This is a genomic window from Pseudomonas sp. H3(2019) (genome assembly GCF_007713465.1).
Classification (GTDB): Bacteria; Pseudomonadota; Gammaproteobacteria; order Pseudomonadales; family Pseudomonadaceae; genus Aquipseudomonas.
In genome coordinates, this window is sequence record NZ_VMSG01000001.1 from 57,373 (window position 1) to 113,041 (window position 55,669).

At 60.2% G+C, this 55,669-nt stretch carries 54 protein-coding genes and 2 pseudogenes (2 of these 56 running past the window's edge); 25 read left to right on the plus strand and 31 right to left on the minus strand.

Features of this window, described 5'->3' with window-relative positions:
* Window positions 1-306, minus strand: partial view of a Fic family protein gene (locus FPT12_RS00260; protein ID WP_145014133.1) — the beginning only. Its footprint begins 459 nt before the window's first position; only the first 306 of its 765 coding nucleotides appear in the window; it begins with the start codon at window positions 304-306; its stop codon lies beyond the left edge, outside the window.
* A complete protein-coding gene (locus FPT12_RS00265; protein ID WP_019694289.1) occupies window positions 303-560 on the minus strand; it encodes a hypothetical protein in 258 nt (85 codons plus the stop codon). The genes FPT12_RS00260 and FPT12_RS00265 overlap by 4 nt, the downstream gene beginning before the upstream one ends.
* 102 nt (window positions 561-662) lie before the next feature.
* Between FPT12_RS00265 and FPT12_RS00270 the strand changes: the two are divergent.
* Window positions 663-752, plus strand: a pseudogene (locus FPT12_RS00270) (helicase); the annotation flags it as partial.
* Between the two features lie 85 nt (window positions 753-837).
* Here the strand turns inward: FPT12_RS00270 and FPT12_RS00275 are convergent.
* The 6 genes from FPT12_RS00275 to exbB form a co-directional block, all read right to left on the minus strand.
* Window positions 838-2,238 (minus strand): aminoacyl-tRNA deacylase and HDOD domain-containing protein, encoded by a 1,401-nt coding sequence (locus tag FPT12_RS00275; protein WP_145014134.1) that lies wholly within the window; start codon window positions 2,236-2,238, stop codon window positions 838-840.
* Between the two features lie 78 nt (window positions 2,239-2,316).
* Complete coding sequence (recG, locus tag FPT12_RS00280) at window positions 2,317-4,392, minus strand: ATP-dependent DNA helicase RecG (protein WP_145014135.1); 2,076 nt, start codon at window positions 4,390-4,392, stop codon at window positions 2,317-2,319.
* Window positions 4,393-4,401: 9 nt separating this feature from the next.
* Window positions 4,402-5,325, minus strand: coding sequence for a hydrogen peroxide-inducible genes activator (locus tag FPT12_RS00285; protein ID WP_054594658.1), 924 nt, complete (start codon window positions 5,323-5,325; stop codon window positions 4,402-4,404).
* 246 nt (window positions 5,326-5,571) lie between these two features.
* Complete coding sequence (locus FPT12_RS00290) at window positions 5,572-6,321, minus strand: energy transducer TonB (RefSeq protein WP_145014136.1); 750 nt, start codon at window positions 6,319-6,321, stop codon at window positions 5,572-5,574.
* Window positions 6,318-6,746: a TonB system transport protein ExbD gene (gene exbD, locus FPT12_RS00295; protein WP_145014137.1), complete on the minus strand. Its 429-nt coding sequence runs from the start codon at window positions 6,744-6,746 to the stop codon at window positions 6,318-6,320. The genes FPT12_RS00290 and exbD overlap by 4 nt, the downstream gene beginning before the upstream one ends.
* Before the next feature lie 6 nt (window positions 6,747-6,752).
* Window positions 6,753-7,751 (minus strand): tonB-system energizer ExbB, encoded by a 999-nt coding sequence (exbB, locus tag FPT12_RS00300; RefSeq protein WP_145014138.1) that lies wholly within the window; start codon window positions 7,749-7,751, stop codon window positions 6,753-6,755.
* 189 nt (window positions 7,752-7,940) lie between these two features.
* Between exbB and FPT12_RS00305 the strand changes: the two genes are divergently transcribed.
* Window positions 7,941-8,798: an NAD-dependent epimerase/dehydratase family protein gene (locus FPT12_RS00305; protein WP_145014139.1), complete on the plus strand. Its 858-nt coding sequence runs from the start codon at window positions 7,941-7,943 to the stop codon at window positions 8,796-8,798.
* Between the two features lie 74 nt (window positions 8,799-8,872).
* On the opposite strand, the gene FPT12_RS00310 is transcribed toward FPT12_RS00305, so the two are convergent.
* The 6 genes from FPT12_RS00310 to FPT12_RS00335 all read right to left on the minus strand — a co-directional run bounded on the left by FPT12_RS00310 (window position 8,873) and on the right by FPT12_RS00335 (window position 14,174).
* Window positions 8,873-9,613, minus strand: a complete 741-nt coding sequence (locus FPT12_RS00310; protein WP_145014140.1) for a hypothetical protein — start codon at window positions 9,611-9,613, stop codon at window positions 8,873-8,875.
* 55 nt (window positions 9,614-9,668) lie between these two features.
* Window positions 9,669-10,049 (minus strand): RidA family protein, encoded by a 381-nt coding sequence (locus tag FPT12_RS00315; protein WP_003229509.1) that lies wholly within the window; start codon window positions 10,047-10,049, stop codon window positions 9,669-9,671.
* 33 nt (window positions 10,050-10,082) lie between these two features.
* Window positions 10,083-12,188 carry a bifunctional GTP diphosphokinase/guanosine-3',5'-bis pyrophosphate 3'-pyrophosphohydrolase gene (gene spoT / locus FPT12_RS00320; protein WP_145014141.1) on the minus strand — a complete coding sequence of 702 codons (2,106 nt, stop codon included), beginning with the start codon at window positions 12,186-12,188 and terminating at the stop codon, window positions 10,083-10,085.
* 57 nt (window positions 12,189-12,245) lie between these two features.
* On the minus strand, window positions 12,246-12,509 hold the full coding sequence (rpoZ, locus tag FPT12_RS00325) for a DNA-directed RNA polymerase subunit omega (RefSeq protein ID WP_003177259.1): 264 nt from the start codon (window positions 12,507-12,509) through the stop codon (window positions 12,246-12,248).
* Between the two features lie 168 nt (window positions 12,510-12,677).
* Window positions 12,678-13,298: a guanylate kinase gene (gmk, locus tag FPT12_RS00330; RefSeq protein WP_019694279.1), complete on the minus strand. Its 621-nt coding sequence runs from the start codon at window positions 13,296-13,298 to the stop codon at window positions 12,678-12,680.
* Window positions 13,299-13,310: 12 nt separating this feature from the next.
* Complete coding sequence (locus tag FPT12_RS00335; RefSeq protein ID WP_145014142.1) at window positions 13,311-14,174, minus strand: YicC/YloC family endoribonuclease; 864 nt, start codon at window positions 14,172-14,174, stop codon at window positions 13,311-13,313.
* A gap of 270 nt (window positions 14,175-14,444) precedes the next feature.
* Between FPT12_RS00335 and rph the strand changes: the two genes are divergently transcribed.
* The 3 genes from rph to gltS all read left to right on the plus strand — a co-directional run bounded on the left by rph (window position 14,445) and on the right by gltS (window position 17,175).
* A complete protein-coding gene (gene rph, locus FPT12_RS00340; RefSeq protein WP_145014143.1) occupies window positions 14,445-15,167 on the plus strand; it encodes a ribonuclease PH in 723 nt (240 codons plus the stop codon).
* Window positions 15,168-15,195: 28 nt separating this feature from the next.
* Window positions 15,196-15,564, plus strand: a complete 369-nt coding sequence (locus tag FPT12_RS00345) for a DUF4870 domain-containing protein (RefSeq protein WP_145014144.1) — start codon at window positions 15,196-15,198, stop codon at window positions 15,562-15,564.
* A 402-nt stretch (window positions 15,565-15,966) separates the two neighbouring features.
* On the plus strand, window positions 15,967-17,175 hold the full coding sequence (gene gltS, locus FPT12_RS00350; RefSeq protein WP_145014145.1) for a sodium/glutamate symporter: 1,209 nt from the start codon (window positions 15,967-15,969) through the stop codon (window positions 17,173-17,175).
* Window positions 17,176-17,253: 78 nt separating this feature from the next.
* Here gltS and FPT12_RS00355 read toward each other — a convergent pair whose 3' ends face one another.
* Window positions 17,254-18,033 carry an exodeoxyribonuclease III gene (locus FPT12_RS00355; protein WP_003176915.1) on the minus strand — a complete coding sequence of 260 codons (780 nt, stop codon included), beginning with the start codon at window positions 18,031-18,033 and terminating at the stop codon, window positions 17,254-17,256.
* Window positions 18,034-18,114: 81 nt separating this feature from the next.
* On the opposite strand from FPT12_RS00355, the gene pyrE reads away from it, so the two are divergent.
* Window positions 18,115-18,759 (plus strand): orotate phosphoribosyltransferase, encoded by a 645-nt coding sequence (pyrE, locus tag FPT12_RS00360; protein WP_008030591.1) that lies wholly within the window; start codon window positions 18,115-18,117, stop codon window positions 18,757-18,759.
* Window positions 18,760-18,958: 199 nt separating this feature from the next.
* On the opposite strand, the gene argB is transcribed toward pyrE, so the two are convergent.
* The 4 genes and pseudogenes from argB to coaBC form a co-directional block, all read right to left on the minus strand.
* Window positions 18,959-19,864: an acetylglutamate kinase gene (gene argB / locus FPT12_RS00365; RefSeq protein ID WP_145014146.1), complete on the minus strand. Its 906-nt coding sequence runs from the start codon at window positions 19,862-19,864 to the stop codon at window positions 18,959-18,961.
* 39 nt (window positions 19,865-19,903) lie between these two features.
* Window positions 19,904-21,307: pseudogene (locus FPT12_RS00370) on the minus strand (phosphomannomutase/phosphoglucomutase); the annotation flags it as partial.
* Window positions 21,308-21,564: 257 nt separating this feature from the next.
* Complete coding sequence (dut, locus tag FPT12_RS00380) at window positions 21,565-22,020, minus strand: dUTP diphosphatase (protein WP_145014149.1); 456 nt, start codon at window positions 22,018-22,020, stop codon at window positions 21,565-21,567.
* A 5-nt stretch (window positions 22,021-22,025) separates the two neighbouring features.
* Window positions 22,026-23,234, minus strand: a complete 1,209-nt coding sequence (gene coaBC, locus FPT12_RS00385) for a bifunctional phosphopantothenoylcysteine decarboxylase/phosphopantothenate--cysteine ligase CoaBC (protein ID WP_145014150.1) — start codon at window positions 23,232-23,234, stop codon at window positions 22,026-22,028.
* Between the two features lie 133 nt (window positions 23,235-23,367).
* Here coaBC and radC point away from each other — a divergent pair, with 133 nt between their 5' ends.
* Window positions 23,368-24,042: a DNA repair protein RadC gene (gene radC / locus FPT12_RS00390; RefSeq protein WP_145014151.1), complete on the plus strand. Its 675-nt coding sequence runs from the start codon at window positions 23,368-23,370 to the stop codon at window positions 24,040-24,042.
* Window positions 24,043-24,120: 78 nt separating this feature from the next.
* On the opposite strand, the gene FPT12_RS00395 is transcribed toward radC, so the two are convergent.
* A complete protein-coding gene (locus tag FPT12_RS00395) occupies window positions 24,121-25,710 on the minus strand; it encodes an ABC transporter substrate-binding protein (protein ID WP_145014152.1) in 1,590 nt (529 codons plus the stop codon).
* Between the two features lie 446 nt (window positions 25,711-26,156).
* Here FPT12_RS00395 and rpmB point away from each other — a divergent pair, with 446 nt between their 5' ends.
* A complete protein-coding gene (rpmB, locus tag FPT12_RS00400; protein WP_007894701.1) occupies window positions 26,157-26,390 on the plus strand; it encodes a 50S ribosomal protein L28 in 234 nt (77 codons plus the stop codon).
* Between the two features lie 11 nt (window positions 26,391-26,401).
* Complete coding sequence (gene rpmG, locus FPT12_RS00405; RefSeq protein WP_007894709.1) at window positions 26,402-26,557, plus strand: 50S ribosomal protein L33; 156 nt, start codon at window positions 26,402-26,404, stop codon at window positions 26,555-26,557.
* 74 nt (window positions 26,558-26,631) lie between these two features.
* On the opposite strand, the gene FPT12_RS00410 is transcribed toward rpmG, so the two are convergent.
* Window positions 26,632-26,994 (minus strand): cupin domain-containing protein, encoded by a 363-nt coding sequence (locus tag FPT12_RS00410; protein ID WP_145014153.1) that lies wholly within the window; start codon window positions 26,992-26,994, stop codon window positions 26,632-26,634.
* Between the two features lie 224 nt (window positions 26,995-27,218).
* Here FPT12_RS00410 and FPT12_RS00415 point away from each other — a divergent pair, with 224 nt between their 5' ends.
* Entirely contained in the window at window positions 27,219-28,712 is a 1,494-nt protein-coding gene (locus FPT12_RS00415) for an aldehyde dehydrogenase (protein WP_145014154.1), read from the plus strand.
* A 146-nt stretch (window positions 28,713-28,858) separates the two neighbouring features.
* On the opposite strand, the gene FPT12_RS00425 is transcribed toward FPT12_RS00415, so the two are convergent.
* The gene (locus FPT12_RS00425; protein ID WP_145014155.1) at window positions 28,859-30,424 is read right to left on the minus strand and encodes a phospholipase D family protein; all 1,566 of its coding nucleotides are present in this window, start codon (window positions 30,422-30,424) and stop codon (window positions 28,859-28,861) included.
* Window positions 30,425-30,511: 87 nt separating this feature from the next.
* Window positions 30,512-31,942: a PLP-dependent aminotransferase family protein gene (locus tag FPT12_RS00430; protein ID WP_145014156.1), complete on the minus strand. Its 1,431-nt coding sequence runs from the start codon at window positions 31,940-31,942 to the stop codon at window positions 30,512-30,514.
* A 178-nt stretch (window positions 31,943-32,120) separates the two neighbouring features.
* Between FPT12_RS00430 and FPT12_RS00435 the strand changes: the two genes are divergently transcribed.
* Window positions 32,121-32,366, plus strand: a complete 246-nt coding sequence (locus FPT12_RS00435) for a DUF1127 domain-containing protein (protein WP_145014157.1) — start codon at window positions 32,121-32,123, stop codon at window positions 32,364-32,366.
* 53 nt (window positions 32,367-32,419) lie between these two features.
* On the opposite strand, the gene FPT12_RS00440 is transcribed toward FPT12_RS00435, so the two are convergent.
* On the minus strand, window positions 32,420-33,733 hold the full coding sequence (locus FPT12_RS00440) for an FAD-binding oxidoreductase (protein WP_145014158.1): 1,314 nt from the start codon (window positions 33,731-33,733) through the stop codon (window positions 32,420-32,422).
* 149 nt (window positions 33,734-33,882) lie between these two features.
* Between FPT12_RS00440 and FPT12_RS00445 the strand changes: the two genes are divergently transcribed.
* Window positions 33,883-34,236, plus strand: a complete 354-nt coding sequence (locus tag FPT12_RS00445; protein ID WP_145014159.1) for a YkgJ family cysteine cluster protein — start codon at window positions 33,883-33,885, stop codon at window positions 34,234-34,236.
* A 123-nt stretch (window positions 34,237-34,359) separates the two neighbouring features.
* Here FPT12_RS00445 and FPT12_RS00450 read toward each other — a convergent pair whose 3' ends face one another.
* Window positions 34,360-34,848 (minus strand): Lrp/AsnC ligand binding domain-containing protein, encoded by a 489-nt coding sequence (locus FPT12_RS00450; protein WP_003206849.1) that lies wholly within the window; start codon window positions 34,846-34,848, stop codon window positions 34,360-34,362.
* A gap of 156 nt (window positions 34,849-35,004) precedes the next feature.
* Here FPT12_RS00450 and dadA point away from each other — a divergent pair, with 156 nt between their 5' ends.
* The 6 genes from dadA to FPT12_RS00480 all read left to right on the plus strand — a co-directional run bounded on the left by dadA (window position 35,005) and on the right by FPT12_RS00480 (window position 41,146).
* Window positions 35,005-36,309 carry a D-amino acid dehydrogenase gene (dadA, locus tag FPT12_RS00455; RefSeq protein ID WP_145014160.1) on the plus strand — a complete coding sequence of 435 codons (1,305 nt, stop codon included), beginning with the start codon at window positions 35,005-35,007 and terminating at the stop codon, window positions 36,307-36,309.
* The gene (locus FPT12_RS00460; protein WP_145014161.1) at window positions 36,281-36,634 is read left to right on the plus strand and encodes a RidA family protein; all 354 of its coding nucleotides are present in this window, start codon (window positions 36,281-36,283) and stop codon (window positions 36,632-36,634) included. The genes dadA and FPT12_RS00460 overlap by 29 nt, the downstream gene beginning before the upstream one ends.
* A gap of 102 nt (window positions 36,635-36,736) precedes the next feature.
* Window positions 36,737-37,810 (plus strand): alanine racemase, encoded by a 1,074-nt coding sequence (gene alr, locus FPT12_RS00465; protein ID WP_123581082.1) that lies wholly within the window; start codon window positions 36,737-36,739, stop codon window positions 37,808-37,810.
* A gap of 127 nt (window positions 37,811-37,937) precedes the next feature.
* A complete protein-coding gene (locus FPT12_RS00470; protein WP_019694258.1) occupies window positions 37,938-38,486 on the plus strand; it encodes a cupin domain-containing protein in 549 nt (182 codons plus the stop codon).
* Window positions 38,487-38,669: 183 nt separating this feature from the next.
* Window positions 38,670-39,086: a cytochrome c5 family protein gene (locus FPT12_RS00475; RefSeq protein WP_019694257.1), complete on the plus strand. Its 417-nt coding sequence runs from the start codon at window positions 38,670-38,672 to the stop codon at window positions 39,084-39,086.
* Between the two features lie 134 nt (window positions 39,087-39,220).
* Window positions 39,221-41,146 carry an acetyl-CoA hydrolase/transferase C-terminal domain-containing protein gene (locus FPT12_RS00480; protein ID WP_145014162.1) on the plus strand — a complete coding sequence of 642 codons (1,926 nt, stop codon included), beginning with the start codon at window positions 39,221-39,223 and terminating at the stop codon, window positions 41,144-41,146.
* Window positions 41,147-41,207: 61 nt separating this feature from the next.
* On the opposite strand, the gene FPT12_RS00485 is transcribed toward FPT12_RS00480, so the two are convergent.
* Together FPT12_RS00485 and rep are read right to left on the minus strand one after the other, a co-directional pair.
* Window positions 41,208-41,780, minus strand: a complete 573-nt coding sequence (locus FPT12_RS00485) for a xanthine phosphoribosyltransferase (RefSeq protein WP_054594631.1) — start codon at window positions 41,778-41,780, stop codon at window positions 41,208-41,210.
* A gap of 57 nt (window positions 41,781-41,837) precedes the next feature.
* Window positions 41,838-43,847, minus strand: coding sequence for a DNA helicase Rep (gene rep, locus FPT12_RS00490; RefSeq protein WP_054594630.1), 2,010 nt, complete (start codon window positions 43,845-43,847; stop codon window positions 41,838-41,840).
* Between the two features lie 268 nt (window positions 43,848-44,115).
* On the opposite strand from rep, the gene FPT12_RS00495 reads away from it, so the two are divergent.
* The gene (locus tag FPT12_RS00495; protein ID WP_145014163.1) at window positions 44,116-45,780 is read left to right on the plus strand and encodes a bifunctional diguanylate cyclase/phosphodiesterase; all 1,665 of its coding nucleotides are present in this window, start codon (window positions 44,116-44,118) and stop codon (window positions 45,778-45,780) included.
* Window positions 45,781-45,874: 94 nt separating this feature from the next.
* Here the strand turns inward: FPT12_RS00495 and FPT12_RS00500 are convergent, their stop codons facing one another.
* A complete protein-coding gene (locus tag FPT12_RS00500; RefSeq protein WP_145014164.1) occupies window positions 45,875-47,275 on the minus strand; it encodes a NorM family multidrug efflux MATE transporter in 1,401 nt (466 codons plus the stop codon).
* Between the two features lie 158 nt (window positions 47,276-47,433).
* Between FPT12_RS00500 and FPT12_RS00505 the strand changes: the two genes are divergently transcribed.
* Together FPT12_RS00505 and FPT12_RS00510 are read left to right on the plus strand one after the other, a co-directional pair.
* Window positions 47,434-48,354 carry a LysR substrate-binding domain-containing protein gene (locus tag FPT12_RS00505; protein ID WP_145014165.1) on the plus strand — a complete coding sequence of 307 codons (921 nt, stop codon included), beginning with the start codon at window positions 47,434-47,436 and terminating at the stop codon, window positions 48,352-48,354.
* Window positions 48,355-48,482: 128 nt separating this feature from the next.
* Complete coding sequence (locus FPT12_RS00510; RefSeq protein WP_145014166.1) at window positions 48,483-49,697, plus strand: aldose 1-epimerase family protein; 1,215 nt, start codon at window positions 48,483-48,485, stop codon at window positions 49,695-49,697.
* Between the two features lie 6 nt (window positions 49,698-49,703).
* Here the strand turns inward: FPT12_RS00510 and FPT12_RS00515 are convergent, their stop codons facing one another.
* Window positions 49,704-51,197: a YifB family Mg chelatase-like AAA ATPase gene (locus FPT12_RS00515; RefSeq protein WP_145014167.1), complete on the minus strand. Its 1,494-nt coding sequence runs from the start codon at window positions 51,195-51,197 to the stop codon at window positions 49,704-49,706.
* Window positions 51,198-51,778: 581 nt separating this feature from the next.
* Here FPT12_RS00515 and FPT12_RS00520 point away from each other — a divergent pair.
* Entirely contained in the window at window positions 51,779-52,057 is a 279-nt protein-coding gene (locus FPT12_RS00520) for a type II toxin-antitoxin system RelE/ParE family toxin (RefSeq protein ID WP_145014168.1), read from the plus strand.
* Window positions 52,058-52,065: 8 nt separating this feature from the next.
* Window positions 52,066-52,371 carry a HigA family addiction module antitoxin gene (locus FPT12_RS00525; protein ID WP_054617025.1) on the plus strand — a complete coding sequence of 102 codons (306 nt, stop codon included), beginning with the start codon at window positions 52,066-52,068 and terminating at the stop codon, window positions 52,369-52,371.
* Window positions 52,372-52,428: 57 nt separating this feature from the next.
* On the opposite strand, the gene FPT12_RS00530 is transcribed toward FPT12_RS00525, so the two are convergent.
* Both FPT12_RS00530 and FPT12_RS00535 read right to left on the minus strand, forming a co-directional pair.
* Complete coding sequence (locus tag FPT12_RS00530) at window positions 52,429-52,950, minus strand: Bro-N domain-containing protein (protein ID WP_145014169.1); 522 nt, start codon at window positions 52,948-52,950, stop codon at window positions 52,429-52,431.
* Between the two features lie 385 nt (window positions 52,951-53,335).
* Entirely contained in the window at window positions 53,336-53,596 is a 261-nt protein-coding gene (locus FPT12_RS00535) for an accessory factor UbiK family protein (RefSeq protein ID WP_010465113.1), read from the minus strand.
* Between the two features lie 413 nt (window positions 53,597-54,009).
* On the opposite strand from FPT12_RS00535, the gene glnK reads away from it, so the two are divergent.
* Entirely contained in the window at window positions 54,010-54,348 is a 339-nt protein-coding gene (gene glnK / locus FPT12_RS00540; protein WP_002555808.1) for a P-II family nitrogen regulator, read from the plus strand.
* Between the two features lie 33 nt (window positions 54,349-54,381).
* Window positions 54,382-55,669, plus strand: partial view of an ammonium transporter gene (locus FPT12_RS00545; RefSeq protein ID WP_145014170.1) — the 5' portion only. 50 nt of this gene lie beyond the right edge of the window; 1,288 of the gene's 1,338 nt are visible here — the first part of the coding sequence; the start codon lies at window positions 54,382-54,384; the stop codon falls past the right edge of the window.

Below are 55,669 nucleotides of genomic sequence, written 5' to 3' on the forward strand. Positions count from 1 at the left end.
GTTCGGATGCTCGAAGACGGTGCTTCTGGGGTCGTCGTGTGAGCCTTTGAAGACTGCCAGGTGAGGTACGAGCTCATTCCGGTCTTTCCCTGCCCAAGGATAGAAGCCGGAGAACAGGATTTCGTGAACTCTGAGTACTGTCTTGTAATCGATGGGCTTCTTCTTGGCCAAATAGGCAAGAGCCTCTTCGATACTCAATTCGAACGAAAAATGCTCTGACTCTTTTACTTCAGTGGGATCTTTCAGCTGTAGCGAATTTTGAAGGTATCCAGCCGTTTCGAAATCGCCGAACGGATCAAAAGTCATGCGCTACGTTTCTGGGAACGCCTCTCCTGAAGGTAGCGTCCCTGGAGCGTCAGGGTCTCGGATTTGCTCAGAACGCCTTTTTTCTTGAGATTGACGAGCAACTGTTCGACGCCATCCAGCTCGACGACGTCGCCAGCCAAACGGGTAATGGTCACGGCCATACGACTCATGCCGTCACGTTCAGCAGTGACCTTGTGATCTTTTGCAAGCTCGCGGACTTGACTTGCAACACTGACAGCGGCTGTTTGGGTCATCGGAAAGCCCTCTATTTGCCGTCAAATCATAGCAGGGCGCTTGTTTTTTGTCTTCGTGGGCGCATAGGCCGAGATCGCTGGAAAGAGCCCTTCAAGTACCCGATTCAGATCAAGGGCAACCCGGCGCTGGTGATGTGGTTCCAGGGGTTGACCAAGTATTTGAAGCCGAGGAAGGCTAAGCCTAAGGCGTGAGGTTGGCGGTGTTGGGGCGGGTGCTGTGACGCGGAGCGTCACGGGATGCATTCCCACGCAGAGCGTGGGAACGATCAGGTGTCGGTCAGGGCTGGGTGAATTGCGAAGCCAGTTCGCGCAGCAGGACTTCGGCTTCGAGGACTTTGCTGACGACGTCGTCGGCTTTGTCGCGCGTCAGGCCGAGGCGGTCGAGCAGGGCGTCGGGGATTTCTTCGTCGGGGCCGGAGCCGATGCCACGGCTGCGCAGTAGGCGCACGGCCAGGCAGACGAGGTTCGGGTATTCGGCGTAGTCGCCGTCGTAGCTCGGGTCGTGCTGGAAGCGCAGCGCGGTGGACAGTTCATCCGGCATGTCCCAGTAGCGCATCAGCCACGCGCCGATCTGTTCGCGGCTGATGCCCAGCAGGTGTTGCTCGACAAAGCTGTGGCACAGGTGCGGGTTGACCTCCAGGTGGCGGCAGATCAGCGAGAAGTGTGGCGGGAAGACGTGGGCCAGCAGCAGGTAGCCAAAGTTGTGCAGCAGGCCGGCGAGGTAGGTCAGGCCGGCTTCCGGGCGCTGGGCGCGCGGCATGGCGCGGGTCAGGCCTTCGATGACGGCGGCGGTGTAGATCGATTGGTGCCAGTACGGCGTGGTGTGTTGCGGGTGGTCCTTGGGCAGGCTCAGGGTTTTGCCCAGGGCCAGGCCCAGCGCCAGGTTGATCACCAGATCGAAGCCCAGCACGCGGACGATCGCGTCTTCCACTGAACGAATCTTGCCCGGTGAGGCGTAGTACGGCGACGCCGCCCAGCTCACCACTTGCGCGGCCAGCGCCGGGTCGGTTTCGACGACGCCGGTGATGTCGTCGATGGTGGCGTTGGGGTCGACCCGCAGCTTGATGATTTTTTGTGCCGTTTCAGCCAGCGGCGGAATTTCGATGGTCGCTTCCAGGCGTTGCTGGATGCGTCGCGCCGTGAAGGCCTGCACCGCTTGGGTGATTTCCTCGCGGTCATCGTCGGGGCGGTCGAGGTTCGGGCGAATGCTGCTCAGGGCTTCGCCGAAGTTCGCGGCGCTGGCCTTGGTCAGCATGCTCTTGAAGTCTTCGCTGGTGATTTCCAGCAGCACGCCTGTCTCACCCGAGTTGATCAGCAACTGCGGTTCGCGCAGCAGGCTTTCTTCATACAGGCACGGCGAGCTGGTGAGCGCCGGCAGGCCGGGCAAAAAACTCAGGGTGTGTTTGCCGAGCATGCGCTCCAGGCGTTCGGTTGGCACGGCGGTGAGCCGGCGACCAGTGAGTTCGGCGAGGCGATTGAGGTCCAGCAACTGGCTCTGCGGAAACAGCACCATGAGCGCGCCGACAGCGTCGTCGACCAACACCGCTTGCACCTTGCGGGCGGGGTTGAGGCCCGGGCGATCGAGCACTTCGGCGTAGCGGATGCCCAGCTTGCCAAGCAGCAGCCGGATAACAGACGGAGCGTGCGGGGCTTCGGGTACGAAGGCAACTTCGGTCATGGTGTGTGTCCGTTTTCAAACAATTGCAGGAGTATAACCAGCTTGTTTAAAACCATCGCCCAGAAACTGAGACACTGCTCACACTTGGCCGTATTGCTGCCCATGGCGTAGCCAGCGGTCGAGCAACGGGCTGACGTGATGCGGCCAACGCTCGAGCAATGCCTGGGCCGCGTCGCGCACGGCCGGCAGCAGGTCGGCGTCGCGCATCAGGTCGGCGACCTTGAATTGCAGCAGACCTGTTTGCCGGGTGCCGAGCATCTCGCCGGGGCCGCGCAGTTCGAGGTCTTTCTCGGCGATCACGAAGCCGTCGTTGGTTTCACGCATGATACCGAGACGTTGCCGACCGATCTGCGACAGCGGCGGATGGTAGAGCAGCACGCAGTGACTGGCGGCGCTGCCCCGGCCCACGCGACCACGTAACTGGTGCAGTTGCGCCAGGCCGAGACGCTCCGGGTTTTCGATGATCATCAGGCTGGCGTTGGGCACGTCGACGCCGACTTCGATCACTGTGGTCGCCACCAGCAACTGCAACGCGCCGGCCTTGAACCGGGCCATGACCTCGGCTTTCTCGGCGGGTTTCATGCGCCCGTGAATCAGGCCGACCTTCAGCTCGCCGAGGGCGGCGGTGAGGTCTTCGTAAGTGGTTTCGGCGGCCTGGCAGGTGAGCTCCTCCGACTCTTCGATCAGCGTGCACACCCAATACGCCTGCCGCCCTTCGGCGCACGCGGCGCGCACTCGCTCGATGACTTCAACCCGGCGCGTGTCGGTGACCAGCACGGTGTTGACCGGGGTTCGACCGGGCGGCAGTTCGTCGAGAATCGAGGTGTCGAGGTCGGCGTAGGCGCTCATCGCCAAGGTTCGCGGAATCGGCGTGGCGGTCATGATCAACTGGTGCGGGCACATCCGCCCGCCCACGCCTTTTTGCCGCAGCGCCAAGCGTTGCTGGACGCCGAAGCGGTGTTGTTCGTCGATGATCACTAGCGCAAGGTTCTTGAACTGCACTTCGTCCTGGAACAAGGCGTGAGTACCGACCACCATCGGCGTGCCGCTGGCGATTTGTTCCAGTGCGGCGACGCGGTTCTTGCCCTTGAGCTTGCCGGCCAGCCAGGCGACTTCCAGGCCCAGCGGCTCGAGCCAGCGCTTGAAGGTGATGAAGTGCTGTTCGGCGAGGATCTCGGTGGGCGCCATCAGCGCCACTTGATAACCGGCCTCCAGCGCTTGCAAGGCGGCGAGGGCGGCGACCACGGTTTTACCGGCGCCGACGTCGCCCTGAATCAGCCGCAGCATCGGCTCGTGCTGGCTCATGTCGTAGGCTATTTCATTGCCCACCCGTTGCTGCGCGCCGGTCGGCGGGAAGCCGAGGTTGGCCAGATACTGAGCCGGCAGCCGGGTGGCTTTGGGCATGGCCGGCGCCCGCAGCGCGCGCATGCTTTCACGCAGGCGTTGCTGCGACAGCTGGTGGGTCAGCAGTTCTTCGAAGGCCAGACGGTGTTGCGCCCAGTGATGACCGAGGGCGAGTTCGTCGACATCGGCATCGGCGGGCGGGTGATGCAGGTAGCGGATCGCGTCGGCCAGTGGCGCCAGTTGGTAGTCCCGCGCCAGTTCTTGCGGCAGCCAGTCGGGCAGGCTGCTCGGGCCGAGCAAGGTCAGGGTTTGCATGCACAGTTGGCGCAGCCGCTGTTGGGTCAGGCCTTCGGTGAGCGGGTAGACCGGCGTCAGGGTTTCATCCACCGGCGGCGGTTCGTCGCCGTTGATGGCGCGGTATTCCGGGTGGTAGATTTCCAGCCCCGAAGCGCCGGGCCGGGCCTCGCCGTAACAACGCACGCGGGTGCCGCGTTTCAGGCCTTCCTTTTGCGCGTTGCTGAAATGGTAGAAGCGCAGGCTGAGCCCGCCGGTGCCGTCCTGCAGGCGCACGACCAGGCTGCGGCGCCGGCCCATGACCACGTCGGCGCCGCTGACGGTGCCTTCGATCACCGCGTCCTGGCCTGGCCGCAAGTGGCCGATCGGTACTACGCGGGTGCGATCCTGGTAACGCAGCGGCAGGTGGAACAGTACGTCTTGAAGGTTTTCCAGGCCGACCTTGGCGAGTTTTTCGGCCATGGCTTCGCCGACACCCTTGAGTGCCGTGACCGACACTTGTGACAGCTCAGCCATTGCTACTGCTTACCCCGCAACCGCTGGCGGCTTGGCCACCGAGCACAGGCGGATCGAGTCCGCGAGGATCTCAATCGCTTTCGGCCGCGGGAAGCTGGCGCGCCAGGCGATGGCGACGGTGCGGAACGGCACTGGCGGCGACAGTGGGCGCACTTCGAGCACGCCGGGCGAGTAGTGGTGACTGTCGACGGCCGAGAGCGGCAGGATCGAGATGCCCAGGCCGGAGGCGACCATGTGCCGAATGGTTTCCAGCGAGCTGGATTCGACCGTGGTGTGCTTGGCGCCGTCGTTGCCTTTGGCCAGGGTCGGGCAGGCTTCCAGCACTTGGTCGCGGAAGCAATGACCTTCGCCGAGCAGCAGCAGGCTCTTGTCGTTGAGCAGGCTGGCGTCGATGGATTCTTTTTCGGTCCACGGGTGCTGGGCCGGCATCAGGACGTAGAACGGTTCGTCGTAGAGTTGCAGGGTCAGCACGTCGGCTTCGTTGAACGGCAGGGCGATGATGATCGCGTCCAGCTCGCCGTTGCGCAGTTTGTCGCGCAGCACGTGGGTGAAGTTTTCTTCGATGTACAACGGCATCTGCGGGGCGACCCGGTGCAGTTGTGGAATCAGGTGCGGGAACAGGTACGGGCCGACGGTGTAGATCGCGCCGACTTTCAGCGGCGCGGTCAGCTGGTTTTTGCCGGCCTGGGCCAGTTCGCGAATGCCTTGGGCCTGTTCGAGGACTTTCTGGGCCTGGGCGACGATGCCTTCGCCAACCGGGGTCAGGCGCACCGCGCTTTTGCTGCGCTCGAAAATCAGCACACCGAGTTCGTCTTCAAGTTTTTTCACGCCCACCGACAGGGTCGGCTGGCTGACGTGGCAACGCTCGGCCGCGTGGCCGAAATGCTGCTCTTGGGCGAGGGTAACGATGTAGCGTAATTCTGTGAGGGTCATAGCGGGCGTCCATGAAGATGCGGTCAAGCATACCGGCTGCAATCGATAGACGCACGTTATCAGACAGAGGGCGCAGAGCGACACTGGGCAATGCCTGTTTGGCGCTGGCGGATATGCAAAAGGCACCTTTCGGTGCCTTTCATTAACAATCGAAGATCGCTCCCGCTTCCGTAGCAGCTGGCGAAGCCTGCGGCTACGGATTGCTTCGTGACCCAGCTCCCTGGCCACGGGTTTTGTGTCCAGCCTTTAGTGTCGGCGTTTTTCCAGGGAGTACACAAACGGTGCGACGATTTCGATCGAGCCGTTCTTCAGCATGTCGGCTGGTGGCTTGGGTAGTGGCTGGGCGCGGCGGATCATTTCCAGGGTGGCCCGGTCCAGATCGGCGTTGCCGGAGCGACCGACCAGCTCGTAAGACAGCACGTTGCCTTCAGCGTCGACCACGAAGCGCAGACGGTTCAGACCTTCCTTGCCGCGCGACTGGGCGGCCGGCGGGTACTTCTTGTACTTGGCCAGGTGCGCCAGCAGTGTGCCTTGCCAACTTTCCTTGGCCGCAGACTGCGCCGACGTTGGGCCTGGGGCAGGTTGCGCGGATTTCTCCGTCGGAGCGTTGGTCGGCGGTGTGTCGCCGGGTTTTTCCTCGGCCGGTTTTTCCTTCGGCGGCTCGGGCTTTTTCTCCACCGGCTTGGGCGGTTGAGGTTTGGGCTTGGGTTTGACCGGCTTGGGTACCGAGATCGTCGGTTTTGGCGCTTCCGCCAGTTTCGGCAACGGCAGTTCTTCGACCGGGGTCGGTGGCTGCGGCGGCGTTACGATCTTGGGCGGTGCGGGCGGCGGTGGTGCTGGAAGCGGCGCCAACTCGACCATCATCGCCATCGGTGGCAGTTCGACTGGTGGTGAGGACTTCCAATTGAGCGCGAGCAGAATCGCGACCGCATGGACGCCCAGCACCAGAACCAGGCTACCGCCGTAACGCGTCAGCTTTTGGCGCGTCGTGATCATTTCTTGGCTGCCGTCTCAAGTCCGACCAGGCCGACTTTCAGGTAGCCGGCGGCCCGCAGGGTATCCATCACGTGCATCAGGTCGCCGTAGTCCACGCCTTTGTCGGCCTGGAAGAAGATGGTCGTGTCCTTCTTGCCGTGGGTTCGCGCATCGAGGGTCGCGCCGAGGGTTTTGGCGTTGACTTCGTCTTCGCCCAGGTACAGGCGCTGGTCGGCCTTGACGCTGAGGAACACCGGTTTCTCTGGCCGCGGCGCCGGTTTGGCGGTCGAGGCGGGGAGGTCAACCTTGATGTCCACGGTGGCCAGCGGGGCGGCGACCATGAAGATGATCAGCAGCACCAGCATCACGTCGATGAACGGCGTGACGTTGATTTCGTGGTTCTCGGCGAGATCGTCGTCTGCGCCTTCCTTTAAATGCAAGCCCATGGCGGATTACCCTACTTTGACCATGTGCGGTTGCGAGGAGATGCGCTCGGGCGGCAGGTGGTCGAGGTCGCGGCTGACCAGCAGCAGGACTTGCGCCGAAGCATCGGACACCTGGGCCTTGTAACCGGCGATGGAACGGGCGAAGACGTTGTAGATGACCACCGCTGGAATCGCCGCCACCAGACCCAACGCAGTGGCCAGCAGGGCTTCGGCGATACCGGGGGCGACGACGGCGAGGTTGGTGGTCTGGGTTTTGGCGATGCCGATGAAGCTGTTCATGATGCCCCACACGGTGCCGAACAGGCCAACGAACGGCGCGGTGGAGCCAATGGTGGCCAGCACGCCGGTGCCGCTGCTCATGTTGCGGCCGCAGGCGGCCACCAGACGCTCGAGGCGGAAGCTCACGCGTTCCTTGATGCCTTCTTTTTCGCGGCTGTTGGCCGACAGGCGCATTTCTTCCAGTGCGTCGTGGACCAGCAGGTTGGCGAGGGTGCCTTCCTTGGCCGCGCTGGCGCTGGCTTCTTTAAGGGTGGTGGCTTTTTTCAGGCTGGCGATTTCACCGCGCAGACGACGCTTGGCGCCCAGCAACTCAAGGCCCTTGGCGATCCAGATAGTCCAGGTGATGATCGAGGCGATGGCCAGGCCGATCATCACGATTTTCACGATGATGTCGGCGTTCTGGTACATGCCCCACGGCGACAGGTCATGGGCCATGCCCAGGGAATTGTCGGCTTCGAGGACTTCGGGTGCGTCAGCGGCGGCAGCGTCTTCGGTGGCCAGTACCGGGTTGGTGGCGACGGGTGTCACGACCGGGGCGGCGTGATCAGCGTGATCAGCAGCGGCGGGCGCGGATGCTGTTGCCGCCGGTGCGGTGGCGGTGGGCTCGACGGCGAAGGTAGCGGTCGGGGCCAGCAGCAGGCTGAACAGTAGCGCGGCGACCGCGCTCAGGGCGCGAGTGGGACGAGCAAGCGTGGTTGGCGAAGCGGAGAGTGAATTACGTGTCATGCTGGCCGGACCTAAGATAAGAAGAGGGTTTAATGTCCTTCCAGGCCTCGTGGGCCGAGAACAAAAGTGGCGGGCATTATTGCAAGTAATTATCGTTAACAAAAGTAATAGAGTCTCTTTTTTTCTTTGATTGCTAGCCGCGTGTCCAATACCAAGGCTAGCCTGTACCTTTCTGATGGGAGATTTTTGATGTCCGCGCCTTCTGTTTTGATCGCCGGTTGTGGCGATGTCGGCGGCCGCCTGGCCACTCAACTGTTGGCTTCGGGGTGGGAGGTTCATGGCTTGCGGCGTGATATCTCGCGCTTGCCCGAGGGCGTTATTGGCGTTGCCGGTGACTTGTTCGATGAAGACTGCCCGGCGACCTGGCCTGTCGGTGCGGTGGATTACCTGGTGTATTGCGCAGCCGCCACCGATCACGATGAAGCCGGTTACCGCGCCGCTTATGTCCAGGGCTTGCAACATGTGCTGGAATGGCTGAACGACTACGGTCAGGCACCGAAGCGCTTGCTGTTTGTCTCCAGCAGCAGCGTGTACGGGCAGCAGAACGGTGAATGGATCGATGAAACGTCGCCGACTCAGGCGGCCGGCTATTCCGGGCGAGTGATGCTGGAAGCCGAGCAGATCGCGTTAAACAGCGGCATTCCTGCGAGTCTGGTGCGCTTGACCGGGATTTACGGCCCGGGTCGTGAGTGGCTGTTGAGCCAGGTGCGGCAGGGTTATCGTGTTGCGATTGATCCGCCGCTGTACGCCAACCGGATTCATGTGGATGACGCGGCCGGGTTGTTGGCGTTCCTGTTGTTGCGTGCCGAACGCGACGAGGCGCTGGATGACTGCTATATCGGCGTCGACGACGCGCCCGCGCCGTTGGCCGAAGTGGTGGGCTGGTTGCGCGAATACCTTGGGGTGACCGAATGGTCGGAGGATGCCAGCGTGCGCCGTACGGGCAGCAAGCGTTGCAGCAACGCCCGGGCTAAAGCGCTGGGCTGGACACCGCGTTATCCGAGCTTTCGCGAAGGGTATGCAGCGATTCTTGAAGGTCGCAGCTGACCTTCAAGCACCCCAAAACAACTGTGGGAGCAAGCCCGCTCCCACATTGGATCTTCGTTGCAGTTAAAGCAGGATCACTGTTTTTCCAGTGTCCATTGGCGATTGCCGGGCGAGAACGAAGGCACTTCGTCTGCCTGGGATCCGTTGACCGCCTGGAAGATCTCCATCTGTTTGCCATTGCGGGTGAAGATCCACGGGTTGCCCTGGCCGCTCAGTTGCAGCCAGACGGTGTCGTGGCCGCCGCTCATGGAGGCGCAGTCGCCCGCCAGGCACAGCGCGTAACGGTCAGCACCGGGCAGGCCTTGAACGGCGCCATCGGCCTGGAACTGCACGGTGCTGCCTTCGCCAGGACCGTTGACGATCTTCCAGCTGCCGCCCAGGTAGGCTGAATACAGCGCGCGCTCGAAGCTGGCGCCAATCGGCGCGCCTTCGGGGGCGATGTCTTTGGCGCGGTCAAACAGTTGCTCGGGCTCGTTGTCGTTGGCCACTTGGTGCAACTGTTTGCCGTCACGCTTCAATTCGGTGGCAGCGCTGCCATAAAACTCGACTTTCCAGGCATCGGATTTCTCGCCGAGCATTTTGCCTTCGACGTTCTCGAAGCCGTTTGTGTATCGCGCCTGGCCGGCCTTGGTGTTGACGTCCCACTCCAGGTTCGGGCCATAGGCTTGCAGTGCTTCGCGCAGCGGGCCGCCCTTGGCCGCCGCATTGATTGCCGACTGGTTGATCCAGGTGCCACTGATGTCGCGGTCGGCAGGGTTGCTGGCACAGCCACCGAGAAACACCGCGAGCAACGAGAGAGCTAGCGCTTTGCGCATGAGGAGATCCTTACAGAACGAAGTCGGCGCAGCCTGGGAGGCTGCGCCGTGCGTATTACTCGATGACCAGGATGGCATCCATTTCAACCTGCGAACCCTTTGGCAGGGCGGCCACGCCGATGGCGGCACGCGCCGGGTAAGGCTGGTCGAAGTATTTGCCCATGATCTCGTTGACCTTGGCGAAGTGGCTCAGGTCGGTGAGGAAGATGTTCAGTTTGACGATGTCCTTGAACGAACCGCCAGCGGCTTCAGCCACGGCTTTGAGGTTCTCGAACACCTGGACGGTCTGGGCTTCGAAGCCTTCGACCAGTTCCATGGTTTTTGGATCGAGCGGGATCTGGCCGGACATGTAGACGGTGTTGCCAGCCTTGATCGCCTGGGAGTAAGTGCCGATGGCGGCCGGGGCCTTGTCGCTGGTGATAACAGTCTTGGTCATGTATGACTCCTTGTAATGGGGTGCTTGGACGAGCTAGGCACGCATGCGGGTGATGCGAATCACCCCGGTCAGGGCGCGCAGTTTCTTGATCACGCGGGCCAGGTGTACACGGTCGTGCACGCTGACCACCAGTTGGACCACGCTGATACGACCGTCGCGTTCGTCCATGCTGATTTTTTCGATGTTGCCGTCCGCAGCGTTGACGCTGCTGGCCAGCAAGGCAATCAGGCCGCGCTGGTGTTCCAGCTCGACGCGCAGTTCGACATTGAATTCGCCGGTGACATCCTTGGCCCACGAGAGCTGGATGCACTTTTCCGGGTTGTGGCGGATTTCGCTGATGTTGCGGCAGTTGTCCAGGTGCACGACCATGCCTTTGCCGGCAGACAGGTGGCCGACAATCGGGTCGCCCGGGATCGGCGTGCAGCACTTGGCGTAACTGAGCACCAGGCCTTCGGTGCCGCGAATCGCCAGCGGACCTTCCGGGCTTGGCAACTGTTCGCCTTCGCCAAGCAGGCGGCGGGCGACGACGTAGGCCATGCGATTGCCCAGGCCGATGTCTTCAAGCAGGTCTTCGATCAGTTCGAGGCGGTATTCGTTGAGCATCGTCTTGATGCGCTCGGCCGGGACTTTTTCCAGTGAGCTGTCGAAGCCGTTGAGCACCTTGTTCAGCAGGCGTTCGCCGAGGCTGATGGACTCGGAGCGGCGCTGCAGTTTCAGTGCGTGACGAATGTGCGTGCGGGCCTTGCCGGTGACCACGAAGTTGAGCCAGGCCGGGTTCGGCCGTGCGCCCGGAGCGCTAACGATTTCGACCGTCGAGCCGCTTTGCAGCGGTTCGGACAGCGGCGCCAGGCGACGGTTGATCCGGCAGGCGATGCAGCTGTTGCCGACGTCGGTGTGCACCGCATAAGCGAAGTCGACCGCCGTGGAGCCTTTTGGCAGCTCCATGATCCGGCCTTTTGGCGTGAACACGTAGACCTCGTCCGGGAACAGGTCGATCTTCACGCTTTCAATGAATTCCAGCGAGTTGCCGGCGCGTTGCTGCATTTCCAGCACGCCCTTGACCCACTGGCGGGCGCGGGCGTGAGTACCTTTTGGCTGCTCGTCGCCGGTGGATTTGTACAGCCAATGGGCGGCGATGCCGTTGTTGGCCATCTCTTCCATTTCACGGGTGCGGATCTGGATTTCGATCGGTACGCCGTGCATGCCGAAGAGCGTGGTGTGCAGCGACTGATAGCCGTTGGCCTTGGGAATCGCAATGTAATCCTTGAAGCGCCCCGGCAACGGTTTGTACAAATTATGCACAGCACCGAGCACGCGGTAGCAGGTATCGACCTTGTCGACGATGATCCGGAACGCATAGACGTCCATGATCTCGTTGAAGGCCCGACGCTTGCCGCGCATTTTCGTGTAGATACCGTAGAGGTGTTTCTGGCGCCCGCTGACCTCGCCCTGAATGCCGTCGATGGCCAGGCAGTGGCTGAGGGATTCTTCGATCTTGTTGACGATTTCCTTGCGGTTGCCCCGGGCGCGTTTGACCGCCTGGTAGATCCGTGCGGAACGCATCGGGTGCATGGCCTTGAAGCCCAGGTCTTCAAACTCTACGCGGATCGCGTGCATGCCCAGCCGGTTGGCGATGGGCGCGTAGATTTCCAGGGTTTCCTTGGCGATCCGCCGGCGTTTTTCGCCGGACAGGACTTCCAGCGTGCGCATGTTGTGCAGGCGGTCGGCCAGTTTGACCAGGATCACGCGAATATCGCGCGCCATGGCCATGGCCATTTTCTGGAAGTTTTCGGCTTGGGCTTCGGCTTTGGTCTCGAAGTTCATCTGGGTCAGTTTGCTGACCCCGTCGACCAGTTCGGCCACGGTTTCGCCAAACTGCGCAGAGAGCGCTTCCTTGGCAATACCGGTGTCTTCGATCACGTCATGCAGCATCGCGGCCATCAAACTCTGATGGTCCATGTGCATGTCGGCAAGAATGTTCGCGACCGCTAACGGGTGCGTGACGTACGCCTCGCCGCTGCGGCGGCGCTGGCCGTCGTGGGCTTGTTCGGCGTAGAAGTACGCTCGGCGGACCAGGTTGACCTGGTCGGTGCCGAGGTAGGTCGATAAGCGTTCGGCGAGGGCGTCTATGCTCGGCATGATGACTCCTGCCGTTCGCTGTGACCCCGCGCCGTACTACGTCGACCAGGCATGGGCTTAGACGGCCTCGTTGGACTCGTCCTCGAACGCTGCGAACAGCGGTTCGTCTTCGACGATTTCAGCATTGGCGATGAACTCGTAGCTCATCAGGCCTTCAGCGATTTCACGCAGGGCCACAACGGTAGGTTTGTCGTTTTCCCACTGGACCAGAGGCTCTTTGCCGCCGGTGGCCAGTTGACGGGCACGCTTGGTAGAGAGCATGACCAGCTCAAAGCGGTTTTCCACGTGTTCTAGGCAGTCTTCAACGGTTACGCGGGCCATGGTATTCCTCGGAGCGAATGCAATATGCGCGCTGCCCGGTTGGGCGAGCGGACTCAACAGTTTAAAAAATCACCAGCGATTAGGGAAGCGCTGATTTTTTAACCAAGCCCTTCAGCGCGCTGCAAGTGCCAATGTAAAGCCCTTGCAGCGGTTTTGGGAAGAGCTGATTCAGCCCAGCAATTCGGCAAGCAATTTACCGAAACGCTGCTGCTGACGTTTCTGATGCAGCTGATTGGCGCGGAAAATCGCTTTCAGGTCTTCCAGCGCCTGGTTGAAATCATCGTTGATGATCAGGTAGTCGTAGTCGACGTAGTGACTCATCTCGCTGACCGCTTCACGCATCCGGCCCTCAATGATCTCGTGGCTGTCCTGGCCACGGCCGTGCAGGCGTTGGCGCAAGGCCTCCTGGGAGGGCGGCAGAATGAAGATCGAACGCGCATGCGGCATCAACTTGCGCACCTGTTCAGCACCTTGCCAGTCGATTTCCAGGATCAGGTCGTGGCCTTCATCCAGGGTCTGCTGCAGGTGGCTTTGCGAAGTGCCATAGAGGTTGCCGAACACTTCGGCGCGCTCCAGGAAGTCGCCGTGCTCGATCATCTTCACGAACTGGGTGCGGTCGACAAAGTGGTAGTTCACTCCGTCCACTTCGCCCTGGCGCATGGCGCGGGTGGTGTGCGAGATCGAAAGACGGATCTGTGGAAGATCGTTGATCAGGTCCTTGACCAGGCTGGTTTTGCCAGCGCCGGACGGGGCGGAAATGATGTACAGGGTGCCAGTGCTGTGGGTCATGTCGGGGTAGCCTTACTCAATGTTCTGCACTTGTTCGCGCATCTGCTCGATCAACACTTTGAGGTTGACCGCCGCCTGGGTGCTGCGCGGGTCGAAGGCTTTGGAGCCCAGTGTATTGGCTTCGCGGTTGAGTTCCTGCATCAGGAAGTCGAGGCGCCGACCGGCAGCGCCGCCGGACTTGAGCACGCGGCGAACTTCAATGATGTGGGTGCTCAGGCGGTCCAGTTCTTCGGCGACGTCGCTTTTTTGCGCGAGCATGACCATTTCCTGTTCCAGGCGCTGCGGGTCGAGCTCGGCCTTCATGTCGGCAAAGCGGTCGAGCACCTTCTGACGCTGGGTGGCGAGCATCTGCGGAACCAGTTCGCGCAGGGTCACTACGTCTTCTTCAATCGACGTCAGGCGTTCGTTGATCAGTCGGGCCAGCTCCGCGCCTTCGCGCTCGCGGCCAGCCTTGAGTTCCTTGAGGCCTTCATTGAACAGGGCCAGCGCCTCGGCGTTGAGCGCTTGCGGATCGCTTGCGTCAGCGACCAGTACGCCAGGCCAGGCCAGCACTTCCAGCGGGTTGAGGGCTGAAGGGTTCTTGATCAGGCTGGCGACGGTCTCGGCGGCGGCAACCAGTTGCGCGGCGCGTTCGCGGTCGACTTGCAGCGGTTTGCCGGCGGTTTCTTCGGTGAAGCGCAGCGTGCATTCGAGCTTGCCGCGCGACAGGCCCTGACGCAGCGCTTCGCGCACGTTGCCTTCGAGGTCGCGAAAGGACTCAGGCAGGCGCAGGTGCGGTTCCAGGTAGCGGCTGTTGACCGAGCGCAGCTCCCAGCTCAGGGTGCCCTGGCTGCCGGCTTTTTCGACGCGGGCGAAGGCGGTCATGCTGTGCACCATGGAGGTACCTCGCAATTCAGGCCTGCGCCGAACCCTGCGGGCTCAACGGACCTGGTTAGATGAATTAAAGCCCACAGGCTGCAAAGGCGCAGGATTGTAGCGCAGTGCGGCGGATGCTCCCAAATGGCGCGTGTGACAAAGCGCAGCAGGTCGTCGCAAGGCGCGGTTCAGAGCCCTCGCTCGTCGCCCGGTTTTTTTAGAAGTGCCCAGGCGCGCCCGGTCGCCCTATAATGCTCGGCAGATTTCCGTCCTCCGTACAGGTGTTCCTCTATGAAACGTCCAAGTGGTCGCGCTGCCGATCAGCTCCGCTCGATCCGCATTACCCGCAACTACACCAAACACGCCGAGGGATCTGTACTGGTCGAGTTCGGTGATACCAAGGTGATCTGCACCGTCAGCGTCGAAAACGGTGTGCCGCGCTTCCTCAAGGGTCAGGGCCAAGGCTGGCTGACCGCAGAATACGGCATGCTGCCGCGCGCCACTGGCGAGCGTAACCAGCGTGAGGCGAGCCGCGGCAAGCAAGGCGGCCGTACGCTGGAGATCCAGCGTCTGATCGGTCGTTCCCTGCGCGCTGCGCTGGACATGTCCAAGCTGGGCGATGTGACCCTGTACGTCGACTGCGACGTGATCCAGGCCGACGGCGGTACGCGTACTGCGTCGATCACTGGCGCCATGGTTGCATTGGTCGACGCCTTGAAAGTGATCAAGAAGCGCGGCGGCCTGAAAGGCGGCGACCCGCTCAAGCAGATGATTGCTGCCGTGTCGGTGGGCATGTACCAGGGCGAGCCAGTGCTGGATCTGGATTACCTGGAAGACTCGGCTGCCGAGACCGACCTGAACGTGGTGATGACCAGCACCGGTGGCTTCATCGAGGTGCAGGGCACCGCTGAAGGCGCGCCGTTCCAGCCTGAAGAGCTGAACGCGATGCTGGAGCTGGCGAAAAAAGGCATGAACGAAGTCTTCGAGCTGCAGAATGCCGCATTGGCCGACTGATCGGACTGTTCCACACAAGGAGGACACTATGAGTGACGAGCAACTGCCGCTGCCCAAGCCGAGCCAAGAGGTTCGTCAATGGGCAATGTTTTGTCACCTTTCCGCCTTGCTGGGGATGTGGATTCCGTTTGGCACGCTGATCGGCCCGCTGATTCTCTGGCAGATGAAACGCGAGAGTGACCCGTTCATTGATGCGCAGGGCAAGGAGGCGTTGAATTTTCAGATCACCGTCGCCATTGCCGCGACCATCTCGTTCTTTTTGATGTTGGTGGTCATCGGGTTCTTCCTGCTTGGCCTGATCGCCATTGGCGGGCTGGTGCTGACGATCATCGCTGGTGTCAAAGCCAATGATGGCGTGCCTTACCGGTATCCGTTCACCTGGCGGTTGATCAAATAAACACCGCAAATCCTCTTGTGGGAGCAGACCTGCTCTCACATTGGATGCTTTAAAACCAATGCCCTGACTTGTCAGGGCATTGGTATGTTTGCAGTTCAATTATTATCTCTGGCGTATAGGGCGTGTGATGTCCGCGATAACCGCGCCACGGTTATTTATCAACTGTCACTTTTACATCTTTAGTGACAACTGCAATGCCTCAGCGTCGGCTGCGTCCTTGGCAATGGGACTTTACGGTTGATAGAGTTGCCCCACGATATATTCACTAAGAAATATTTCGACATATTCAAGCCATCGAAGGTCCTTGAATTTCAAGCAATCAGTGTTGAGACACTCAGCCGGTTCAAGAGGCGTGCGCAGGTAAAAAGTTCGCCTCTGAATATATAGCCAAGAATAATCCCAATGATTCAGCTCGACTTTTATGGAACGCTTGTGGCCGCCTCCTTGGTGCTTTTGCTGGGGCGCGGACTTGTTACACGTGTTGGTTTTCTACGTAACTACAATATCCCTGAGCCCGTCGCCGGCGGCCTGTTGGTTGCCTTGGCTCTCCTGGTATTGCGAACTTTTGATATTGAAGTCCGCTTCGATACTTCATTACAGACGCCGTTGATGTTGGCGTTTTTTGCCACTATTGGCTTGAGTGCAGACTTCGCCAGCCTAAAGAAGGGCGGTCGCGTAGTGGGCGTTTTTCTGCTGGCGGTGGTCGGACTTCTGATACTCCAGAATGCCATGGGCATCGGCCTCGCAAAAATGCTCGGGCTCGATCCTTTGATGGGTCTGCTGACAGGCTCGATTACGTTGGCGGGCGGTCACGGTACAGGCGCTGCGTGGGGGGCGGTGTTCAGTGAGCAGTACGGTCTGGCTTCTGCCTCCGAGCTTGCGATTGCCTCTGCAACGTTTGGCCTGGTGTTGGGTGGCTTGATTGGTGGTCCGGTCGCTCGCCTGCTGATCAAGCGTGTTCAAGTACCCGGCTGCCATCCTCAGGAAACGCCACGGTTGCCAAAGGGCTTTGAGCAGCCGAACAAAGAGCGCTCGATTACGCCATTTTCGTTTATCGAGACACTCGCTTTGATCGCCGTCAGCTTATTGGCCGGCAATCTTCTGAATGGCTGGCTGCAAGGAACTGCACTTGAGTTGCCGACGTTCGTGTGCGTCTTGTTCGTGGGTGTGGTTTTACGCAACGGGCTTTCAGCGTTGGGCTTGTATCAGGTATTCGAGCGTGAAGTCTCCGTGCTGGGGAACGTCAGCCTGTCGCTGTTCCTGGCGATTGCCTTGATGTCGCTCAAGCTGTGGGATCTGGCGGCACTGGCCTTGCCGATTTTCATTATTCTGGCTGCGCAAGCGTTGGTCATGGCGCTGTTTGCGATTTTCGTGACGTTCAGAATCATGGGCAGTAACTACGATGGGGCGGTGTTGGCCGCAGGGCACTGCGGTTTTGGGCTGGGTGCCACACCCACGGCCATCGCTAACATGCAGGCGGTGACGCAGCGCTACGGGCCTTCGCAGATAGCGTTTCTCGTGGTGCCCATGGTGGGTGCGTTCTTCATCGACATCATTAATGTCATCGTGATCAAGCTGTACCTGGCGCTGCCGTTTTTTGCCGTTGCCTGAGGTTTTGGTCATGTCCACTGGCGTATAAAAAATGCCCGTATCTTGCGATACGGGCATTTTTTATCTGCGAGTCGACGCTTAGATAGTCAGCGTCCAGTCGTAGTCCACGATCAGCGGCGCGTGTTGCGAGAACCGCGGCTGACGTGGCAAGCGAGCGCTGCGGACAAAGCGGCGCAGGCCCGGGGTCAGCAGCTGGTAGTCGAAACGCCAGCCCAGGTTGAGCATCTCGGCCTGTTCGTTGTCTGGCCACCAGCTGTACTGATCGCCTTCTCGGCTGACTTCTCGCAGGGCATCGACATACCCCATGTTGCCGACAATCTCGTCCATCCAGGCACGTTCTGGCGCCAGGAAGCCCGGGGATTGCTGGCTGTCGCGCCAGTTCTTGATATCCAGCTTCTGTTGCGCGACGTACAGCGAGCCACAATAAATGTACTCGCGACGTTTGCGCCGCTGTTTATCCAGATAACGGGCGAAGTCGTCCATTAGCTTGAACTTCTGGTTCAAGTCTTCATCGCCGTTCTGCCCCGAAGGGAGCAGCAAGGTCGCGATGCTGACCTTGTCGAAATCGGCTTGCAGGTAGCGCCCGTAGCGGTCGGCCGTCTCAAAGCCGAGACCGCTGATGACAGCCTTCGGTTGCAACCGCGAGTACAAAGCCACGCCACCTTGGGCGGGGACTTCGGCATCGCAGGCATAAAGGAAGTAGCCATCCAGTTGGAAGGCTGGATCGTCCAGTTCAAAGGCGGAGGCACGGGTGTCCTGCAGGCAGATGACGTCGGCATTCTGTGCCTGCAGCCAACTGAGCAAACCACGCTCGACTGCAGCCTGAATACCATTGACGTTCACACTGATGATCCGCATAAATGGCCCCAAAAATCGCGTGCGTGTATGATACACGGCGTCTACCTAATTAGCTAAATCCGTGGTATTTGGGGTTTTTTCATGCAAGCGTATCAGCGCGACTTCATTCGTTTTGCCATCGATCGCGGCGTTTTGCGCTTCGGTGAGTTCACCCTGAAGTCCGGGCGTACCAGTCCTTACTTCTTCAATGCCGGCCTTTTCAACTCGGGTTCTGCGCTGGCGCAGCTGGGTCGTTTCTACGCGGCAGCCATCGTCGAGAGCGGCATTGCGTTCGACGTACTGTTTGGCCCTGCGTACAAAGGCATTCCTTTGGCGGCGACCACCGCCGTGGCACTGGCTGAGCACCATGACCGCGATCTGCCATGGTGCTTCAACCGCAAGGAAGCCAAGGCCCACGGCGAAGGCGGCAGCCTGGTCGGCGCGCCATTGACCGGCGATGTGCTGATCATCGACGACGTGATCACCGCCGGTACCGCGATCCGTGAAGTGATGCAGATCATCGCTTCCCAGGACGGGGCGAAGGCCGCCGGCGTGCTGATCGCCCTGAACCGTCAGGAGCGCGGCAACGGCGAACTGTCGGCAATCCAGGAAGTGGAGCGTGACTTCGGTATCCCGGTGATCAGCATCGTTTCGCTGAATCAGGTGCTGGAATTCCTCGCCGACGATCCACAGCTCAAGCAGCATTTGCCGGCGGTAGAAGCCTACCGCGCGCAGTTCGGCGTCTGACTACAACCCTTATGGGGCGAGCTTGTGTGGCGAGGGAGCTTGCTCCCGCTGGGCTGCGTAGCAGACCCAAGAATTTTGTGAGCGCTGCGCACTCAAGCGGGAGCAAGCGCCCTCGCCACAAAATGCTGTCCTATTGAGATCGCAGGCAAAAAAAGACCCCGCTCAGCCAGGCTGAGCGGGGTCTTTTTGTCTGTGTTGCTTACGGACGCTTGCGATTGCTGATCAAGGTGCCTACACCAGTGTCAGTGAAGATCTCCAGCAGAATCGCGTTCGGTACCCGGCCATCGATGATCAGCGAGCTGCCGACGCCGCCCTGTACGGCTTCCAGCGCGCAACGGATCTTCGGCAGCATGCCGCCGTAGATGGTGCCGTCGGCGATCAGTTCGTCGACCTGCTGGGTGCTCAGGCCGGTCAGGACCTTGCCGGACTTGTCCATCAGGCCGGCGATGTTGGTCAGCAGCATCAGCTTTTCAGCTTTCAGCGCTTCAGCAACCTTGCCGGCCACCAGATCGGCGTTGATGTTGTAGGACTCGCCGTTGGCGCCGACACCGATGGGTGCGATCACCGGGATGAAATCGCCTTTGACCAGCAGGTTCAGCAGGTCGGTGTTGATCCCGACCACTTCACCGACCTGGCCGATGTCGATGATTTCCGGTTGGGTCATCTCAGGCGTCTGACGGGTGACGGTGAGCTTCTTCGCACGAATCAGCTCGGCGTCTTTGCCGGTCAGGCCGATGGCGCTGCCGCCGTGGCGGTTGATCAGGTTGACGATGTCTTTGTTCACCTGGCCACCGAGGACCATTTCCACCACGTCCATGGTCTGGGCGTCAGTGACGCGCATGCCGTCGATGAAGTGGCTTTCGATCGACAGGCGCTTGAGCAGGTCGCCGATTTGCGGGCCGCCGCCGTGAACCACCACCGGGTTGATGCCCACGGCCTTCATCAGCACGATGTCGCGCGCGAAGCCGGTTTTCAGCTCCTCGCTTTCCATCGCGTTGCCGCCGTATTTGATCACCAGGGTCTTGCCGACATAGCGGCGAATGTAAGGCAGCGCTTCGGACAGGACCTTGGCGGTGTTGGCGGCGGCTTCGCGTTCGAGGGTCATTCGGGGCTCCGGCACTTCAATAAAAGGCGCTTCAGAAAATCAAAATGGTAGTTGGAGGTCAGGTGCAACACGTTTCAGTTGGGTGTGGAACACGTCCTTGATGCGCTGCAGTTCGGCGTCATTATCGGCCTCGAAACGCAGGACCAGCACCGGTGTGGTGTTGGATGCGCGAACCAGGCCCCAGCCTTTGGCGTAGTCGACTCGCACACCGTCGATGGTGGTCAATTCGGCGCCTTCACCCCAACGGGCATCGTGCAGTGCATCAATGATGCTGAATTTGCTCTCTTCGGTCACATGGATATTGATTTCTGGCGTAGAAATATCGTTCGGGAAGGTCTCGAACAGCTCTTGCGCGCTGGATTTTTCCTTGCTGAGGATATCCAGCAGCCGCGCGGCGCTGTAAATGCCGTCGTCGAAACCGAACCAGCGCTCCTTGAAGAAGATGTGCCCGCTCATTTCGCCTGCGAGCAGGGCGCCGGTTTGTTTCATCTTCTTCTTGATCAACGAATGACCGGTTTTCCACATGAGCGGGCGACCGCCATATTCCTTGATCAGCGGGGTCAGGCGACGGGTGCATTTGACGTCGAAGATAATCTCGGCGTTCGGGTTGCGTGCAACCACATCCTTGGCGAACAGCATCAGCAGGCGGTCCGGGAAAACGATGTCGCCGGTATTGGTCACCACGCCGACGCGGTCGCCGTCACCGTCGAAGGCCAGGCCCAGGTCGGCCTTGGTTTCCTTGACCTTGGCGATCAGGTCCACCAGATTCTCGGGTTTGCCCGGGTCCGGGTGGTGGTTCGGGAAGTTGCCATCGACGTCGCAGAACAGCGGGATGACTTCGCAGTTCAGCGCTTCGATCAACTGAGGCGCGATAACGCCGGCGGCACCGTTGCCGCAGTCGACCACGACTTTCAGGCGTCGGGCGAGTTTGATGTCCTGGACGATTTCGGCGGTGTAGCGGTCGAGGATCTCGACTTTGGTGATGCTGCCCTTGCCGCTGCTCAGGTTGTTGGTTTTCAGACGTTCGTGCAGGGCCAGGATCTGTTCATTGGCCAGGGTGTCGCCGGCAATCACGATTTTGAAGCCGTTGTAGTTCGACGGGTTGTGGCTGCCGGTAAGCATTACGCCGGATTTGCCGGCCAGCACGTTGGCTGCGTAATAGAGTGCCGGAGTTGGCACCAGACCGACGTCGCTGACGTGGCAGCCGCTGTCGTGCAGGCCCTGAATCAATTGTTCGACCAATTCCGGGCCAGACAAGCGACCGTCACGACCCACGGAGATGTTCGGCTCGTCCTTGGCCAGCGTTTCGGAACCAATGGCGCGACCGATCCAATAAGCGGTTTCAGCGGTCAGGGTTTCCGGGACGACGCCACGAATGTCATAGGCGCGAAAAATGCTGTCGGGGAATCTGGGTGCGACTCGGGCTGCATTGCTCATCACTGGGGCTGCTCCAACTTAAAGGTTGCTGGACGGGTCGACGAACGGGTCGTCGGCGGGCTCAAACTGAAGGGTATGACGGCGTTTTTGGCAGAGAGTTCGTGGTGCACAAGTGCCATGCCAGGGGCTTCGGTGTGCGCGGTATCGTCTAATGCCTTGATTTTGACCGGTAACCCTTGCAGATGAGGTCTGCGCACTATTCATCCTGTAATGCAAAGCGTTGTGTTCAGGCCGGGCAGGGCGCCCAGCCTGAAAAGGCACAATCAATGGCTGCCCGAGTGACCAAAACCACCGGTGCCACGCTGGGTTTCGTCGAACTCTTGAACCAGTTCGAAGTGCGCCTGAACCACCGGCACCAGCACCAGTTGGGCAAGACGCTCACCCACCACGATGTTGAAGTCGGTCTGGCCGCGGTTCCAGCAGGAGACCATCAGCGGGCCTTGGTAATCGGAGTCGATCAGCCCGACCAGGTTGCCCAGCACGATACCGTGCTTATGGCCCAGGCCCGAACGCGGCAGGATCAGCGCGGCGAGGCCCGGATCGCCGATGTACACCGACAGGCCGGTCGGGATCAGCAGGGTTTCACCCGGCTTGATGACGGTGTCCTGTTCCAGCATCGCCCGCAGGTCGAGGCCGGCGGAGCCTGGCGTGGCGTACTGCGGCAGCGGGAATTCGCGGCCAATGCGTGGGTCGAGGATCTTGGCTTGTAAAGCGTGCATGCGAGTTAAACCTGGTTCAGACGTTCGGCGATAAAAGTGATCAGCTGGCGGGCGATTTTGCCCTTGCTGGTCTGGGCGAAGAGCGTTGCGTGCAACTCCCGGTCGATCACGCTGCAAGCGTTTTCCTCACTGTTGAAGCCAATGCTTGGGTTGGCCACGTCGTTGGCGACGATCAGGTCGAGGTTTTTGTCTTTCAGCTTGCGTGCAGCGTAGTCGAGCAGGTGTTCGGTTTCGGCGGCGAAACCGACACTGAACGGACGGTCGGGGCGCGTGGCAATGGTCGCCAGAATGTCTGGGTTGCGGACCATTTGCAGCAACAAGCCGTCGCCGTTCGTAGGGTCTTTCTTGAGTTTTTGTGGGGCGACGACTTCCGGGCGATAGTCCGCGACCGCAGCAGACGCGATGAACAGGTCGCAAGGGATCGCGGCTTCACAGGCGGCGAGCATGTCGCGGGCGCTGACCACGTCGATCCGGGTGACGCGATCCGGCGTCGGCAGGTGTACGGGGCCGGTGATCAAGGTCACTCGGGCGCCGGCTTCAACCGCGGCTTCGGCCAGGGCAAAGCCCATTTTCCCGGAGCTGTGGTTGGTGATGTAGCGCACCGGGTCGATGTTTTCCTGGGTCGGGCCGGCCGTGATCAGCACGTGTTTGCCGGTCAGCGCTTGGCGCTGGAAGCAGTCGGCGGCGCATTGCGCCAGGTCGTTGGCTTCGAGCATGCGGCCCATGCCGATGTCGCCGCAGGCCTGGCTGCCGGACGCCGGGCCAAAGACCTTGAAGCCACGGCTTTCGAGCAATTGGGTGTTGGCCTGGGTGGCCGGGTCGCGCCACATGGCCTGGTTCATCGCCGGCGCCAGCGCGACGGTGGCGTCGGTGGCCAGTACCAGGGTGGTCAGCAGGTCATTGGCGATGCCTTGGGCCAGGCGTGCGATCAGGTCGGCGGTGGCCGGCGCGATCAGCACCAGATCAGCCCATTTGGCCAGCTCGATGTGGCCCATCGCAGCTTCGGCCGCCGGGTCCAGCAGGTCCAGGTGGACGGGGTGCCCGGAGAGTGCCTGCATGGTCAGCGGGGTGATGAACTCGCTGCCGCCGCGGGTCATGACCACGCGCACTTCGGCGCCCTGGTCGATGAGTCGGCGAACCAGCTCGGCGCTCTTGTAGGCGGCAATGCCGCCGCCGACGCCGAGAACGATGCGTTTCCGATACAGCCGCTGCATAGGCCTGCCTTTCAATTCATTGATGACTACGTGGCGAAACCCCTCCCCAGGGTGAAATCGCCCGCAAAAAAGATGGACTACGATATCACAGCGACCGCAACGGAACAGCGGCGCCCACACACATGGAGGTGCTATGAGCATTCGCGATTGGCCGGCGGCAGAGCGCCCGCGGGAGAAGCTTCTGGAGCAGGGTTCGGCGAGCCTTTCGGACGCCGAGTTGCTGGCCATCTTTCTACGCACCGGGGTGGCTGGCAAAAGCGCAGTCGATCTGGCACGACACCTGTTGCATCAATTCGGCAGCCTGCGCACGTTGCTGGAGGCCGATCAGCAGACGTTCGGCAGCCAGCTTGGGCTGGGGCCGGCAAAGTTCGCCCAATTGCAGGCGGTACTGGAGATGGCGCGGCGGCATTTGGCGGAACGCTTGCGTCGCGACTCGGTGCTCAAGAGCCCGATCGAAGTGCGCAATTACCTGAAGGCGATGTTGCGCCATGAGCCGCACGAGGTGTTCGGCTGCCTGTTTCTGGACTCCCGGCATCGGGTGCTGGCGTTCGAGATACTGTTTCGCGGTTCGATCGACAGCGCCAGCGTCTACCCGCGTCAGGTGGTCAAGCGTGCACTGGCGCACAACGCCGCGGCGCTGATCCTGTGCCACAACCATCCGTCAGGGAGTGCCGAGCCGAGCCAGGCGGATCGAGCGCTGACCAAGCGCCTGCAAGAGGCGCTGGACCTGGTCGATGTGCGGGTACTCGACCATTTCATCGTCGGCGATGGCGATCCGCTGTCGATGGCCGAGTACGGGTGGATGTAGAGGGGCAGCTGCAAGTTTCAAGCTTCAAGCGGCATGCTCAAAACAGCCTGCGTACCGCTCTGGCTTGCCGCTTGAAGCTTACGGCTTAAAGCTGACTTTAGAATAATCCTGGCGGCCAAACGGGCTGACCTGGTAGCCCTGAACGTCCTTGCGCGTCAGTGCGTAGGCAGTCGGGTGTGCCAGTGGCAGCCACAGCGCCTGTTGCTGGATCTGCGCCTGGGCCTGTTCGTAAAGCTTGCTGCGCACGCCTTGCTCGGTGGTGGTCTTGCCGGCGCTGATAACTTTATCCAGGCCCGGGTCGCAGTAGCGGGCGAAGTTGGTCCCGGACTGGACCGCCGCGCAGGAGAACTGTGGCGTGAGGAAGTTATCCGGGTCACCGTTGTCGCCGGACCAGCCCATGAACAGCAGGTCGTGTTCGCCGGCCTTGGCGCGGCGAATCAGCTCGCCCCATTCAATCACCCGGATTTCCGCCTGAATCCCGACTTCGGCCAGGTCCGCCTGCAACAACTGGGCGCCAAGGCTTGGGTTCGGGTTGAGCAGGCTGCCGGAAGGACGGGTCCAGATCGTGGTTTTAAACCCCTCCTTGAGCCCGACCTTGGCCAGCAGTGCGCGCGCCTTGGCGACGTCTTTCGGATAGCCCGGCAGGTCTTTGGCGTAGCTCCAGGTGTTGGGCGGGTACGGACCGTTGGCAGCCTGCGCGGTGTCTTCGAAAACGGCCTTGAGGTAGCTGGCCTTGTCGAAGGCGAGATTGATCGCCTGGCGGACCTCGGGCTTATCCAGTGGCGGATGCTGACTGTTGATGGCCACGAACGCGGTCATGAATGCCGGCGTGCTCTCGATCTTCAGGGTCGGGTCCTGGGCGGCAGCCTGCACGTCCAGTGGTTTGGGCGACAGGGCGATCTGGCACTCGTTGCGCCGCAGTTTCTGCAAGCGCACGTTGGCGTCCGGGGTGATGGCGAACACCAGGCTGTCCACTGCCGGTTTGCCGGCAAAGTAGTCGCGGTTGGCCTTGTAGCGAATCGACGCATCTTTCTGGAAACGCCCGAAGATGAACGGGCCGCTGCCGATTGGCTGGCTGTTGAGTTTCTCGGGCGTGCCGGCCTTGAGCAACTGGTCGGCATACTCGGCCGAGTAAATCGAGGCAAACCCCATGCTCAGGGTGACAAGGAAGGTCGAGTCGGGGTGGTCCAGGGTAAAGCGCACGGTCAGCGGGTCCAGCGCGTCGATTTTCTTGATCAGTGCGGGCAATTGCATCGATTGAGCGTGAGGGAAGCCACTTTGGGCGACTTTGTGCCAAGGGTGGGCCGGGTCGAGCATGCGCTCGAAGCTGAACTTCACGTCTTCGGCGCTCAGGTCACGGGTGGGGCTGAAGTACTCGGTGTGGTGGAATTTCACCTGTGGGTGCAGCTTGAAGACATACGTCAGGCCATCGGTCGACACTTCCCAGCTGTCGGCCAGGCTGGCAACCACTTTGCCAGTGGCGGTATCGAAGTCCACCAGGCGGTTCATCAGCACGTCGGCCGAAGCATTGGTGGTCGTCAGCGAGTTGTATTGAACGACATCGAACCCTTCCGGGCTGGCCTCGGTGCAGACGCTTAAAGCGGCAGCCTGGGCCAATGGGCTCAGCAAGAGTGGGGCGAGCAACAACGGTAGGGCAGCGAGGCGCATGTGTGAATTCCTGTGCAGATCGAAGGCCCATCTGCGAGTGCAGTCTGGAAAAGGGCTACCCTAGTGGGCTCTTTTACAAATGACTATCCCCTTTTTCATTTTAAGGGGAGTATGTGCGATTGTTTTCGGTGAGTACTGCCCAAGGAAAACCCTGGATTGGCCTGTTGGCCGACTTTCTGCGACGAGCGGTCACCATCGACGACAGCCTTTGTCCAAGGCGCTCGGAGCCCGAAAAATCGGGGTTTTGTTAATTCAATGCACACCGATTGTTGTTGCTCTCTAGTCTTTCTGGTATAAAGCAGCGCTCTTTTCTAGGGGCCCGGTTCCTTCATTGTAGGTGTAGCCGGTAAGACCCTTAAAGAAACGCGGCGCCTGGCGCCAAATGACTGAGAGATTAAGCGGCCAACCCATGCCGGGTTGGGCATGTGGTTTTAGAGGGCTGAGGCATGTCGAGAGTCTGTCAAGTTACCGGTAAGGGTCCGGTGACTGGGAATAACATTTCCCACGCAAACAACAAAACCCGTCGTCGTTTCCTGCCGAACCTGCAGCATCACCGCTTCTGGGTTGAAGAAGAGAAACGTTTCGTGCGTCTGCGCGTATCTGCCAAAGGCATGCGTATCATCGACAAGCGTGGCATTACTGTCGTGCTGGCCGAAATCCGCAAAGCTGGCAAGATCTAAGGGAGCTAATCATGCGTGAATTGATTCGTTTGATTTCGAGCGCTGGTACTGGTCACTTCTACACTACCGACAAGAACAAGCGCACTACTCCGGACAAAATCGAGATCAAGAAATTTGATCCGGTTGTTCGCAAGCACGTGATCTACAAAGAAGGCAAAATCAAGTAATTGATTTTCCCCTCTTGAGAAAAAGGCCCGTATCGCAAGATACGGGCCTTTTTTGTTGGGGTGTCAGAAAAGCCTCAGGCCTTCTGCTCAAACGCCACGTAGATCTTGCGGCACGGCTCCAGCACTTCCCAGGTGCCCCGGAAGCCGGCCGGGATGACAAAACGATCGCCCGCCCGCAGGGTCTTGGCATTGCCGTCGTGGTCACGCAGCACCGAAACCCCCTGTACGATTTCGCAGTATTCGTGTTCGGTGAAGTTCACCGTCCATTGTCCGACTTCACCTTCCCAGACGCCCGCGCTCAACTGACCGCACGGGCTGTTGTAGTGGTTGTAGACGGCTTGCTCGGGGTCGCCCTTGAGCACTTTTGCGGCGTCCGGGCGGTAGCGCTCGGCGGGTGTGGTGGCCTGGCTGAAGTCGACGATGTCGTGGATGCTCATTCTTGTAATCCCCCGTGATTGCCTGAAAATCAAAGTCTATGTTTATTAAAATGAACATCGCAAGGCCGTTTACCGGCCTTTTGTCAAATATATTGAAACATGAGGGGTCGCTGGTTTAGGGTGGCAGTTGCCTTGGGCCGAATTGAAAACTGGCCGGGCAGAATTCCTGTAGGTGCCTGCGTAGATCGCGTGGCGCTCGTATTCAATAAGAGGAGGACTCTCGTATGACTACCTTGACTCGTGCCGACTGGGAACAACGCGCCCGCGACCTGAAGATCGAAGGCCGTGCCTACATCAATGGCGAATACACCGCAGCGGTCTCCGGCGAGACCTTCGACTGCATCAGCCCCGTCGATGGCCGCCTGCTGGGCAAGATCGCCAGCTGTGATGCCGCCGACGCCCAGCGCGCCGTAGAAAACGCTCGCAGCACGTTCAACTCGGGCGTCTGGTCGCGTCTGGCACCAGCCAAGCGCAAAGCCACCATGATTCGTTTCGCCGGCCTGCTCAAGCAGCACGCCGAAGAGCTGGCGCTGCTTGAAACCCTGGACATGGGCAAGCCGATCAGCGATTCCCTGTACATCGACGTTCCGGGCGCGGCGCAAGCGCTGAGCTGGAGCGGTGAGGCCATCGACAAGATCTATGACGAAGTGGCCGCCACCCCGCATGACCAACTGGGTCTGGTGACCCGTGAGCCAGTGGGTGTGGTGGGCGCCATCGTGCCGTGGAACTTCCCGCTGATGATGGCCTGCTGGAAACTCGGCCCGGCGCTGTCCACCGGTAACTCGGTGATCCTCAAGCCGTCCGAAAAGTCCCCTTTGACCGCCATCCGCCTCGCGGCACTGGCCGTTGAAGCCGGTATTCCGAAAGGCGTGCTGAATGTGCTGCCAGGCTACGGTCACACCGTCGGCAAGGCGTTGGCCTTGCACATGGATGTCGACACGCTGGTGTTCACCGGTTCGACCAAGATCGCCAAGCAACTGATGATTTATTCCGGCGAATCGAACATGAAGCGCGTCTGGCTGGAGGCGGGTGGCAAGAGCCCGAACATCGTGTTTGCCGATGCGCCGGACCTGCAAGCTGCGGCTGAGTCCGCTGCCAGTGCCATCGCATTCAACCAGGGCGAAGTCTGCACCGCCGGTTCCCGTCTGCTGGTCGAGCGTTCGATCAAGGATAAATTCCTGCCGCTGGTGATCGAGGCCCTGAAGGCCTGGAAACCGGGCAACCCGCTGGATCCGGCGACCAACGTCGGCGCACTGGTCGACACGCAGCAGATGAACACCGTGCTGTCCTACATCGAATCCGGTCACACCGACGGCGCCAAACTGGTGGCGGGCGGCAAGCGGATCCTTCAGGAAACCGGTGGCACCTACGTTGAGCCGACGATTTTCGATGGCGTGAGCAATGCCATGAAGATCGCCCAGGAAGAGATCTTTGGCCCGGTGCTGTCGGTCATCACCTTCGACAGCGTCGATGAAGCGATCCGGATCGCCAACGACACGCCGTATGGCCTGGCTGCGGCAGTCTGGACCTCGGATATCTCCAAGGGCCACCTGGCCGCCAAGGCCCTGCGTGCCGGCAGTGTGTGGGTCAACCAGTACGATGGTGGCGACATGACCGCGCCGTTTGGTGGTTTCAAACAGTCGGGCAACGGTCGTGACAAGTCGCTGCACGCGTTCGACAAGTACACCGAGCTGAAGGCGACCTGGATCAAGCTGTAAATTGTGACGGGCCCCGGTCGCATCCGGGGCTCAATACAATACAGATCCCTTGTGGGAGCGAGCTTGCTCGCGATAGCGGTATGACAGTCGACGTCAATGTTGAATGTTGCGCCGTCATCGCAAGCAGGCTCGCTCCCACATGTTTTCTAGAGCATCCGCTCCAGCCCCACCGAATTGCTGAGCCAGGCATTGATATGTCGCCACCAGCTCCCCGGTTCTCGGGTCAAGGTGTGTGGCTGGCCGTTGTCTTCAGTGACCCACACCATCCGGCCGTTCTCTAGCCGGGCCTCATAACTCAGGGTCGGTGACATACCTTGCAGGGCCAGTTCGCGAACCTGTTCGGTGAGTTCCGGGCTGTCCACCAACACCCCGACTTCAGTGTTCCAGAGCACCGAGCGCGGATCGAAATTGAATGAGCCGATGAACGCCTTTTGTCGATCAAAGATCATCGCCTTGCTGTGCAAGCTGGAAACGGAGCCACGGGAAACGGCGCTGTGGAACAGGTTCGGACCACTGCCGACATGCTCGCCGGGTTGACGGCGCAACTCGAACAGCTTCACGCCATGCTCCAGCAACGCCTTGCGGTACGGCGCGTAGCCACCGTGCACGGCCGGCACGTCGGTGGCGTCCAGGGAGTTGGTCAGCAAGCTGACGGAAACCCCGGCATCCGCGCGTCCTGTCAGGTAGACCAGCCCCGTTTGGCCTGGGACGAAATAGGCCGAGATCATGATCAGCTCGTTACTGACGCCTTGTAACTCGGGTGCCAGTTGGGTGGTCAGCAGCAGTTGCGGATCCGGCTCGTCCTTGGCCAGCACTTTGCTGGGTGCGTCCCACAGCGCCTGGTTCCAGGCCCAGATCAATTCGCGCCGCCAGACATCCAGGCGTGGATGGGTCTGGTAAATCTTCAGTTGCTGGTACAGCGCATGGTTCTGTTGGCGGGTGCCTTCCAGCGACTCCTGCAGTCGCAGTCGGGTGTTGGCCAGATCCTTTGCCGTGGGTTTGATCGAGATAAACTCATCGATCGGTTTGCTCAGGGCGCTGTTCCAGTACTGGTCGAAACTGTGCCCGAGCTGCTCGGCCACCGGGCCGATGCCGAGCATGTCGATGTCGGTGAAGTTCAGATCGGGTTGGGCGTCGAAGTATTCATCGCCCAGATTACGGCCACCGACAATGGCTGCGCTGTTATCCGCCAGCCACAGCTTGTTGTGCATGCGCCGATGCTGCAAAGACAGATTGAACAGTCGCCCCATGGTGCGGGTCAGCCCGGTGCTGCGGCCCAGGTGCAGCGGGTTGAACAGGCGAATATGAATCTGCGGATGCGCGGCAAGGGTGGCGATGATCTGGTCCAGGCCATCGCTGGTGGTGTCGTCGAGCAGAATGCGTATGCGCACGCCGCGGTCGGCAGCCTTGAGCAGCTCCGCCGCCAGCAACCGTGTGCTGACACCGTCGTGGACGATGTAATACTGCAAGTCGAGGCTGCTTTGCGCATTGCGAATCAGCTCGGCACGCGCCATGAAGGCTTCACTGCTGTTGGGCAGCAGGCGGAAGCCGGAACGGCCCTGATACGTCGCAGCCTGTGCCTGGATCGAACGCCCGAAGGAGGAGTCCGCCGCTGGCAGCGTCTGGCTCGGCTTGTGGTGCACGGCGAGAGAGGTGCAACCGCTCAGTAGCGAGACGAGCGGCAGAAAAAGCAGGGCTTGTCTGGGGCGCAAATCGGAGTTTCCGCGAATGGGCAAGATCCGGAGTATGGCACGGCATTTGGCGATGCTCCGTGAACGCTCAAGCGTCGATTGATTGCGTCATTTGTCCTCGTGATGCTCGGCCAGTAGCTTGATCGCTGCCGCGCCGACCTTGCGCACCGCCTCTTCAATCAGCGGTGTCGGTTTGGCCGAGTAGTTCATGCGCAGGCAATTGCGGTACTTGCCCGAGGCGGAAAAAATACTGCCGACGGCAATCTGTACGCCTTGGTCGATCAGCGCACGATTCAGTTTCAGCGTGTCGAAACCTTCCGGCAGTTCGACCCACAGCATGAAGCTGCCTTGCGGGCGGCTGGCACGGGTGCCGACGGGAAAGTAGCGGCTGACCCAGTCGAGCATCAAGTCGCGATTGCGCTGGTATTGCGTGCGCACCCGACGCAAATGCGGTTCGAAGTGCCCGCCCTTGAGGAATTCTGCGATGGCGATTTGTGGTTGTGGCGCGGTGGAGCCGGTGCTGATGTATTTCATGTGCAACACCCGCTCCAGATACCGGCCCGGCGCGACCCAGCCGATACGCAGCCCCGGCGCCAAGGTCTTGGAGAACGAGCTGCAGAGCAGGACGCGGCCGTCTTCGTCGAAGGACTTGATCGTGCGGGGACGCGGGTAGGTGTAGGCCAGTTCGCCATACACATCGTCTTCGATGATTGCCACGTCGAAGCGCTGTGCCAGGGTCAGCAGCGCCCGTTTGCGCGCCTCCGGCATGATGTAGCCCAGCGGGTTGTTGCAGTTGGGGGTCAACTGTATGGCTTTGATCGGCCACTGTTCCAGCGCCAGTTCCAGCGCCTCGAGGCTGATCCCCGTGAGCGGATCGGTGGGAATTTCCAGGGCTTTCATGCCCAGCCCTTTGAGGGTTTGCATGGCGCCGTGAAAGCTCGGTGAGTCGACGGCCACGATGTCGCCTGGCTCGCAGATCGCGCGAATGCTGGTGGACAGCGCTTCGTGGCAACCGGTGGTGATCACCAGGTCGTTGGCGCTCAGTTGACAGCCGGAGTCGAGCATCAGGCGGGCAATCTGTTCGCGCAGTTCGAGGACGCCGTAGATGTTGTCGTAATACAGGCCGGGCATGTCCTGCCGCCGGCTGATCCGCGCCAGCCCGCGCAACAGAGGCTTCATGGTCGGCGTGGTGATGTCCGGCATGCCGCGACCGAGCTGCACGACGTCTTTACGCGGGACGGCGCGAATCAGCTCCAGCACCTGATCCCACTGGGAAATGTCCACCGGGCGCTGGGCTGGACGGCCAACGACCGGCAACTCCGGTAGCTCGCGCCCGGCCGGAACGAAGTAGCCGGATTTCGGCTTCGGCATCGCCAGCCCGCCGTCTTCCAGCACCCGATAAGCCTGCTGCACCGTGCTCAGGCTGACCCCGTGCTCGACGCTCAGTGCCCGCACCGACGGCAGTCGGTCACCCGGACGGTAGAAGCCCTGTTCGATACGCGTGCCGAGCAATTCGGCGAGGTTGACGTATAGGGTCATGGTGCAGCCTCGGTGAAGTGATTCAGGGGACCAGTACAGATGGGGCAAAAATACAGGATTCAGTCGCTAAAGCGGGAAATCTGTATGGAGTTAATACAGATCCTTTGAATCTGTAACGGTTTTGCCGGCCCGCGCATCATGGAATCTCTGGCGACCCAAGTAAACAGGAGCAATCAAAATGAACGGCTTGAGCGATGTGCGGCTGACGTTACACAGTCAGGAACTGGAGGCAGGGCAGGACAAGGGCATGCGCGCGGCAACGATGCGCAATGCCCCGTCCTGTCTCGGTCGCTGGGGTCTGTTCTGGCATCGTCTGCACACGCGCGAGGCCTTGCTTGAGCTTTCGCCCGAGCAGTTGCGCGATGTGGGGTTGAGTCGTGCAGAGGCGCGGGAGGAGGGGCTCAAACCCTTCTGGCGGATCTGAGTTCTACGGTTGATCATTCCCATGCTCCGCGTGGGAACGATCAGTTAAACGTATCAGGCCAGTTCTTTGAGCCTGTGCCACAACATCCCCAGCGCCAACAACGGCGAACGCAGGTACTTCCCGCCCGGGAAGGTCATGTGCGGCACCTTGGCGAACAGGTCGAAACCCCCGCCTTGCTGACCGCTGATGGCTTCGGCCAGCAGCTTGCCGGCCAGGTGGGTGGCGTTCAGCCCATGACCGGAGTAGGCCTGGGCGTAATACACATTCGGCTGGTCCTTGAGCCGGCCAATCTGCGGCAGGCGGTTGGCGCCGATGCCGATCATCCCGCCCCATTGATAGTCGATCTTCACCCCGGCCAGTTGCGGGAAGACGTCGAGCATCTTCGGCCGCATATAGGTGGCGATGTCCGATGGATCGCGGCCGGAATAGTGGCAGGCGCCGCCGAACAGCAGGCGCCGATCCGCCGAGAGCCGGTAATAGTCCAGCGTCACTCGCTGATCGCAGACCGCCATGTTCTGCGGCAGTAATGCGTGGGCCTGCGCTGCGCTCAAGGGTTCGGTGGCGATGATGTAACTGCCGGCGGGCAGCACTTTGCCGCTGAGTTCAGGGTTAAGGTTGTTGAGGTAGGCGTTGCAGCCGAGCACCAGGGTCTTGGCGCGGACCAAGCCTTGCGCCGTGTGGACCTTGACCTCGCTGCCATAGTCGATGCGGGTCACGGCCGATTGTTCGAACAGCTTCACGCCCAGTTGCTGCGCCGCAGCGGCTTCGCCCAAGGCCAGGTTCAGCGGGTGCAGATGCCCGGAGCCCATGTCGATCAGGCCACCGACGTAGCGGTCGGAACCGACCACGCTGTGCATTTCGTGGGCTTGCAGCAGTCGGGTCTCATGGCGATAGCCGAGGCTGCGCAGCTCGGCCTCATCTTCGGCGAAACCTTCAAGGTCGCGAGGTTTGTTGGCCAGGTCGCAGTAACCCCAGGTCAGGTCGCAGGCGATCTGAAAATGCTCGATCCGTTGCCGGACTATTTCCACGGCTTCCAGGCCCATGAGCTTCATCTGGCGGACGCCGTCCGTGCCGATCACCTCGGCAAACTGATCGAGGCCATGACCCACGCCGCGAATCAGTTGTCCGCCGTTGCGCCCACTGGCGCCCCAGCCGATCTTGCGCGCTTCGAGCAGCACCACGCTGAGGCCGCGTTCGGCCAGCTCGAAGGCGGTGTTCAGCCCGGAGAACCCGCCGCCCACCACGCACACGTCAGCCAGCAGTTCACCTTTGAGTTCCGGATAATCGGGCTGCGGCAGGCTGCTGGCGGCGTAGTAAGACGCCGTGTGCCGGTTGTTCGGGGCAGGTTGCTGAACACGGACATTCATGTGCGTCATCCGGATTTCGTGTGTTTAGTCAATTTTACGGAGCATAAGCCGGACCTTTTGGCATGGGCAACACTGGTCGGCTAATGCTGTCTGGCGCGAGGCTTTTAGGGCAAAATCCCACCTCGTTCATTTTTCCGGTACTCGCTTCGATGAGCTGCAACAGTCAGAAAATCCGCGCTCTTCGCCAGCAGATTCCTTCGTTTGAGTGCGTACCCGGCTGCCATGACTGCTGTGGCCCGGTGACCACTTCGCCAGAAGAAATGTCGCGCCTGCCGCGTAAGACCAGGGCCGAGCAGGACGCTGCAATGGATGAGCTGAACTGTGTGCACCTGGGCCCCGATGGCTGCACGGTGTATGACGAGCGGCCGTTGATCTGTCGGTTGTTCGGCACCACTAAGACCCTGCCGTGCCCCAATGGCCGCCGCCCGGTGGAGTTGATCCATCCACGGGTCGAAAAGCAGATTCATGAATACATGGCCAGCACCCGGCAGGTGCTGGTTTAGTGTGATCGTCCCCATGCTCTGCGTGGGAATGCAGCCCGTGACGCTCTGCGTCACTTCAAGAGCCGAACGCGGAGCGTCCGATGAGGCATTCCCACGCAGAGCGTAGGAACGATCGGTGCGAATTCAATCCGGAATCGGCAGGTTCAGGCTCTCTTTCACTTCTTCCATCACGATATAGCTCTTGGACTCACGCACGTGGGGCAGCTTGAGCAGGATGTCGCCCAGCAGTTTGCGGTACGAGGCCATTTCGGAAATCCGCGCCTTCACCAGGTAGTCGAAATCCCCTGACACCAGGTGGCATTCCAGTACGTGCGGCAGTTTCAGCACGGCACGTCGGAACTCTTCAAAGGTATCGCCGGACTTGTAGTCGAGGCTGATCTCGACGAACACCAGCAGGCTGCCCTTGAGGTGCTGCGGGTTGAGCCTGGCGTTGTAGCCCATGATGATCCCTTCGCGTTCCAGGCGTCGCACCCGCTCAGTGCAGGGTGTGGTCGACAACCCGACTTTCTCCCCTAGCTCGGTAAACGAAATCCGCCCGTCTGCCTGAAGGATGCGCAGGATATTACGGTCGATCTTGTCCAACTCGCGTTTGGTCTGAGTATTGGTCCGCATAGGGGATGCGCCTCCGTAAAAAGGGATTTTGCCGAGAATTGTCGCCAAATATAGGTGCTTATATAGTGAAAAGCACTGGCTAATGTTTTTTACACTGCGCATATCTGTGATTTGAACAACAAACGTCAGCGGTAAGCCGCGATGAGGGATATGAAAATGCGCGTTCTGGTCTTGGGTAGCGGCGTCATCGGTACCGCCAGTGCCTACTATCTGGCTCGGGCCGGGTTTGAAGTAACGGTTGTAGACCGTCAGCCGGCTGCTGCCATGGAAACCAGTTTCGCCAACGCCGGCCAGGTCTCGCCGGGTTATGCCTCGCCGTGGGCCGCGCCGGGCGTGCCGCTCAAAGCTATCAAATGGTTGCTGCAACGCCACGCACCGCTGGCGATCAAGGCCACCGCCGATATCGACCAGTATCTGTGGATGGCGCAGATGCTGCGCAACTGCACCGCCAGCCGTTATGCGGTGAACAAGGAGCGCATGGTCCGTCTGTCCGAGTACAGCCGTGACTGCCTCGATGAACTGCGTGCTGAAACCGGCATTGCCTACGAAGGCCGCACCCTGGGGACCACTCAACTGTTCCGCACTCAGGCGCAGCTGGATGGCGCGGCAAAAGACATCGCCGTCCTGAAAGAGTCCGGCGTGCCATTTGAACTGCTCGACCGCGCCGGCATTGCCCGCGTCGAACCGGCGCTGGCCGCCGTGACCGATATCCTCGCCGGTGCCTTGCGCCTGCCGAACGACCAGACCGGCGACTGCCAGATCTTCACCACGCGCCTGGCCGAAATGGCCGTGAAACTGGGCGTGGAATTCCGCTTTGACCAGGACATTCAGCGCCTCGACTACGCCGGTGACCGGATCAACGGCGTGTGGATCGACGGCAAGCTGGAAACCGCCGACCGCTACGTATTGGCACTCGGCAGCTACTCGCCGAAGTTGCTCAAGCCGTTGGGCATCAAGGCCCCGGTGTACCCGCTCAAGGGCTACTCGCTGACCGTGCCGATCACTAATCCGGCGATGGCCCCGACATCGACTATTCTCGATGAGACCTACAAGGTTGCGATCACCCGTTTCGACACCCGCATTCGCGTGGGCGGCATGGCTGAGATAGCCGGTTTTGACCTATCGCTCAACCCGCGTCGACGCGAAACGCTGGAGATGATCGTCAACGATCTTTATCCTCAGGGCGGCGACCTGGCCGAGGCGAGTTTCTGGACCGGTCTGCGTCCGACCACACCGGACGGCACGCCGATTGTTGGCGCCACGCCGTTCAAGAACCTGTTCCTGAACACCGGTCACGGCACACTCGGCTGGACCATGGCGTGTGGCTCCGGCCGCTTGCTGGCTGACCTGATGGCGAAGAAAACGCCGCAGATCAGTGCCGAAGGCCTCGATATTTCCCGTTATGGCAACACCCCAAAGGAGTCTGAAAAGCATGTCAATCCAGCGCCAGCTCACCAATGAGCGCATGAGCCAGATCGTTGTCCACAACGGTACCGTGTATCTGGCAGGGCAAGTCGGCGACGACATGAGTGCCGGGATTGAACAGCAGACCCGTGAAACCCTCGCCAATATCGAGCGTTTGCTGGATCTGGCCGGGACCGACAAGACCAAACTGCTGTCGGTGACGATTTACCTGAAAGACATCGACGCCCATTTCAAGGGCATGAACAGTGTCTGGGACAGCTGGCTGCCAAAGAACGTCGCGCCCGCTCGTGCGACGGTTGAAGCCAAACTGTGCGAACCGGAAATCCTGGTTGAGCTGTCGGTAGTGGCTGCTCTGCCGTAGGGTCTGTTTAAGCTACGATCCCTCTCCCGGTGCTGCTGGCGGTTCACGCCGTCAGCCAGCGCCGGTTTTTTCTTCCTCATGACCGCCTAGAAGTCTGCCGCCATGCGTCCTGCCCGTGCCCTGATCGATCTTCAAGCCCTGCGTCATAACTATCAACTGGCCCGTGAAGTCTCGGGGGCGCGCGCCCTCGCGGTGATCAAGGCCGATGCCTATGGCCATGGCGCGGTGCGCTGTGCCCAGGCCCTGGAGGCCGAGGCGGACGGTTTCGCCGTGGCCTGCATCGAAGAAGCCCTGGAGCTGCGCGCGGCCGGTATTCGTGCGCCGGTTTTGCTGCTTGAAGGCTTTTTCGAAGCCGATGAGCTGTCGCTGATCGTTGAGCATGATTTCTGGTGTGTGGTGCATTCGCTGTGGCAGCTCGAAGCGCTCGAAAATGCCGCGTTGAGCAAACCGATCACGGTCTGGCTCAAGCTTGATTCGGGCATGCACCGGGTTGGCCTGCATCCGGCGGATTATCAGGCGGCGTATCAACGTTTGCTGGCCAGCGGCAAAGTCTCGAAGATCGTGCTGATGAGTCACTTTGCGCGTGCCGATGAGCTGCATAGCAGCAGCGCGGCAGAGCAGGTTGCGGTGTTTGAAGCGGCGCGCCAGGGTTTGTCGGCGCAGGTCAGCTTGTGTAACTCGCCGGCGGTGCTGGGCTGGCCGCAGGTGCCGAGCGATTGGGTTCGCCCCGGCATCATGCTCTATGGCGCGACACCCTTTGAAGAAGCCAATCCCGTGGCGGCACGCTTGCAGCCGGTGATGACCCTGGAATCGAAAGTCATCAGCGTGCGCGAGCTGCCAGCCGGTGAACCGGTGGGCTATGGGGCGAAGTTCATCACCCAGAAGCCGATGCGCATCGGCGTGGTTGCCATGGGCTATGCCGACGGTTATCCGCGTCAGGCGCCCACCGGCACGCCGGTGTTGGTGGCCGGGCAGCGCAGCCAGCTGCTGGGACGGGTGTCGATGGACATGCTCTGCATCGATTTGACCGATGTGCCGCAGGCCGGCCTTGGTTCTACCGTCGAGTTGTGGGGTAAAAACATCCTCGCCAGCGACGTCGCCATGGCTGCCGGGACCATTCCCTACCAGATTTTCTGCAACCTGCGTCGCGTGCCACGGCTCTATTCCGGGAGCTGAGGCGGGCTGTCGAGGCCGGAAGTCGCTTTGCCAAACAGGATTCAGACCCAAGTGTTGTAAATACTGAACGCTGTCGCCATGATAACGCTCACTATCCACACAATCTGAATCCTGGGAGGCTAATGCATTGGACGTCGGTGAACGACTGCAATCGATCCGTAAACTGAAAGGTCTATCCCAGCGAGAGCTCGCCAAGCGGGCAGGCGTTACCAATAGCACCATTTCGATGATCGAGAAAAACAGCGTCAGCCCTTCGATCAGTTCGCTGAGGAAGGTACTTGGCGGCATCCCCATGTCCATGGTCGAGTTCTTTTCCGAAGAAATTCTTCAGGAAAAACCGACGCAGATCGTCTACAAAGCCAATGAGCTGATCGATATCTCCGATGGCGCCGTGACCATGAAACTGGTCGGCAAGGCTCATCCGAGCCGTGCTATCGCGTTCCTCAACGAGATCTACCCGCCAGGCGCCGATACCGGTGAAGAGATGCTCACCCATGAGGGCGAGGAAACCGGAATTCTGCTCGAGGGTCGGCTGGAGTTGGTGGTCGGGCTCGAGACATTCGTGCTCGAGGCCGGGGACAGCTACTATTTCGAAAGCACCAAACCGCACCGTTTTCGAAATCCGTTCGATGCGCCGGCGCGACTAATCAGCGCAGCCACACCGGCAAACTTCTAGGAAAAGAGGCGTCCGGCAAGGTTTTGCGAGGCGCCCCATGCTGTATTTCGCCACGACTTAATACCCCTTGGACTTTAGGGTTGTTTCAGTGTGGCGGGCTAACCGCTATACTTGCGCCCGCCTGCGAAACCGTGGCCGTGGGCGTGACTAGCCACCATTGAGGGTGTACGCGTGAATCTAATTATGAAAATGCTGGCCGCACCAGCAACCGTATTGGCCCTTTGGGCAGTCAGCGCTCAAGCGTCGACCACTGACGATATCGCCAAACGCCTTGAGCCCGTCGGCCAGGTCTGTGTACAAGGCCAGGAGTGCAAGGGGATGGAAGTCGCTGCTTCGGTAGGCGGCGGTGCAGCGAAAACTCCCGATGAAATCATTGCCAAACATTGCAATGCTTGCCACGGCACGGGTCTGCTGGGCGCACCGAAAATCGGTGATGCTGCAGACTGGAAAAAACGCGCCGACAAAGAAGGCGGCACTGCTGCTGGCCTGGCGAAAGTAGCGTTGACAGGTCTCAACGCGATGCCACCAAAAGGCACGTGCAGTGACTGCGAAGTGAAAGACCTTGAAGGCGCTATCCAGAAGATGTCCGGCCTGAAATAAGCCCCGTCTTCAGTAAAAAAGCCGCTTGCGAGCGGCTTTTTTGTACCTGGGATTTGACCTCGAGACTGGTCATTACGATCAGGACGCGGCAAGCTCGGACCCACCTCAATTCATGGACAGGTCGGGAGGGTCTGATGGTGCAGTCGGTATCAATCGAACAGGCAGTCGACGATGTGCTCGCACGTTTGCCAGCGCATATACACCTCGGCCTGCCGCTGGGGCTGGGCAAGCCCAACCGTTTCGTCAACGCGCTCTATCAACGCATCGCCCAACTGCCCGAGCGGCAACTGACGGTCTACACCGCGTTGAGCCTGGGTCGTCCGGCATTGGGCGACGGCTTGCAGCGGCGCTTTCTGGAGCCCTTCGTCGAGCGAGTGTTTGGCGACTATCCCGAGCTGGATTTTCTCGCCGACCTGCACCGTGACAGCCTCCCGGCGAACATTCACATTGAGCAGTTTTTCCTGCAACCGGGCAGCTTGCTGCACAGCGACTCGGCGCAGCAGGACTACGTCAGCAGCAACTACAGCCACGCGGCGCGCGATATCAATGCCGCCGGGTTGAACCTGGTGGCGCAATTAGTGGCCCATGACCCGCAACAGCCGGATCGACTGAGCCTGAGCTGCAATCCGGACATCACCCTCGACCTGTTGCCGATGATCGCCAAGCGCCGCGCCGCCGGGGAAACCATTCTACTGCTCGGCCAGGTTCATCGGGATCTGCCATACATGCCGGGGGACTCGGAAGTCGACCGTGGGGCGTTCGATTTGCTGATCGACGAGGAGGAGGGCAGCACGCTGTTTTCCACGCCGAACATGCCGGTGGGTTTTCAGGATCATTTCATCGGCCTGCACGCCAGCACTCTGGTGCGAGACGGTGGAACCCTGCAAATCGGCATCGGTGCCATGGGCGATGCGCTGACCGCCGCGTTGTTGTCACGGCAGGCGGATAACGACAGCTACCGTACGCTGTTGACGGACCTTGATGTGCATTACTGGGCGCCACTGATCAGTCGTGAAGGCGGTATGGAGCCCTTCGCCAAGGGGCTTTATGGTTGCAGCGAGATGTTCGTCAACGGTCTGCTGGCGTTATCCGATGCCGGGATCGTGCGGCGCAAGGTTTATCCGAGCGTCGCCCTTCAACAGCACGCCAATGCCGGGACCCTGGATGAGTCGGCTCAAGTGGGTGGCATCTCGATTCACGGTGGATTTTTCCTCGGGCCGCGCAGTTTCTATCAGCGGTTGCGGGATTTACCCCACAACAAGCTCGCTGAATTCAACATGACCGCCATCAGCTACATCAACGAACTGTACGGCCAGGAAGAACTAAAACGCTTGCAGCGCCGGGATGCGCGTTTCATCAACAGCGCGTTCACCATGACCCTGCTCGGCGCTGGCGTTGCGGATCAGTTGGAGGACGGGCGGGTGCTCAGTGGTGTCGGCGGGCAATACAACTTCGTCGTCCAGGGCCATGCGCTGGAAGGCGCGCGCTCGATTCTGATTTTGCGCAGCTGGCGTGAGTCGGGCGGTGAAGTGAGCTCGAACATGGTCTGGATGTACGGTCACTGCACGATTCCGCGGCACTTGCGCGATATTGTGATCACCGAATACGGCATCGCCGATTTGCGCGGCAAGACCGACGCCAAGGTGATCGAAGCGTTGCTCAACATCAGCGATTCACGCTTCCAGCCAGGCTTGATCGAACAGGCGCAGAAGGCCGGCAAACTGCCGAAGGATTTTCGCCTCGATCCGCGTTTCACCGATAACAGCCCACAGCGCTTGCAGGCGATTGCTGCGCGGCACCCGCGGTTGTTTCCGGAGTATCCGTTGGGCAGTGATTTCAGCGGTGAAGAGCGGGATTTGTTGCGGGCGCTGAACTGGCTCAAGAGCAAGTTCAAACTCACCGAGATTCTGGAATTGGGCAAGGCTGCGCTGGATGCGCCGGAGCCGTCGGAGTACCCGGCCCATCTGGAACGGATGCAGCTGACGAAGCCAGAAGGCTTGAAGGAGGACTTGTATCAGCGGTTGCTGCTGGCGGGCCTGAAGGCCACAGCCCAAGCCTGATCGTTCCCACGCTGATCGTTTGATCGTTCCCACGCGGAGTGGGAGCGATCACTGCAGGAGGTTATTCGATAAAGGTCACGACGCCGTCGGCCAAGGACTTGACCCGGGCCAGGGATTCGACGCGGTAGCCTTGCGCGTCCAGCTCGGCGCGGCCGCCCTGGAACGACTTCTCGATCACGATACCCAGGCCTGCCACGGTGGCGCCGGCCTGTTTGATGATCGAGATCAGCGCCTGCGACGCCTTACCGTTGGCCAGGAAGTCGTCGATGATCAGCACGCGGTCACTGCTGGTCAGATGACGTGGGGAAATGGCCACGGTGCTTTCGGTTTGCTTGGTGAACGAGTAAACGCTCGCCGACAGCAGGTTTTCAGTCAGGGTCAGGGACTGGTGCTTGCGGGCGAAGATCACCGGCACACCGAGGTTCAGACCGGTCATGATCGCTGGAGCGATGCCCGATGCTTCGATGGTGACGATCTTGGTGATCCCCGAATCCTTGAACAGCGTGGCGAATTCGTCGCCGATCAGCTTCATCAATTGCGGGTCGATCTGGTGGTTCAGAAAGGCGTCGACTTTCAGGACCTGGTCGGAAAGCACGATGCCTTCTTCGCGAATTTTCTTGTGCAGTGCTTCCATGAAGCTTCCTCATAAAGCGCGTTAAGCGCCAAAAAGTCGGTTAAAAAGTAGCCGATTCTAGCGCTTTAACATCGCGCGGATATCCGCCAATGCACTGTTGCCACGCACGGCTTTGACTTCGGTCGGGGTGTCGTCGTTGCCTTCCCACGCCAGGTCGTCCGGCGGCAGTTCATCGAGGAAACGGCTCGGCGAGCAGTCGATGATTTCGCCGTACTGTTTGCGCTTGGCGGCAAAGGTAAACGCCAGGGTCTGGCGTGCGCGGGTAATCCCGACGTAGGCCAAACGGCGTTCTTCTTCGATGGTGTCGGCTTCGATGCTGGAGCGGTGCGGGAGGATTTCCTCTTCCATGCCCATGATGAACACGTAGGGGAATTCCAGACCCTTGGAGGCGTGCAAGGTCATCATCTGTACGCCTTCGGCGCCGTCTTCCTCTTCCTGCTGACGTTCGAGCATGTCGCGCAATACCAGCTTGCCGATCGCGTCTTCGACGGTCATTTCGCCGTCTTCGTCTTTTTCCAGGGTGTTTTTCAGCGCCTCGATCAGGAACCAGACGTTACCCATGCGGTAGTCGGCGGCCTTGTCGCTGGAGCTGTTGGTCCGCAGCCAGTTCTCGTAGTCGATGTCCATGACCATGCTGCGCAGGGCGGAGATCGGGTCTTCGCCGGCACACTGCTCGCGCACGCGGTCCATGAAGCGCTTGAAGCGCGCCAGACGATCGGTGAAGCGGCTGTCCAGGTGCTCGCCCAGGCCGATTTCATCGGTCGCGGCATACATCGAGATCTTGCGTTCGGTCGCGTAGTTACCGAGCTTTTCCAGCGTGGTCGAACCGATTTCCCTGCGTGGGACGTTGATCACCCGCAGGAAGGCGTTGTCGTCATCCGGGTTCACGATCAGGCGGAAGTAGGCCATCAGGTCTTTGACTTCCTGACGTCCGAAGAAGCTGTTGCCACCGGAAAGTCGATAAGGGACCTGGTGGTGTTGCAGCTTCAGCTCGATCAACTTGGCCTGGTAGTTACCGCGGTAGAGGATTGCGAAATCGCTGTACGGGCGGTCGGTGCGCAGGTGCAGGCTGAGGATTTCCACGGCCACGCGCTCGGCTTCAGCGTCTTCGTTGCGGCAGCGGATCACCCGGATCTCGTCGCCGTGGCCCATCTCGCTCCACAGCTGTTTTTCAAACTCGTGGGGATTGTTCGAGATCAGCACGTTGGCGCAGCGCAGGATACGGCTGGTGGAGCGGTAGTTTTGCTCCAGCATCACTACTTTCAAGGACGGATAGTCGTCCTTGAGCAGCATCAGGTTTTCCGGGCGGGCACCGCGCCAGGCATAGATTGATTGGTCATCGTCGCCTACCACGGTGAACTGGTTGCGCGTGCCGATCAGCAATTTCACCAGCAGGTACTGGCTGGCGTTGGTGTCCTGGTATTCGTCCACCAGCAGGTAGCGGACTTTGTTCTGCCACTTTTCGAGAATGTCGGCGTGTTCCTGGAACAGCTTCACCGGCAGCAGGATCAGGTCGTCGAAATCCACTGCGTTGAACGCCTTGAGCGTGCGCTGATAGTGGGTGTAGACGATGGCGGCGGTCTGCTCCTTGGGGTTGCGGGCGTTTTCCAGGGCTTCGGGCGGCAGGATCAGGTCGTTCTTCCAGGCGCCGATCATGTTCTTGATCTCGTCGACGCCGTCGTCGCCCGAGTATTCCTTCTGCATGATGTCGGTCATCAAGGCCTTGACGTCGGTCTCGTCGAAAATCGAGAAACCGGGCTTGTAGCCCAGCCGCACATGCTCCTTGCGGATGATGTTCAGCCCAAGGTTGTGGAACGTGCACACCGTCAGACCGCGTCCTTCACCACCCTTGAGCAATGTGCCGACCCGCTCCTTCATCTCGCGCGCGGCCTTGTTGGTAAAGGTCATGGCGACGATGTACTGGGCACGAATGCCACAGCTCTGGATCAGGTGGGCGATTTTGCGGGTGATGACACTGGTCTTGCCGGAGCCAGCACCGGCGAGCACCAAAAGAGGGCCGCCGACGTAGCTCACGGCTTCTTGCTGCCGGGGATTGAGTCGGGACATGACGGAAAAGGGAGTCGTTTGCGAAAAGGGCGGGCATTTTAACAGGATGCACAGATTCTGCTGCCTCTCTCCGACTTGTGACGTACCACGCTATCTTAATTTGCCGGTTTTGTTACTTTCCCGCAGGATGCGTGCTGAATTGGCGACTACTAATGTTCGATTCATCGCGGTACAACAGACTGTTTGATAATCAATATCATTTGTCATTGTTTATCTGCGCGTCATAATGCCCGCCGCCAACATCTTTTGCAGAGTCTAGGGAGCTAGCTTGTCTACGCCTGTCGAACCCTTGCGTTTGCTGCTTCTGGCCGAAGAGCCAGCGTGGGCAGCGTTGTTACGCGAGTGTCTGGCTCCTATGGGGAGCTCGGCTGTGCTGATCAGTGCACCGACCTGGGAGTCGGTGAGCAGTCTATTTGCTGACAACCGCAGTGCGGTCCTGTTGACCATTCCCGCACTTCAACCGGAGCCGGGCCGTTGCAGCCTGCCGACGGTGCTATTGCTCGAACATGAACCGTCCACCCCACCGGACGGCGTCAGCGACTGGCTGGTTCGCGATGCGCTGGATGTGGATACATTGCGCCGCTGCCTGCGTCATGTGCGTGAGCGCGGCGTGCTCGAAAACACTTTGCAGCGTCTCGCCGAGCAGGACCCGCTGACCGGGATTGCCAACCGCCAGGGTTTTCAGACCCTGCTGGCGGCGCGCCTGGCGGAGAACGACGGTCGTGGCCTCGCGCTGGGGCACCTCGACCTCGACAACTTTCGACACGCCAACGACGCCCTCGGCCACCAGGCCGGTGACCGGTTGATCCTGCAAGTGGTCTCGCGGCTAAAAAGTCAGCTCGAAGCCGGTGATCAACTGGCGCGTCTGGGCAGCGACGAATTCGCCTTGCTCATCGATACCCGCCGCGCGCCGCAGCGCGCGGAGTGGATGGCCGAACGCATCACCGAAGTCATGGCCGAACCCTACTGGGTCGACGGCGAAAGCCTGTTGATCGGCTGCAGCCTGGGCATCGCCCACGCGCGTGCGCAGGCTGGCGCCGACCCGCTGATGTGGCACGCACACATCGCCATGCAGCAGGCCAAAAGCACCCAAGGCTGCACCTTTCATATCTTCAATGAACGCATCAACCGCAACGCGCGCAGCCTCGCCGATCTTGAAAGCGAACTGCGCCGGGCCTTGCGCCGCGATGAGCTGGAATTGCATTACCAGCCGCGGCTGAACCTCGACGACGGGCAAATCGTCGGCCTCGAGGCTCTGGTGCGCTGGCGTCATGGCGAGCGCGGGCTGCTACCGCCGAGCGAGTTCGTGCCGCTGGCCGAGCAGAGCGGTTTGATCGTGCCGTTGGGGTACTGGGTGATTTCCCGTGCCTTGCGTGACATGCAGGCGTTGCGCGAACGCGGTCTGCCGCCGTTGCACATGGCGGTCAACCTGTCGTTCCGGCAGTTCCAGGACAGTCAGTTGCTGTCGACGTTGAGCCGGCTGATTGCCGAGCGCGGGGTTGAAGCGCAGTGGCTGGAGTTCGAACTGACGGAAACCGCCGTGATGCGCCGCAGCGATCTGGTCAAACAGACCATGGACGCTTTGGGGCGTCTGGGCGTGCGTTTTTCCCTGGACGATTTCGGCACCGGTTTTTCGTCATTCGTGCACCTCAACAGCCTGCCGATTGCCTTGCTGAAAATCGACAAAAGCTTTGTCGGTGGCATGGAGATGCGTGAGGAAAATCGCAAGCTGGTCCACGCGATGATCAACCTCGCCCACAACCTCAACCTGGAAGTGGTCGCCGAGGGCGTTGAAACGCCTGAACAACTTGAGCTGCTGCGTGATTTTGGTTGTGATCAGGTGCAGGGCTACCTGATCAGCAAGCCGTTGCCGCTGGCCGAGCTGGTTGAATATCTGACGTTTGGCAGTAGCCAACAGGCTGTCCTGGCTTAACGAAACCCGAGCAAGGCTTGCCCGCGATGGGATCACTGCGGTGTATCTGATACAACGCGTGATATCCATCGCGGGCAAGCCTTGCTCCTACGGGTTAATCAGGTTGGACGGTGCTGTACTGCACTGCCTGTTCCGGTTGTTCACGGCGGATCATCCGCTTCATCTTCCATTCGAACGCCAGCGTCAGGCTTACGGCCGAGCAGGCCAGTCCCAGCGCCAGACCCCACCAGACGCCAGTCGGCCCCCAATGGAGGTGGAAAGCCATCAACCACGCCGCCGGAGCGCCGATCAGCCAATAGCAGGCGAGGCCGACCAGGAAGGTAGTCTTGGCGTCCTTCAGACCGCGAATACAGCCCATGGCGATGGTTTGCGTGCCGTCGAAAAACTCGAACCACGCCGCCACCATCAACAGGCTCACGGCCAACTGAATGACCTCGCGGAACGCCGGGTCGTTATGGTCCAGGAACAGCCCGACCAGTTGGTTCGGCAACAGCCAGAAGACCATGGCAAACCCGAGCATCGCCGCGCCACCAAAGGCAATCCCGACCCGCCCGGCCAAGCGCGCATCGAGCAGCTGCCCGGCGCCGTAGTGCTGGCCGATGCGCATGGTGATCGCATACGAAAGCCCCGCCGGAATCATGAACGCCACCGAGACGATTTGCAGGGCGATCTGATGCGCCGCCAATTGCGTACTGCCCATGGTGCCCATGCACAACGCGGCAAACGCAAACAGGCCGACCTCCACCGCGTAGGTGCCGCCAATCGGCAGGCCCAGGCGCCACAGCTCGCGCAAGTACTGGCGATTGGGCCGTGACAGGCCCTTGCGCAGTGGGTACGCGTCGTAAGCCGGGTGCCGGCGAATATGCCAGGCCAGGCCCAGCGCCATGCAGTTGGCGACGATGGCGGTGACCAGACCAATTCCCATCAAGCCCATTTTCGGCAGGCCGAACATGCCGGTGATCAGCGCATAGTTGAGCAGGAAGTTGGCCACGGTCCCGACGAGGCTGATGACCATCACCGGCGTCGTCCGGCCAATGGCGCTGGTAAAACCGCGCAGGGCCATGAAACTCAGGTAGCCGGGCAGGGCGAACGGCAGAATCAACAGGAACTGGCCGGCCGCATGCACGTTGCTTTCAGTCTGGCCGAACAGCAACAGCACCGGTTTGAGGTTCCACAGCAGCAGACCCGCCACCAGCGCCATCAACCACGCCAGCCAAAGCCCGGCCTGGGTCAGCCGCGTGGCGCCTTCAATGTCGCCGGCACCCTGCCGGATCGCCACCAGCGTGCCGACCGCCGCGATCACGCCGATACAGAAAATCGACACGAACGAATAGCTCGCCGCGCCCAGGCCGCCACCGGCCAAGGCCTCCGGGCTGAGCCTGGCCATCATCAAGGTATCGGTGAGGATCATCAGCATGTGCGCCAACTGCGAGGCAATCAACGGCCCCGCCAGCCGCAGGATGGCCCAGAGTTCGGTACGTGCTGGATGCTGCATGATCATCACGCTCGTTTAGTCAGAAAAATCGGGAAGGGTTGATTCTCGGCGCTCGCAAGCGTTTGCACAAAGGGATAAAAACGATTGCTCGCATGACTAAAACTCATGCCTCGGAGTTTCTGATAAGGTTTCGGGGTCGCGCTATAGGAGCTTTCCTGATGTCTCGTCGTCTTCCTCCGTTATATGCCCTTCGCGCTTTCGAGGCCGCGGCGCGGCACAGTTCATTTACCCGTGCAGCAGAAGAACTGTCGATTACCCAAAGCGCCGTCAGTCGCCATGTGCGTACGCTGGAGGAGCATTTTGCCTGTCGGCTGTTTCAGCGCAGCGGGCGCAATTTACAGCTGACCGAGGCCGCGCGTTTGCTGCTACCTGGCGTGCGTGAAGGTTTTGGTGCGCTGGAACGGGCCTGCAATACTTTGCGCGCCGAAGATGACGTCTTGCGCATGAAAGCCCCTTCGACCCTGACCATGCGCTGGCTGCTGGCACGACTCAGTCGCTTCCGGCATTTGCAGCCGGGCAACGAAGTGCAACTGACCAGCGCCTGGATGGACGTCGACTCGGTGGACTTCAATCATGAACCGTTCGATTGCGCAGTGTTGCTGAGCAACGGGCATTTTCCACCGGACTGGGAGGCCAGTTACCTGTTCCCGGAACTGCTGATCCCGGTCGGCTCACCGAACCTGTTGAATGATCAACCATGGGATGTCGAGCGGCTGGTCAGCACTGAACTGCTTCACCCGACTCCCGATCGTCGTGACTGGCGCAGTTGGCTGGAGCGCATGGGCCTTTCAGAGCAGGTGTCGCTCAAGGGCGGGCAGGTGTTCGACACGCTGGAACTGGGGATGATTGCTGCTGCCCGGGGTTATGGGGTGTCGATGGGCGACTTGCTGATGGTGGCCGAAGATGTGGCTCAGGGCCGCCTGAGTTTGCCGTGGCCGACCGCCGTTGCCAGCGGTCTGAATTATTACCTGGTCTGGCCGAAAACCCGTCCTGGCGGTGAACGTTTGCGCCGTCTCAGCGATTTCCTTCAAGGCGAAGTCCAGTCCATGGAGTTGCCGGATGTCGAGCAACTGAGCTGAACCGATGCAGCTGCCGGTCGAGTGCGCGCGGTCGAATGATGTTTTGCGGTGATTATGCTGTTTTTAAGCTTGCTGAAACGTTTCATCGGCGCTATAAAAATCGCACAACTCCAAGAAAGGCTTTCACCATGACCCCGCTCAAACTGCTCGTCACTCTCGGCGCAATGACCGCTGCCTCCCACGTTATGGCTTGGGATTACGTGTTGCTCGACACCGACAAGGCTGCCCAGAACCAGCAAATCACCAGCCAGCAGCTCGGTGTGAAAACCGACAAACCGTTTTCCGTGACCCTGCGCACCCTGCACGGTGGTCGGCAGGAGGGCGTCAGCATCGTCGACATTGATAACGGCACGATGAAACTCTCGGTGGTGCCGACCCGTGGGATGAACGTCCTGCAGGCGTCAGTAGGCAATGTGCGTATGGGTTGGGATTCGCCGGTCAAGGACGTGGTCAATCCATCCTTCATCGAACTCAACGGCCGTGGCGGATTAGGCTGGCTCGAAGGCTTCAACGAACTGGTCGCCCGCTGCGGCTACGAATGGGTCGGCCACCCCGGCATGGACAACGGCGAACTGCTGACCCTGCATGGCCGCGCCGCGAACATTCCGGCCAGCAAAGTCACTTTGCACATCGATGAAAAGCCGCCCTATGCCATCAGCCTGCGTGGTGAGTTGAAAGAGCAGGCGTTCAAGAAAGTCGACTTCTCGGTGAGCACCGAACTGGTCACCGAACCTGGCAGCGTGCGATTCGCCCTCAATGACACCCTGACCAACAACGGCGACTATCCGAAGGAATACCAGGCGCTCTACCACAGCAACTTCAGCACCCCGTTCCTGGAACAGGGTGCCCGCTTCGCCGCGCCGGTGAAGCAGGTGTCACCGTTCAACGACAAGGCCAAGGGGGATTTGCCCGACTGGCAAACCTACCGCGCACCGACCAAGGACTATGACGAAACCGTCTACAACGTCGTGCCGTATGCCGATGCCAAGGGCGACACGCTGACGGTGCTGCATAACAAGGCGGGCAGCCTCGGGGTGTCGGTTGGCTTCAATACCAAGCAATTGCCGGTGTTCTCCCTGTGGAAAAACACCGATACCCAAGGGCAGGGCTATGTCACGGGGCTGGAGCCGGGGACGAGTTTTTCCTACAACCGCCGGTATCAGCGGCCACTGAACCTGGTACCGACGATTGCGGCCAAGGAGCAGAAGCAGTTCCAGATCAGCTACAGCTTGCTGGCGGATAAAGCGGCTGTGGATAAAGCGTTGGCACAGGTGAGTGAGATTCAGGGTGGGCGGGAGACTGAGGTAAGGCAAACACCGTTAGTGGATCTCACCAAGGAATAACCTCGGCTAGTGCGTGGTCGGTCGATACTGCAACGCTTCGGCCAGATGCTCGCGGGTGATGCCATCGACTTGTTCAAGGTCCGCCAGGGTGCGCGCCACCTTGAGCAGTCGGTGTGCCGCTCGTAGCGACAAGGTCAATCGTTCGCATGCGGTTTCCAGCCAGGTTTCGTCGGCTGTGGATAACGTGCAGTGTCGGCGCAGGCCCGGCAAATCGAGGAAGGCATTGGCGCACCCCTGGCGTTTGTGTTGCCGCTCCCTTGCGTCCGCGACCCGGGCGGCGGCGGTTACGGTGTCATCGCCGGGTTTTGCTGCCGGATTCAACGCCGTGACTTCGCGGGCAACCGTCAGGTGCAGATCAATTCGGTCCAGCAGCGGCCCCGACAGCTTGTTCCGATAACGCTGGATCTGGTCCGGAGAACAACAGCAGCGTCCGCTCGGCTCGCCGAGATATCCACAGGGGCAGGGGTTCATGGCGGCCACCAGTTGAAAGCGCGCGGGAAAACGTACGCGGTCACGGGCCCGGGAAATCACGATGCACCCCGACTCCAGCGGTTCTCTCAGCACCTCCAGCACCTTGCGATCAAACTCCGGCAGCTCATCGAGGAAGAGGACGCCATGGTGGGCGAGGGTGATTTCACCTGGCTGTGGTTTCGAGCCTCCGCCCACCAGTGCCGGGCCGGACGCCGAATGGTGTGGCTGGCGGAACGGTCGTTGCGGCCAATGGCTCAACGGCACACAGCTGGTGACCGATTGAATCGCCGCGACTTCCAGCGCTTCGCTCTCGGCCAGTGGCGGCAGCAGCCCGGGCAAGCGACTCGCCAGCAGGGTTTTCCCCGTCCCCGGTGGTCCGCTGAACAGCAGGTTATGAGCCCCCGCAGCAGCGATCAACAAGGCACGCTTGGCCGCAATCTGGCCCTGTACCTCATTTAAATCGGGGTAGGGTTTGCTGGCGTAGAGCAAACCATTGGACACAAACGGTTCTACGGGCGTGTGGCCATTGAAGTGCGCGACCGCCTCCAGCAGATGATCCACCGCAATGACCTTCAGTCCTGAGGCCAGGCACGCTTCCTCGGCATTTGCCCGCGGCACCATCAGTGATCGTCCGGCCTTGCGCGCCGCCAGCGCCGCCGGCAATACACCACGAACCGCCCGCACTTCGCCAGACAGCGCCAACTCACCCAGACACTCGACGTCATCCAGCGTCAGGGTCGGCACCTGCACACTGGCAGCCAGAATCCCCAGGGCGATCGCCAGGTCGAATCGTCCGCCGTCCTTCGGTAGGTCAGCCGGGGCAAGATTCAAGGTGATGCGCCGCGCCGGAAATTGCAGCCCGGAATTGATGATCGCACTGCGCACCCGATCCTTGCTTTCCTTCACCGCAGCTTCCGGCAACCCCACCATCGTCAGCGACGGCAAGCCGTTGGCCAAATGGACTTCTACAGTGACGGCGGGCGCTTCCACACCGATCTGGGCGCGGCTGTGGACGATGGCCAGAGACATGATCATTCCTTGAGTTCGCGAGAACCGCTTCCTGCGGTTTTTTGAAGGGTAGTTGTGGCGTAGCGGTTTAGTGCGACGGCTGAGGAGCGAAACCTTCGCAGGATGTTGCGGGTGTCGGGGCATAGGGGGCGAGAACGGAAAAAAACCGCCGTTCAGGCGGTTTCTTTGGACGGAGGATTCAGGCTCTTACACCGGCGAGCCACCCTGACGGCTCAAGCTCTTTGCCGCGACTTCAAGGAATCGGCGCTGATTGGCTGAAACGTTGCCAGCTAACCGGAGTGCTTCGGCATGAAATTCAGCAATCAACAACGGTTTGGCTTTTTGCTTTTTGTGTTTCATCGGCGCCTTTTGCGAAATGGTTTGCGGGCCTATGAGCGTAAAGGGTGATGATGGGGTTAGAGCAATCGGAATTGACGCGGATTTTTGTAAGTGAAGGCCCGGATGCTAGGGCGCTTTTGAAGCGATTCAGGTAGTCCATTTCCGATAATTTTGAAGGGTGGCCGAGAGGTAAAGCCGTGGGTTTGCTTTTATGGATGCTGGCTATACACTCAGGATTAATGCATAACGTTAAGCTTTAAATTATGATCGTTAGCTTTAAGTGTTCTGAGACTGAGTACCTGTTTCGCAACGGTAGGACCCGTCTGTGGTCAGCCATTCTGAGTGTCATAGAACGAAAGCTGACGATGCTTGATGCTGCTGCCGTGCTGATGGACCTTCGATCACCGCCGGGCAATCGTCTGGAGGCGCTGGAGGGCAATCGCAAAGGACAGCACAGCGTCCGTATCAACGCTCAATGGCGAATTTGCTTTATTTGGGGTCCTAATGGGCCGGAAAATGTCGAAATCGTCGATTATCACTGAGGTGAGTAATGACTAAGAATGGTATGCGCCCGGTTCATCCCGGCGAGATCCTCAAAGAGGAATACCTGGAACCTCTGAGCCTTACAGCCGCAGCCTTGGCCAGAGCATTGAGTGTCTCGACACCTACGGTGAACGACATTGTGCTTCAGCGTCGGGGCGTCAGTGCCGATATGGCGCTCAGGCTTTCCATCTGTCTGGATACCACTCCTGAGTTTTGGCTGAATCTGCAATCGACTTACGATTTGCGCAAAGCCGAGATTGAACGGGGTGCAGCGATCCGTGATCAGGTTGAGCGCCTTGCGCATTGCGCCTGATCATCGCCCGGATTGATCGAACCCCACGCCAAGAACGTGGGGTTCTTTTTTGGAGGTTCAGAATGTTTGAAGCATTCTCGAAGCCCGCTTCCACCACGGCGCATTGACTGTACGTCGTGGTCGCTCCCCATCAGGCAACATATGTGGAACATCCTGCAGCCGGATCCACGGCTGGTTGTTCCAGTGCAGCAAGCTCAGCGACATTTCCGGCCAGTTCAGCAGGCTCAATATCGGGCGTTCGGCTGTGGTGGGTTGCTGGGCGTCTCTGAGGGCTGGGACCACGTCGTGGGTCAGCCATTCGCGCAGGCCCCGGTATTCGGGGCAGTAGTGATAAACCAGCAGCGCGTAGACGCCGGATTCGCTGATCAGCAGCGTATGTTCGATGCAGCCGAGGATGTGCATTGTCGCGGTTTGGTGTTGATCAGGGTCGAGTTTGCGTAGCGCGCGTTCGTCGAGGAACAGCCGAAGCAATCGACCGAGGTCGCGGGCACTGAACCAAGGCTGGTTTTCCAGTAGCAGGGCGTGGAGGTGGAGTTTGTGGCGGGTGAAGACGTGCGGGATCAGATAATTTTCATCCATGGTGCAGTACCCAAGTTCGCTTGAGGGAAACTGCCACTGATCGTCGCCAAACAATAAGGGTGGCAGCTGTGCGCGGGTTGGCGAACCGGTGCAAGCGAATACCGGCAGACCCGAAGATCTCCCACACACAGCCGCCATAATTTGAGTCGGGAAGAAGTGCCCGATATCAGATGTGGTCGCGGTGCATCGCAAGCTTTCCAGGTCGCCAAACCCAGTGCTGAACATTCAGCTGAAGTGAGCTTAGAAACCGGAGTTGTGCGGCGCAATCGGAAAGCGGTGGTGTTTTTGTAGGACTCAGCCTGGAAGTAGAGCTGAATCCAGAAATAGCAGGAGGGTCGTGCCGACCCTAATCGCGAGCAGGCTCGCTCCCACAGGGGGGTGTGGGTTATTCGGCGGGTGGATTCAGCTTCGCTTCCAGCTCGGCGACTTTTGCCTCAAGGCTTTCAAGGCGTGCCCGGGTGCGTGCCAGGACGACCATCTGACTGTCGAATTCTTCCCGGCTCACTAGATCAAGCTTGCTGAAGCCGCTTTGCAGCAGGGCTTTGAACTGGCTTTCGATTTCGCTTTTTGGCAGCGGGGTTTCGCCGCTGAACAAACGGGAGGCGGTGCCGCTCAGGGCATCGAGGAAGTCTTTGGGTGCGAGCATGAGAAATGTCCTGGAAACAATGGCGGGCAGTGTATCACGCAGTGTCTATAGTCATTGACGCGGCACGAATGCACGCTTTTCGTGCATGTTTCCGGGCGTTTGCGCACTGTTATTGTGCGTATCGGTGATGGCGATTGGGCATTGGTGTCTGCGACTGAAGCCAAAAGATTGAAATCATTGGTTTTTTACGAGATGGCAAGCTTTCTGCTTAGTCCCTTGTGACCCATGCACTGATGCAGTCGCTGTGACGAATGCAGTGCGGCAGGCGGAGCGGGGAGTTTCGTCAGGAACGGTTAACTGGCGTCGGTCGGGCGAGTAGGGCCGACGATGCGTTACAAAGCCAGGCACTGCGCTTAGACTTGAGTCGGGTTTGTTTTCCTGGGGCAAGTCCACCAATTCGGGAGAGAGTTTTCATGAAGCTAGTCACTGCCATCATCAAGCCGTTCAAACTGGACGACGTACGCGAGTCGTTGTCCGAGATCGGCGTGCAGGGCATTACCGTCACTGAGGTCAAAGGCTTCGGTCGGCAGAAGGGTCACACCGAGCTGTATCGCGGGGCGGAATACGTGGTCGATTTCCTGCCCAAGGTGAAGATCGATGTCGCCATTGACGACAAGGATCTGGACCGGGTTATCGAGGCGATAACCAAGGCGGCCAACACCGGCAAGATTGGTGACGGCAAGATTTTCGTGGTCAATCTGGAACAGGCTATTCGCATCCGTACCGGCGAAACCGATACCGACGCAATCTAAGCCGCCAAACCCAACGCCCCAGGAGAAAACAAAATGACTCTGCGTAAATTCGCAGGGCTAGGAGCCCTGTTGTCCATCGTAATGCCCGGCCTGGCCATGGCGGCAGATCCGGTGGCTGCTCCAGTCCTCAATTCCGGCGATACCGCCTGGATGTTGACCTCTACTGCCCTCGTGCTGTTCATGACCATTCCAGGCCTCGCGCTGTTCTACGGCGGCATGGTTCGTTCCAAAAACGTTCTCTCATTGATGATGCAGTGCTTCGCCATTACCGGCCTGGTCACCATCCTGTGGTTCCTCTATGGCTACAGCATGGCGTTTGACACCACGGGTATGGAGGCCAACGTCGTCAACCTCAATTCCTTTGTCGGCAGCTTCGCCAAGGCGTTCCTTGCCGGCATCACGCCCGCCAGTATTACCGGCCCTACGGCGCTGTTTCCCGAGGCGGTGTTTGTCACCTATCAGATGACCTTCGCCATCATCACCCCGGCGCTGATCGTCGGTGCTTTCGCCGAGCGGATGAAGTTCTCCGCGATGCTGGTGTTCATGGGCATCTGGTTCACCGTGGTTTACGCGCCGATCGCGCACATGGTCTGGAGCGGTCCGGGTTCGCTGTTGGGCGACTGGGGCGTGCTCGACTTCGCGGGCGGCACTGTGGTCCACATCAACGCCGGTGTTGCAGGTCTGGTGGCGTGCCTGGTACTGGGCAAGCGCAAAGGCTTCCCGACCACGCCGATGGCTCCGCACAACCTCGGTTACACCCTGATGGGCGCCGCGATGTTGTGGGTGGGCTGGTTCGGTTTCAACGCAGGTTCCGCCGCAGCGGCCAACGGCACTGCCGGTATGGCCATGCTGGTAACTCAGATTGCTACCGCCGCAGCGGCCTTGGGCTGGATGTTCGCCGAGTGGCTGACCCACGGCAAACCTAGCGCACTGGGTATCGCTTCGGGCGTGGTTGCCGGTCTGGTTGCAATCACTCCGGCTGCGGGCACCGTTGGCCCGATGGGCTCGATGATCATCGGTCTGGCAGCGGGCGTGGTGTGCTTCTTCTGCGCCACGACCCTGAAACGCAAAATGGGTTACGACGATTCCCTCGACGCCTTCGGCGTGCACGGCATCGGCGGTATCCTCGGCGCAATCCTCACGGGTGTATTTGCGGCTCCGTCACTGGGTGGCTTCGGCACCGTAACCGACATCGCGGCACAAGTCTGGATTCAGTGCAAAGGCGTGGGTTTCACGGTGATCTACACCGCGATCGTCACGTTCATCATCCTCAAGGTGCTCGACGCCGTCATGGGGCTGCGCATTTCCGAGGAAGAAGAGT

Coding starts and splice junctions, on each gene's coding strand:
- FPT12_RS00265 (WP_019694289.1), bottom strand. CDS start 560: ATGACCCAAACAGCCGCTGTCAGTGTTGCAAGTCAAGTCCGCGAGCTT.
- FPT12_RS00275 (WP_145014134.1), bottom strand. CDS start 2,238: ATGACCGAAGTTGCCTTCGTACCCGAAGCCCCGCACGCTCCGTCTGTT.
- recG (WP_145014135.1), bottom strand. CDS start 4,392: ATGGCTGAGCTGTCACAAGTGTCGGTCACGGCACTCAAGGGTGTCGGC.
- FPT12_RS00285 (WP_054594658.1), bottom strand. CDS start 5,325: ATGACCCTCACAGAATTACGCTACATCGTTACCCTCGCCCAAGAGCAG.
- FPT12_RS00290 (WP_145014136.1), bottom strand. CDS start 6,321: ATGATCACGACGCGCCAAAAGCTGACGCGTTACGGCGGTAGCCTGGTT.
- exbD (WP_145014137.1), bottom strand. CDS start 6,746: ATGGGCTTGCATTTAAAGGAAGGCGCAGACGACGATCTCGCCGAGAAC.
- exbB (WP_145014138.1), bottom strand. CDS start 7,751: ATGACACGTAATTCACTCTCCGCTTCGCCAACCACGCTTGCTCGTCCC.
- FPT12_RS00305 (WP_145014139.1), top strand. CDS start 7,941: ATGTCCGCGCCTTCTGTTTTGATCGCCGGTTGTGGCGATGTCGGCGGC.
- FPT12_RS00310 (WP_145014140.1), bottom strand. CDS start 9,613: ATGCGCAAAGCGCTAGCTCTCTCGTTGCTCGCGGTGTTTCTCGGTGGC.
- FPT12_RS00315 (WP_003229509.1), bottom strand. CDS start 10,049: ATGACCAAGACTGTTATCACCAGCGACAAGGCCCCGGCCGCCATCGGC.
- spoT (WP_145014141.1), bottom strand. CDS start 12,188: ATGCCGAGCATAGACGCCCTCGCCGAACGCTTATCGACCTACCTCGGC.
- rpoZ (WP_003177259.1), bottom strand. CDS start 12,509: ATGGCCCGCGTAACCGTTGAAGACTGCCTAGAACACGTGGAAAACCGC.
- gmk (WP_019694279.1), bottom strand. CDS start 13,298: ATGACCCACAGCACTGGCACCCTGTACATCATTTCCGCCCCGTCCGGC.
- FPT12_RS00335 (WP_145014142.1), bottom strand. CDS start 14,174: ATGGTGCACAGCATGACCGCCTTCGCCCGCGTCGAAAAAGCCGGCAGC.
- rph (WP_145014143.1), top strand. CDS start 14,445: ATGAAACGTCCAAGTGGTCGCGCTGCCGATCAGCTCCGCTCGATCCGC.
- FPT12_RS00345 (WP_145014144.1), top strand. CDS start 15,196: ATGAGTGACGAGCAACTGCCGCTGCCCAAGCCGAGCCAAGAGGTTCGT.
- gltS (WP_145014145.1), top strand. CDS start 15,967: ATGATTCAGCTCGACTTTTATGGAACGCTTGTGGCCGCCTCCTTGGTG.
- FPT12_RS00355 (WP_003176915.1), bottom strand. CDS start 18,033: ATGCGGATCATCAGTGTGAACGTCAATGGTATTCAGGCTGCAGTCGAG.
- pyrE (WP_008030591.1), top strand. CDS start 18,115: ATGCAAGCGTATCAGCGCGACTTCATTCGTTTTGCCATCGATCGCGGC.
- argB (WP_145014146.1), bottom strand. CDS start 19,864: ATGACCCTCGAACGCGAAGCCGCCGCCAACACCGCCAAGGTCCTGTCC.
- dut (WP_145014149.1), bottom strand. CDS start 22,020: ATGCACGCTTTACAAGCCAAGATCCTCGACCCACGCATTGGCCGCGAA.
- coaBC (WP_145014150.1), bottom strand. CDS start 23,234: ATGCAGCGGCTGTATCGGAAACGCATCGTTCTCGGCGTCGGCGGCGGC.
- radC (WP_145014151.1), top strand. CDS start 23,368: ATGAGCATTCGCGATTGGCCGGCGGCAGAGCGCCCGCGGGAGAAGCTT.
- FPT12_RS00395 (WP_145014152.1), bottom strand. CDS start 25,710: ATGCGCCTCGCTGCCCTACCGTTGTTGCTCGCCCCACTCTTGCTGAGC.
- rpmB (WP_007894701.1), top strand. CDS start 26,157: ATGTCGAGAGTCTGTCAAGTTACCGGTAAGGGTCCGGTGACTGGGAAT.
- rpmG (WP_007894709.1), top strand. CDS start 26,402: ATGCGTGAATTGATTCGTTTGATTTCGAGCGCTGGTACTGGTCACTTC.
- FPT12_RS00410 (WP_145014153.1), bottom strand. CDS start 26,994: ATGAGCATCCACGACATCGTCGACTTCAGCCAGGCCACCACACCCGCC.
- FPT12_RS00415 (WP_145014154.1), top strand. CDS start 27,219: ATGACTACCTTGACTCGTGCCGACTGGGAACAACGCGCCCGCGACCTG.
- FPT12_RS00430 (WP_145014156.1), bottom strand. CDS start 31,942: ATGACCCTATACGTCAACCTCGCCGAATTGCTCGGCACGCGTATCGAA.
- FPT12_RS00435 (WP_145014157.1), top strand. CDS start 32,121: ATGAACGGCTTGAGCGATGTGCGGCTGACGTTACACAGTCAGGAACTG.
- FPT12_RS00440 (WP_145014158.1), bottom strand. CDS start 33,733: ATGAATGTCCGTGTTCAGCAACCTGCCCCGAACAACCGGCACACGGCG.
- FPT12_RS00445 (WP_145014159.1), top strand. CDS start 33,883: ATGAGCTGCAACAGTCAGAAAATCCGCGCTCTTCGCCAGCAGATTCCT.
- FPT12_RS00450 (WP_003206849.1), bottom strand. CDS start 34,848: ATGCGGACCAATACTCAGACCAAACGCGAGTTGGACAAGATCGACCGT.
- dadA (WP_145014160.1), top strand. CDS start 35,005: ATGCGCGTTCTGGTCTTGGGTAGCGGCGTCATCGGTACCGCCAGTGCC.
- FPT12_RS00460 (WP_145014161.1), top strand. CDS start 36,281: ATGTCAATCCAGCGCCAGCTCACCAATGAGCGCATGAGCCAGATCGTT.
- alr (WP_123581082.1), top strand. CDS start 36,737: ATGCGTCCTGCCCGTGCCCTGATCGATCTTCAAGCCCTGCGTCATAAC.
- FPT12_RS00475 (WP_019694257.1), top strand. CDS start 38,670: ATGAAAATGCTGGCCGCACCAGCAACCGTATTGGCCCTTTGGGCAGTC.
- FPT12_RS00480 (WP_145014162.1), top strand. CDS start 39,221: ATGGTGCAGTCGGTATCAATCGAACAGGCAGTCGACGATGTGCTCGCA.
- FPT12_RS00485 (WP_054594631.1), bottom strand. CDS start 41,780: ATGGAAGCACTGCACAAGAAAATTCGCGAAGAAGGCATCGTGCTTTCC.
- rep (WP_054594630.1), bottom strand. CDS start 43,847: ATGTCCCGACTCAATCCCCGGCAGCAAGAAGCCGTGAGCTACGTCGGC.
- FPT12_RS00500 (WP_145014164.1), bottom strand. CDS start 47,275: ATGCAGCATCCAGCACGTACCGAACTCTGGGCCATCCTGCGGCTGGCG.
- FPT12_RS00505 (WP_145014165.1), top strand. CDS start 47,434: ATGTCTCGTCGTCTTCCTCCGTTATATGCCCTTCGCGCTTTCGAGGCC.
- FPT12_RS00510 (WP_145014166.1), top strand. CDS start 48,483: ATGACCCCGCTCAAACTGCTCGTCACTCTCGGCGCAATGACCGCTGCC.
- FPT12_RS00515 (WP_145014167.1), bottom strand. CDS start 51,197: ATGTCTCTGGCCATCGTCCACAGCCGCGCCCAGATCGGTGTGGAAGCG.
- FPT12_RS00520 (WP_145014168.1), top strand. CDS start 51,779: ATGATCGTTAGCTTTAAGTGTTCTGAGACTGAGTACCTGTTTCGCAAC.
- FPT12_RS00525 (WP_054617025.1), top strand. CDS start 52,066: ATGACTAAGAATGGTATGCGCCCGGTTCATCCCGGCGAGATCCTCAAA.
- FPT12_RS00530 (WP_145014169.1), bottom strand. CDS start 52,950: ATGGATGAAAATTATCTGATCCCGCACGTCTTCACCCGCCACAAACTC.
- FPT12_RS00535 (WP_010465113.1), bottom strand. CDS start 53,596: ATGCTCGCACCCAAAGACTTCCTCGATGCCCTGAGCGGCACCGCCTCC.
- glnK (WP_002555808.1), top strand. CDS start 54,010: ATGAAGCTAGTCACTGCCATCATCAAGCCGTTCAAACTGGACGACGTA.